The following is a 55,658-nucleotide window of genomic DNA, read 5'->3' as shown; positions in this document are numbered from 1 at the left end:
GGGTGCGCTCCCGGGCGATGGTGCCGCCGTCGGACAGCAGCGCGCCGAAACCGTCGGGCGGGGTGGTCAGCGCCAGATGGATATCGCCGAGCACGGTGTTCTGCCGCAACTCGGCAATGGTCGTCGCGGGCAACTGCACCTTGTCCGAGATATCGGCGTCGACGACCACATACCCGCCGCGCCCACCGGACTTGGACGCCTCCACCACGCGCACCCCGGCCACCGAGCCGACCTGTGCGCCATTGGCGATGACCTTCGCGCGCGCAGGCAGATTGAGCACATTGCCGAACTCGATGTGAATGCGATAGGTCGGTCCGGACACCGTCGTGCCGGGCACCGGCACCGAGGACGGATCGAACGAGCACGCACCGGCTCCGGCCACGAGTCCAACCGCGAGCACCGCCGCACCCGCGCGCTTGACCAACATCGAACGCAGCCGACGCCCTGTCATCCCGGCGTGCTTGTGGCCGGGATCCACCCTGTGCGCCTGTAGATTCCGGCCAAGAGCATGCCGGAATGACGAGGTGCCCTGCATCCGGAATGACGAGGTGCCCTGCATCCGGAATGCCGAGGGTGCGTCGATCGTGAACTCCCAGCGTCCAATTCTCATCGCGCACCTGCCATTCCGAGCACCAGGGGCACCAGCGGGACGTTCACCATGCCGTCGGCGGCATCGGCGCAGGATCCCGGCGTCAGCGCGTTCACGGCCGCGCACACCTGTTCGGCCTGCGGCGCGGGCAGCGCGGCGCGCGGGGACGCGTAGCTCACGCCGTCGCCCATGACAGACTTCGCGGCATTGGTCAGCACCGGCAGCTTGAGCATGATCTCCGACAGCGAGCCGACATTGGCGCGCAGCAACCGCACCAGCGGCAGCGTGTCATCGAGCGCCCGCATGATCGGGTCACCGGCAATGGTCACCAGATCGTTGAGCATGGGCAGGGCCTGACCCAGCCGGTCGATCAATTCCGCACCGGGACCGAGCAATTCGGTGCTGGCGTTCTCCAGAGCGGGCGCCAGGCGCAGCAGCATGGAGCACAGATCGCCCCAGTGCTGTTCCACCTTCTCGCCCACCGAGGCGAAGGCATCGAAGATCCCCGCCAGATGGGCGATATCGGCATCCGGCTGCGACAGCGCGGAACCCAGCTTCTTGACGATCGCATTGATCTGCGGGCCCGCACCGGCGGTGGCGGCATCCAGTCCGGCCAGGCCGCGCGCGATCGCGTCGGGAGCCTGCGCCGCCTGCAATTCCGAGGACAGGTCCGCGAGCGCGGTCAGCGTCTCGGTAATGCTCTTGGGCGTAAGGGTTTTGGTGATCGGCCGCGCCGGATCCCAGCGCTCCAGATTCTTGCCGCTGAACAGGATCGCCAGATTCCGGTCCGCCACAATCGAATCGGAAACCGTGGTCGCCGCCGCATCGGCATACATCGGATACCGCGCATCCACCGAGAAGCCGACCTTGACCTTGGCGCCCTCGGATTCGATGGAATCCACGGTGCCCACCGGAATGCCCCGCATGGTCACCTTGTTGCCCACGTACAGACCCACCGTATCCGGCATGAGCGCGGTATAGGACTCGGTCTTCTTCATGGGATCGAAGTAGATGACGTAGCCGACCACGGCCAGCACGGCCACCAGCACCGCGCCCGCGACCGACATGAACCACTGCGAGCCGAGCATGCGCTTGAGCATCAGCAGTCCTTTCCGGGCACCGGCACGCACACCTGCGGCACGGTCACCGTCTGCTGGGACTGGTCGATGGTCACGCCGCCCTCGGGAATCACCAGCGCGGACAGCTTCTGCTGCAAGCCGTGCGCGGCGTCGAGGGTCGGCTGGAACTTGGCGCCGAGCTGCTCCAATTGCGTGATGGCGCCGTCGATCACGGGCTTCAGCGAGTCCCAGGTGGGCTGTGCGCCCCCGAGCCGGCCGACCACATCGCTGAGCAGCCGGATGGCCTCGGCCATTTCGGTGTGCTTGTCGTCGAGCACGGTGACCAGCAGGTTGGCATTGTCCATGAGCCGGCCCAGATCGGTCTTCGCGCCGTCGTACATGGTGACGTACTCGTCGGCCACCGAGATGGCATTGGACACCTGGGTGCGCTGGCGATCCAGCGCGTCCACATAGGTGGCGACCGTCTGCAGGGTGGTGCGCAGGCTCTCCGGGGCGGCTTCGAGGGAACTGCCGAGCGCGGACAGATTGCGGTTCAAGGTCGTGCCGTCGATGGCGGCCAGCGGCGCGGCGGCATCCTGGAAGGTCTGGGTGAGACTGTAGGGCAGCCGCACCCGGTCCATCGGAATGGCATTGTCGCCCAGCGGTTTCTCACCGGCCGGGAACACCGACACGTAATGCCCGCCGACAATGGTCAGCATGCGAATGTCCAGGGAGGTCCGATCCCCCAGGAACACATTGGAATTCACGGTGAAGCGCATGACCACCCGGTCCGGCTTCAGCTCGAGGGATTTCACCTCGCCGACGGAAATCCCGGCGATGCGCACATCGTCGCCGGCCTTCACCGACTGCGCCTCGGACAGTTCGGCGGTGTAGGTCTGCTTGCCGAACGGCACCACGAACAGCACCCCGGCGGCGAGCAACACCACGCCCACCAGCACCGCCCCGACAATGCCGCGGCGCAGTTCCCGCTTCTTGCGGGTGCCGTCGTCGATGACCCGGTCGTCGCGAACCAGGAAGCGGGGCAATCTCATCCGTTGCATATCGCCACCTGCTGTCCCTGCACCAGCACGCCGATCACCGGCGGCACCTCTGCGTTCCCCTTGCTGCACACCGGCTTCCAGCCGCCGGCGTTGGCCGGCAGCGAGGCGTCGGCGGCGGCCAGCACCGCGGGCAGCCGGCCGAAGACCTCGAGGGCCTCCTGGGCGTCGGGGAAGATCTTGCGGATCAACGCGTCCACGTCACTGCCGCTGGTGATGCCGAGGGTGCGCAGCAGGCTGTCCACCGGCCCCAGGACCGACGGCGCGGTCATGGCGAACTGCGCCAGCCCGCCGATATTCGCCTGCAGCGCTTCGAAGATATTGGTGAGCTGCTTCAGCAGCGGCACCAGGTAGTGCACCCGCCCGCTGAGCCGGTCGTCCAGGTCCGACATGTTCCTGATGAGCGTGCCGATCACCTGCTGCCGGTTCTCCACATAGGAGGCCAGCTTGCCGATGGCGTCCATGGCCGGTCCGACGCCGCTGCCGTCACCCTCGATCAAAGCCACCATGCTGGCGCTGAATTGATTGATGGCCTCCGGAGAAACCGTGGCCAGCACCGGCTTCAGGCCGTTGAAAAGGCTGGTCACATCGAATGACGGCACCGTGCGGTCGATCCCGATGCGCGCGTCGGCCGCGATCCGGTTTCCGGGCGTCGGCTGCTGCTGCAGGTCGATGTACCGCTGCCCGGTGAGGTTCTGGTACCGGATGGCCAGCGTGGAGTTGTCGTAGATGGGCGCATCGGTCTTGACCGACAGGCGAACTCGCGCGTTCACCCCGTCCAGCTCGATGCCCTTCACCTTGCCGACCTGCACGCCGTACATGCGCACGTCATCGCCGACCTTGAGCCCGTTGGCGTCGGTGAACAGCGCGTCATGGCTCTCGGTGTTCCCGGATACCGGCCGCTGGATCGCGGTGAGCACCAGCATGAGCACCACCACGATCACCGCGGCGAACAATCCCAGCCGCCAGGCTGCCGCTTTGACACTCATCGCACACCTCCCAGCAGCGGCACCGCGACGGCGGGCACGCCCCGCAGGTCCACCTCGAGATTCAGCACCGGCCCCTGCCCGTTGTCCGGCATGGCCGAGCGCAGATTGTCCAGCAGCGCGGTCAATTCGGCCGCGGACTGCTGCGGCCGCGGCACCATCTGCGCCAGCAGGGCCAGCAGCGGCGCGAGCATGTCGGTGAAGCCGGCCAGCTCGTTCCCGGCCGTGCCCAGCGTGCCCGCCAGCACCGGCAGCAGCCGCCCGGTGACCAGCGACAACCGCTGATCGAACCCGTCCCGATCCTGCTGCAGGCGCTGCAGGCTGCGGATCATGTCCACCACCTGCACGGTCGCGCCCGCGAACTGACCGCCGCCGGTGAAGGCCGGGCCCAGTTCGCCGAACAGCTCCGACATCGGCATCTTCTGGTTCTCGGTGACCGTGCGCGCCGCGGTGATGATGGCCTGCGCCAGCGGCGTCAGCGCCTCGGTGTCGGCCGCCGCCTGCGCGATGACCGAGGCCATCTGCGGCGTCAGCACCGACCCGCCGACCTGCGACATGCTGCGCAGAATCGAACCCATGGTGGCGTCGTACACGGCGGCGGCCTTGGCCCCGGTCATATCCAGCACCGCGCCCGCGCGCAGCGGCGCACCGCCGGGCCCGCGCCGCAGCTCGATCTCGCTGATGCCGAACAGGTTCGCGGGCGCGTAATCCACCAGCACCGAATCGTCCACCCCGAACAGCCGGGATTCGTCGAGCCGCAACCCGATGCGCTGGGTGCCGCGCTGATCCGGCTCGATCTCGGTGACCTTGCCGATGAGCACGCCGTTCATCCGCACATCGGTGCCGACCAGCACACCGTCGCCGATCTGCTCGGTGCGCAGCGAAATCGGCAGTCCGGCTTCGTCTTTCTGCGATCGGTACAGCGACCAGGCCGCGAGCACCGCGAGCACCAGCGCGATGGCGACCGCGCCCACCGTCATGGACCGCTTGCGGTCCACGGCGACACCGGGCATTCCGTAGTTCGGCATCCCCTACCCCGTAAACGTGATGGCCGAGTTGAAGCCCCACAGCCCGATGGACAGCACCATGTCGAGGGCGATGATGGCGACCGAACTGGCGCGCACCGCCTTACCCGACGCAATGCCGACGCCCTCCGGGCCGCCGGTGGCGAAAAAGCCGTAATAGCAATGGATGAGGATGACCACCGTCGCGAAGATCGCCACCTTGCCCACCGCGGCGATCACGTCGAATCCGGAGACGAACTGGAAGAAGTAGTGGTCGTAGACGCCCGCCGAGGACCCGTGCACCAGCGTGATCAGGCCGCGGCAGGCCAGATACGACAGGATCAGCGCGATCAGGAAGGTCGGGATGATGGCCACCGCACCGGCCAGCACCCGCGTGGTCACCACGAACGGCACCGAGCGCAGGCCCAGCGATTCGATGGCGTCGATCTCCTCGGAGATGCGCATGGATCCGATCTCGGCGGTCATGCGGCAGCCCGCCTGCGCGGCGAAGCCGATGGCCGCGGCGATGGGCGCCAGCTCCCGTGTGGTCGCATAGGCCGACACCAGGCCCGTCACCGGGCCCATGCCCAGCATGTCCAGCGTCGCGAAGGACTCCACCGCCACCGACGCGCCCATGACCAGGCCCAGCACGATCATCATGGGCACGGTCCCGCCGCCCACGATGATGGAGCCGCGGCCCCAGGTCATATTGGTGATGGCCCGCATGGTCTCGTCCCGATACCGCTTCAGCGTCAGCGGAATCGAGGACAGCACCTGCCAGACGAACGACAGCACGAAGCCCAGGTTCTCCACCCGGCGCAGAATCAGCCCGCGCTTGCGATAGAAGCGCGCGGCCCAGCCCAGCCCCTTGGGGACGTACGTCGCCGACATCAGGCCAGCCTCGTGGGCAGGAACATGGCGGTGATCTGGGTGGCGATCAGGTTCACGATCACGATGGACACCACCGACAGCACCACCGCGGCGTTCACCGCGTCGGCCACGCCGCGCGGCCCGCCCTTGGCCTCCAGGCCGCGCTGGCAGGCGATGATCACCACGATGAAGCCGAAGATGACGGCCTTGAGCAGCGACACCCACACATCGGCGGTGGTGGTGAAGGATCCGAAGGTGGACCAGTAGCTGCCCGGCGTGACGCCCTGGCCGCCGATGGCGACCGCGTAGCCGGCCAGTACGCCGACGAAGATGATGAGCACGTTCAGCAGCGGCGCCACCACCAGCATGGCCACCATGCGCGGGATCACCAGCCGGTGGATCGGGCTGATGCCCATGGTGTTCAGCGCGTCGATCTCCTCGCGAATGGTGCGCGCGCCGAGATCGGCCGCCAGCGCCGCCGCGCCCGCGCCGCCGAGCAGGAAGCCGGTCGCCAGCGGCGCGCCCTGTTTGATGACGCCGAGTCCGCCGGTCGCGCCGAGCAGCGAATCCGCGCCGAGGGTGTGGATGAGGTTGCCGACCTGCACCGAGACGATGACGCCGAAGGGGATCGCCATCAGGATCGCGGGAATGGCGGTGACCGTGACCAGTCGCCACGCCTGCAGGATGGCTTCCTTCCACTGGAACTGCCCGCGCGCGATATCGCCGACCGTGCCCGCCACCGAGTCCCGGGCGATGCCCGCCGCGCGGCCGAAGGTGCGCAGCGAGGAGACCACCGTGTCGGAGAAGTTGTCGCGCACGATGCGAACAGCAGTGGGGGCGTTCTTCGGAAGGCTCCGGGTCATCGCGGCACTACTTCATCAGGGCGTCGGAATCGACGTCGGGGGACGAGCTTCAAATCATCTTCTCCGTGATCGGCAACACTGCCTGCCATCAAAGCTAATGGTTACTGCCAGTTACAACAAATCGGCTTGAGATGTGATCGGAGACTCCAAGCTACTGACGGGTACACATCCGCGCAATGCAGGTAAACCTGACATATGTGCCCGTAGATGCGGATTCTGTAACGTGTTATCAGAGCCGGATGGCTATCAATATGACGTCTGACACTCCATTGGCGAACTCTCCGCATGAGCGTTCGCGAGGGGTGAGCTATACCCAACCGGCCCTCGGAGTGAACTAGCAGCAATCCAGAATCACGCGGGTCAGCCCGGATGTCCGCGGGCGGGATTCCGCCGAACCCTTCCCCGCGGCGGCGCACGGCGTGTTCACTGACAACCGTGGATGACACCGTGTCGGAAGTCATGGGCGCGATCGAGGCCGGTGACTGGACGGCGTTCGCGAAACTGGTTCACCCGTATGTGCATTGGACCGAAGACGGGCACACCACCCGCGGACGCACCAAGGTCATGGCATTGCTCGCCGGGCGCGGCGGCGCGCAGGCCGCGACGTCCTACGAGAAACGCGACGGACAGGTCTACCGCTGGAACGCCTGACCCCGTCGCGCGACGCTACGGACTGACCGCGAGAAAGACGAAGCCGGAGAACAACACCAGGTGCACGCAGCCCTGCAACAGGGTCGCGCGCCCCGGCACCACGGTGAGCGCGCCGACCACCACGGTCAGCGCCAGCAGCACCATCTGGGTCGCGCCCAGGCCGAGCATGAGCGGGCCCTCGATCCAGATCGACGCCAGCGCGATGGCCGGAATCGTCAGGCCGATGCTCGCCATGGCCGAACCGAGCGCCAGATTCAGACTGATCTGCACCTGATCCCGCCGCGCCGCCCGGACGGCGGCGATGGTCTCCGGCAGCAGCACCAGCAGGGCGATCACCACACCCACCGCCGACGGCGGCAAGCCCGCTGCGGCGATACCGGATTCGATCGACGGCGACACCGTCTTGGCCAGCCCGACCACGCCGACCAGCGCCAGCAGCAACAGGCCGACACTGGCCAGCGCCCGCCGCTTGGTGGGCGGCTCGCCGTGCTCGCCGTCGATCGCGACGCCGGTCTCCTCCACCGGCAGGAAGTCGTCCGGATGCCGCACCGTCTGCACCATGACGAAGACGCCGTAGAGCACCAGCGAGGCCACCGCCGCGAAGGCCAGCTGCGACGGGGAGAACACCGGCCCCGGCTCGCTGGTGGTGAAGGTCGGCAGCACCAGGCTCAGCGTGGCGAGGGTGGCCACCGTGGCCAGGGCCGCGCCCGTGCCCTCGGAATTGAAGACCGCGACCCGCCGCCGTAGCGCGCCCACCAGCAGGGATAGGCCGAAAATGCCATTGCAGGTGATCATGACCGCCGCGAAGACCGTGTCCCGCGCCAGTGAGGCCGCCTTCTCGCCGCTGGAGAGCATGAGCGTCACGATCAAGCCGACCTCGATGATCGTGACCGCCACCGCCAGGATGAGCGATCCGAACGGCTCCCCCACCCGATGCGCCACCACCTCCGCGTGATGCACCGCCGCCAGCACCGCTCCGACCAGGGCCGCGCTCACCAGCACGCCCGCGATCGGCCCGAGTTCTCGCCCCCAGGTAACGGCCAGCACCACGGCGGCCAGGGGCGGGACGAGCACGGACCAGTAGCGAGTGCAGAAACGGACCATGATCTTCATCGTTCCAGCAATATGTTCGCAATTGCCGCAAAACGAGAGTCATGCCTCGCCCGGCGAGCGCTCCACATGACAGATGCCCAGGTGACCTAGGCTCCGGATGTGGACGAATCGACCGTCGAGCCCGGCGACAACGGCCAACCCCATCCGCACGAACCACACACCGAGGGCCTGGCCTCGCGACTGAACTGGCTGCGCGCCGGAGTACTCGGAGCCAATGACGGCATCGTGTCCACCGCCGGCTTGGTGGTGGGCGTCGCGGCCGCGACCACCGACACCTCCAATATCCTCACCGCGGGTGTGGCCGGACTCACCGCGGGCGCCATCTCCATGGCCGCCGGCGAGTACGTGTCGGTGAGCACCCAGCGCGACAGTGAGAAGGCGCTACTGCGCAAGGAGAAGCGCGAGCTCGCCGAGGAGCCGGAGTACGAGCTGGCCGAACTCGCGCAGATCTACCAGAACAAGGGCCTGTCCCCCGAAACCGCGCGCCAGGTCGCCGAGGAACTCACCGCGCACGACGCCTTCCGTGCGCACGCCGAGGCCGAATTGGGTTTGGACCCCACCGAACTGACCAATCCTTGGCAGGCGGCCATCTCCTCCGCCATCTCCTTCACCCTCGGCGCGCTGCTCCCCCTGATCGCCATCCTGCTACCCCCGACCGCATGGCGAATTCCGGTGACCTTCATAGCCGTTCTCGTGGCGCTGGCGATCACCGGCTCGGTCAGTTCTCGCCTCGGCGGCAGCAATCCCCGCCGCGCCGTACTCCGAGTCGTCATAGGCGGCGCCCTGGCCATGGCCGTCACCTACGGAATCGGCCAGCTCGCAGACGTTTCCGGGATCTAGGCGCGCACGTCACTCCGGCAGCGGGGCAGCCACGGGCGGCGGGAGTTGTTCCACGGCGACCGATTCCGCCGGTGGCGGGGCCTGTTCCGGCGCGATCGGCTCGATGGGTGGAGGTGGGGGCAGGAATACGGGTGCGCCCGGGACGCAGACCCAATCGGCAGGCAGAAACGGGTCCCAGTGTCCGGCAAGGCCGTTCGACCAGCATTCCGCGCCGATGGCGGGTGGCGCACCGGCCGGAACGGGGTTCAGGCACACCCAGCCCGCGCTCGGCTGATCGACCGGCAGCACGAAAGCCGCTACCCGGCAGCCGATTCCGCCGGCGGCGACGACCGGCGAGACGATCGGGAGAGGCGGCAGCACCAGCGGCGGAGGCGGCGGCGCGGGTATCGGCGGCGGTGGCGGCGGCAGCGGAACGGCGATGGGATCCACGCCGGGCAGCACCACCGGCGGCTCGACCGGATGCGGCGGGGCGGGTGGAATCGGCGCGGGCGCGGGCGGCGGCGCCACCGCCGGTTCGGGCGAATCCTCCACGGACGCCTCGGCATTCGCGGGCTGTTCGGGCAGCCGGTCCATCGGGGACTCACGCACCACGCGCACCCCGGAGACCGGATCGATGGAGGACTCCCGCATCGGCCCCTCGTTCGAGGCGGTGAGCAGGAAGCCCGCGCCGACGGCGGCCGTCATCATCCCCGCGATGAACACCACCACCGCCAGACTGCGCGGGTTGATGTCATCGTCATCCGGCGGTCTGACCGCGTCCGGAGTACCGAGCATGACTGTCCTCCTTCGGATTCCGCGCGCCTACGGAGCGGGTGGCGGAGGCGGCGGGGGCGGGAACAGGAACGGCAGAATGGGCGCGAGAATGTCCGGGACCGAGGGGGCGGCCGGGGCGGGCTGGGGCGGCGGCGGTTCCGGCGCGGGAGCCGGGGCGACGACCTCCGCCTCGTACACCTCCGGCTGCGGCGCGGGCGGCGCCTCCACCGGTGCGGCGGGAGGCGGCGGCGGGGGTGGCGGGAGCGGGGAGCCGGCCGGGTTGGTGGTGCTGGATCCCGGCGCCGAGGTGGTGGTCTCGACGGCGCCTTCGGTCGAGGCCCCGAAGCCTTCCCGGAGGCTGCCGCCGATCAGCCCGAACACCAGGCAGAACGACAGGCCGATCAGCAGCACCAGCACCTTCGGCGACATCTCCCCCGGCGCCGAGACGCCGGGTGTGCCCTCGCCCCGTGCCGCGGCGGGTTTGTCCTGCACCGCACCGAGTGCCACCGAAGAACTCCTTCGATTCGAACCAGTAGGTCTGCCGATCCGAAAAGCTCATTCTTCAAGGCACCGTACACAGGTTTGCTGAAAACCTGAACGGGATGCAGATAAGGGAAATGTTCCAGCTGGATATCTATTCAGACCGGTAGCTAGAAGATGGCTGTCGGCTCTCCGGTGAACCAGATGTTCGCGATCCGAATGCGGTGCATGAGCCAGCGCGCACCCTCGCGACGCAGTTCCACGTCGTACCGATTCTTCAGCAGCGCGAAGACCCCGTGATCGGCGGTGAGCAGGTGCTGTGCCTCGACCAGCGCGGTGAGCCGGGCGGTATCGCCGTCGATCGCGATGCGCGGGTTGGTCACCTGATGGCTGGTGTCCACCCGGCCCGCGAAACCGCCGAGAATGGTGTCGACGATGAAGTCGCGGCCCGTCATGAGCGGCGCGACCCCGCCCCACTTGCCGGCCGTGGGCTGGAAGTCGAGTTCGGCGTCGGCGGTGAACGCGGACGCGAACAGCTCCCGGTCGCGCAGGTCCTGCCCGAGGGCGAAGCGGTAGAGCGCATCGGTGATCTCGGCGCGATCGTGCAGCTCCCGCACGATGTCCGGGGTGTCGTCGGCGGCCAGCGCGCGGGTTCCGGTGACGGACGCGATGTCGAGGGTGGCGGACATGAGGACTCCTGATCGTTGAGCGGACTGCTCCACTCTGATCCCCTGCAAGAGGCCGAACAATGCGAGAGTGTGCAACGATCATCAAGTTGAGCTTAACGATCCAGGGAGGGGGCGGCGGATGCTGGAACGGCACGAGATCGAGGTCTTCCTCACCCTCGTCGAGGAGCTGCACTTCGGCCGCACCGCCGAGCAGCTGCACCTGTCCACCGCCCGGGTCAGCCAAACCGTGACGAAGCTCGAGCGCCGCCTCGGGGTTCCCCTGTTCGATCGCAGCAGCCGGCGGGTGAGCGCCACCGCCGCGGCCTGTGCGCTGTACGCCGATATCCGCCCGGCCTGGGATCGCATCGGCGCGGCGGTCCGCCACACCATCGATACCGGCCGCGGGCGCGGCGGCACCTTGACCGTCGCCTTCACCGATGTCGCCACCAGCCAGCTGCTCACCCGCGCCGCCGAGTACTTCAATGCCGAGCTGCCGGACTGCACCGTGCGCATCCGGGAAGCGCCACCCGCACAGGTGATCTCGTGGTTGCGCGACGGCGAGATCGATATGGCCTTCGATGCGGTTCCGGTGACCGAACCGGATATCAGCACCGGCGCGGTGCTGGTCGAGGAAGCCCGCATGCTCGCCGTGCCCGCGAATCACCGCTTGGCGCAACGCCGTTCGATCGCCCCCGGCGATCTGACCGGAATCGCCGTGCTGCGCCCCGGACCCGAGGCCGCGACCTACAACGAACTACTCACTCTCGTCGGCGCGGGTCGCGGCGTCACCCCGATGCCCGCGCACGCGCAGCGGTACTACGCCCGCCCCGATATCGCCTATATCCCGTTCCGCGGCGGCCCGCCCGTCCAGTGGGCGCTGCTGTGGCTGTCCGCCGCCGAATCCGCCCGCATCCGCGAGTTCGCCCATGCCGCAACACGTGCCGCCGCGTAGTCACCGCTCCTGAGGGAATGTGACGACCACCTTCCCGAACGGGTTACCCTCGGTGAAATAGCGGTACGCGTCGACCGCCTGGTCGACCGGGAACTGCCGGTCGATCACCGGGTGCAGGCCGTGTTCGGCAATGGCATGGTTCATGGCCTCGAAATCGGCGCGGCTGCCGACGGCCGGGCGGCGAATGGACAAATATTTGCCACCGAACGGGTCCGCAAGCTGCCGACCCGGCTCCGCCGCGAACGCGCCGATCAGCGAAACCCGCGCGTTGTAGGTCGATGCCGCGAGGGATTTCGGGAGGGTGGGCGGTCCGACGGCATCGATCACATGCTGGACGCCGTCACCGCCGGTGAGCTCGAGCACCGGATTCTCCCAGTCGGGCCACTCGGTGCGGTCGATGACCTCGTCACTGCCGAGCTTGCGCAGCCGTTCGGCCTTGTCCGCGGTGGAGGTGACGGAGATGACGCGTGCGCCGAGCATGGCGGCGTACTGGATCGCGAACAGTGCCACGGTGCCGGTGCCGACGGTCAGCACCGTCTCCCCTGGCCGCACGGGAGCGGGTGTGGTGAGCGCGGACCAGGCCACGACACCGGCGCAGGTGAGGGTGGCGGCCTCCGCATCGGTGAGGTGGGCCGGCGCGTGCACCACCGAATCCTCTTCGAGCAGAATGTATTCGGCCAACCAGCCGTCGTGAGTCGCGCCGTATTGCTGCGTGATCAGCGCCTGTGTCTGCGGACCGTCGTTCCAGCCGAGGAAGTAGGTGCCGGTGACCCGATCGCCGACCGCGGCGCGAATCACCCCGTCCCCCACCGCGACGACCTCGCCGACGCCGTCCGAGAGCGGCGCCACGCCCGGCCGGGCGGCGAGCGGGTAGGTGCCGTCCATGAGCATGATGTCGCGGCGATTCAGTCCCGCCGCGCGGACCCGCACCAGCACCTGATGCGGTCCGGGCGCCGGAATCTCCTGTGGGCGGGCGGTCAACCCGGCGAGACCGCGCTGTGGTTCCAGTTGGTAGGCAATGGCATTCATGGCTATCTCCGGTTGGATGGTCGAGGCGTGCGGGGTCAGGCGGGGCCGATGTACTGGTGGCTGCTGCGAATACGCCCGTCCGTGTCGAGGGCGAGCACGTCGTAGCCTGCGCCGCCTTCGGAGCCGTCGGCGGTGGCGATCATCAGCCAGCCGATGCCCACCAGTCCCTCCGCGAGCCGCGTCGCGCGACCACGGGCGCGAAAGACGTATTCGCCCGGGGCGATGAACATCTCGTAGGCGCGGGTGGCCCGGCCGTAGAGCTCGGCGTGACCGCGCACCTGCAAGTAGGGGATCGGAAAGGACAGCCCGGCAGCGGATTCGCGAATCTGCTCGGGCGGATCGGTGAGGATCTGGGTGCCGCCATCGGCGAACACCTCCGCAATGCGCTTGCGGCGGGCTTCCGGGTCGGCCTCGTTCCAGAGGGCCACGTACTGCTCGGTGAGGGCGGTCAGGGCGGTGTCGTCGAGTCGAATGCTCATGGCAGCGAGTCTGTTCGGCGGCGCGGTACGACGCGATTCCCCGCAGGGAATGATCGAGCGGGCGGCGTCGTCATTCCCTGGAGGGAATCGCGGAGCCGCCCGCGAATGCGAACAGTGGAGGTATGACGGCCATGGCGGTAACGACGGCGAGCCCGTTCGCGCAGCAATTGCGGCAGTGGCGGACGCTGCGGCGGATCAGCCAGCTGGATCTGGCCATTCGCGCCGAGACCAGTCAGCGGTATCTCAGCTTCCTGGAGCAGGGCCGCTCACACCCGGGACGGACCATGGTGGTGCGGCTGGCGGAATCGCTGGGCTTGTCGCTGCGCGAGCGCAACAACCTGCTGCTCGCGGCGGGATACGCCCCGGCCTTTCCCGAATCCGGTTTGGACGCACCGGAACTCGGGGCGGTGCGGGAGGCGCTGCGGACCATCCTGCACGGGCATCTGCCGTATCCGGCGGTGGTCACCCGGCGGTACGGGGAGCTGGTGGCCGCGAATCCGGCCTTCGCCCTGCTCACCGAGGGCTGCGCGCCCGCGCTGCTGGAGCCGCCGCTGAATCTGCTGCGCCTGGCCCTGCATCCGGACGGCCTGGCCCGGCGGGTGCTGAACCTGCCCGAATGGGGTCGCCACATTACCGACAGCCTGCGCACCCTCGCGGTCCGCAGCCCGGATCCGAAGCTGGACGCGCTCACCGCCGAACTCGACTCCTATCTGCCGCCCATCGATCCGGGTCCGAATCATGTGGGCTTCGCCGTGCCGCTGCGGCTGCGTCCCGTCATCTCCGATGGTTCCGAGCCTGCCGAGCTGCGCCTGATCACGACTCTGACCAGCTTCGCGACCGCCACCGATATCACCCTGGCCGAAATGCACCTGGAGGCATTTCTGCCCGCTGACCAGCCGACCTCCGACTATTTGCGCGCCCGCTTCGCCCCCGCTTGACAGTACTTGTGCCCGAATACTCGTAGACGTATATTCGTAGACGAGTAAGGAGGTGCGAGATGGCCCGCAAGCGCAAGGTCAACAACCTCATGGCCCTGGCCGTGCTGTCGGTGCTCGTCATGGAGCCCACGCACCGCTACGGGATCGCTGCCCGTTTGCGGGAATGGGGCAAGGACCGCGATATGGGCATCAAGTGGGGCTCGCTCTACACGGTCGTGGACAACCTCGCCAAGCACGGCTTCCTCGAGGTCGCCGGCAGTGAACGCGACGGGGCCCGGCCCGAGCGCACCATCTATCGCATCACCCCGGCCGGTCGCGCCGAACTCGACGACTGGACACGGGACCTCATCGCCGATCCCGCGCCGGAGCAGCGGCCGTTCATGGCCGGGCTCTCGGTGCTGTCGGTCCTTCCGCCCGAGGATGTGGTCGAACTCCTGGGGCAGCGAATCGGCAAGCTGGAAAAGGCCATTGCCGACGCGCGCACCGAAATGGCAGCTCTGGAAGGCACATTGCCGCGCCTGTTCTGGATCGAAGACGATTACGAGCTGGCCATGCTGGAGGCCGAGGCGGCCTGGGCGCGTTCGCTGCGCGATTCCCTGGCCGACGGCAGTTTCCCGGCCCTGGACACCTGGCGGACCTGGCATCACGAGGGCACCCTGCCCGACGATGTGCTCGCACTGATGGAGGGAGGGGCGCCCGACTCGCACCGGCAGCCGGATTGATCACGTCATGAGCCGAGTCCGGCTCCAGACACAGCCGGGCCCCGGCGAAGGTGCTGCAACACCGCCGCCGAGGCCCGGGATTACACCTTCTCGAACCGCGTCCGTGCAGGCGAACTTGGCAACGAGTTTGGCAACTACAGAATAACTGGGTTCACCACGCGCGCACGGGTTCGGGGTTATCGAACAACTCCCCAGGAGAGAACCCATGTCCATTCGGACCGCAATTGTCATAGGCGGCGGCATTTCCGGCCCCGTGGCCGCCACCGCACTTCGCAAAGCGGGCATAGACGCCCGCGTCTACGAGGCCTATCCGGGAGCCGCCTACGGTATCGGCTCCACGCTCGGGCTGGCGCCCAATGGCCTGGCGGCACTGGAGATCATCGGCGTCGCCGATCGGGTGCGCGCCATTGCCACGCCGTTCTCGCGGCAGGCCATGCGCGTCGGCAACCGCATGATCCAGGCGCCGTCGCTCACCGACGTGGAACCGCTGCAGCTGGTCGACCGGCCGGACCTGCACGAAGTACTGCACGATCACGCCGTCGCGAGCGGCGTCCCCTTCGAGTACTCCAAACGCCTGGTCGGCGTGGACGAGCACGCCGACGGCGTGACCGCCCAGTTCGCCGACGGCAGCAGCGCCACCGCGGATGTGCTCATCGGCGCGGACGGCATTCGCTCCACCGTGCGCGGGCTCGTCGACCCGCACGCGCCGGGACCGAAGTACCTGCGCATGCTCGGTTTCGGGGCGTTCACCGAGTGCTCGTTCGAGCTGCCGCCCGGGCAGATGGTCTTCGCCTTCGGCAAGCGGGCCTACTACCTGTACTGGGCCATGCCGGACGGGCGGATCGGCTGGGGCGCGAATCTGCCGCACGAGCAATACCTTTCACTGACCGAGGCGCGCACCGTGCCCGGTACGGAGTGGCTGCGCATCCTGCGCGAGACCTACGCCGAGGACACCCCCGGCGCGGAACTGGCGCGCAACACCACGCCGGAGCAATTGCAGGTGGTGGGCGCGTTGCAGGTGATGCCCTCGGTGCCGCACTGGTATCGCGGGCGGATGGCGCTCACCGGCGATGCCATTCACGCGCCGAGCAATACCTCCGGGCAGGGTGCGTCGCTGGCCATCGAGAGCGCCATCGAGCTGGCCCGCTGTCTACGTGACATCCCGGACCCGGCAACGGCTTTCGCCACCTACGAGGCGCTGCGGCGGCCGCGGGTGGAGGGCGTCGCGGCGCGGGTGGCGCGGATCAACCAGACCAAGGCCGCCGGTCCGGTCGCGCGCAGGATGATGTCGGTCGTCATGCCGGTGATGTTCAAGATGATGGATCCGGAGAAGACGTTCGGTCCCGAGCAGCGTTTCCGCATCGACTGGGACGCGCCGGTCCGGCCGGTGGCGACCGCGGTCTGATCCGAGACCGCTGACCGCTCCGAACCCCGTGCGGCCGCGCCTGTTCCGTTCAGCGGAGCGGGTGCGGCCGTCAGTCGCGCCGGGCGAGGGCCTCCGGGCGGTCGGCCTCGTCGAGGAGTTTGAGGGCGATATTGTCCACCGCCCGATCGAGCAATGCGCGGTCCGCCGGATCGGTGAGATCCCAATCGCCGAGCCGCTTGTCGAGCCAGTGCCGCCAGGCGGCGCGCACCCGGTCCACCTCCTCGACGCCGCGCTCGGTGAGCGTCACCGCGTCGCCGGCGGTGCGCACCAGGCCATCGCGCTCCGCCTTCACGAAGACCGGCCCGACCAGTTCCGGCGGCACCCAATGGGTGCGGGCGATCTCCGAGATCGTCACGGTATCCAGCAATTTCGCGTAGGTGCGCACCTGAACCAGGGCCCACGCCTCGTCGCGGTCCAGCGCACTGCCCGCCGCGGCGAGGATGCCCGATTCGGGCACCGCGTTGTCACGCAGCTTGCGCAACTCGTGCGCCACGACCCGCTCCAGATGCACGGCACGATCATTCGAGTCCGGCATGGCGAAACCCTCGCCGAGATCGCCGGCTCCGGCTCGTGCGGTATCGCGCAGCGGCACCTGCTTCAGCAGCCATGCGATCAGGAAGCCGAGCAGGGCCACCGGCACCACCCAGCGGAACACGTAGTCGATGGAATCGGCGTAAGCCGTGAGGATGGGCGCCTTTTCGGCATCCGGCAGCTTGGCCAGCCGCTCCGGATTCTGCGCGACCTCCGGCGGCACCACCCTGACCTGCTCCAGCGCCCGGGTCATATTCGGCGTCAGCTGGTTGGTGTAGAGGGTGCCGAAAATGGTTGTGCCGAAAGCACTGCCGATGGTGCGGAAGAAGGTCACGCCCGAGGTGGCGGTGCCGAGATCGTTGTAGGGCACCGTGTTCTGCACGACGATGGTCAGCACCTGCATGGTCAGGCCGATGCCCAGGCCGAGAATCAGCATGTACAGCGACTGGAGCCAGAAGCCGGTGTGCTGGTCCATGGTCGACATCAGGTACAGGCCGACCGCCATCACGGCCGTGCCGACAATCGGGAAGATCTTGTAATGCCCGGTCTTGCCGACCACCGTGCCCGAGAAGATCGAGGTGGTGAAAAGGCCGATCACCAGCGGCAGGGTGCGCAGGCCCGAGGCCGTCGCCGACACGCCCATCACGTATTGCAGGAAGGCCGGCAGGAAGGTCATCGCGCCGAGCATCGCGAAACCGACGATGAAGCTGAGGATCGAGCAGACGGTGAAGACATTGCCGCGGAACAGCTTCATGGGCAGCATCGGTTCCTTCGCCCGCAGTTCCACCAGCACGAACAGCGCGAACAGCGCCGCCGAGGCGGCGAACAGCCCGATGATCATCGGCGAGCCCCACGCGTACTCCTGCCCGCCCCACTCCAGGCCCAGTATCAGGGTGGTGACCGCGGCCGCGACGACCGCGATGCCCAGATAGTCGACGATGGGCTTGGTCTCCGCGCGCGTGGACGGGATGAAGCGCAATGCCATCACGATCATGAGTGCCGCGACGGGGACGTTCACGTAGAAGCACCAGCGCCAGCTCAGGTGATCGGTGAACAAGCCGCCCAGCGTCGGGCCCAGCACGGTGGTGACGCCGAAGACCGCGCCGAGCGCGCCCTGATATTTGCCGCGCTCGCGCAGCGGAATCACATTGGCGATCAAGGCCATTGCGGTGACCATCAAGCCGCCGCCGCCCACGCCCTGGATAGCGCGCGCCACGATCAGCAGCGTCATGCCCTGCGACATTCCGGCGATCATGGAGCCGACGATGAAGATCAGGCCGCTGAGAATGAAGACCAGCTTGTACCCGAACAGGTCGCCGAACTTGCCGGCCAGTGCGGTCGCGATCGCCGAGGTCACCAGGTAGGCCGTCACCACCCAGGCCATATGCCCGGCCCCGCCCAGATCGGCGACGATGGTCGGCAGCGCCGTGGAGACGATGGTCTGATCCAGCGCCGACATGAGCATGCCGACGACCACGGTGGCGAAGACGAGATTGGTTCCGGCGCGGCTCAACTGCGGGGACGCCGAGGAAGCGACTGCTGCACTGGCACCGGTCATCGGCCCAGTATGTTGGGCCATTCAGGCCACAGTGAGCAACGACACGGCAAACAGGCCGGGCCCTCGAGCCCGCAGGCCGAGGCCGGTCAGCCCGCGCGCACCGCGTAGCCGCCGAGCGACGGTTCGAGCATGTCGAAGGCATCGGCGACGTACCCGGTCAGCACGGCTGCGATGGCGTCATTGGACTCGCCCTCGAGAGTTCGGCGCTGCGTCTCCTCGAACAGGGCGCGCTGCACGCCGCCCAGCATCACGGCGGCGATGCGGGGCGTGAAATCCGCCGCGTCGGCCTCGGTCTCGGCGGCCAGGCGCGCGGCCAGCAATCGCTCGCTCTCGTCATAGAACTCGCGCACCCGGGCGACCAGTGCGGGGCTGCCGGCGATGAGGCGGGCGAACTCGAGCCCGGAGAAGCCGATGATCTGCCGCTGAGCGGCCACGTCGGCGAGATAGTCGCGGCGCAGGGCGGCCAGGGCCGACTCGCCCGGTTCGCGCGCCTCGACCGCCCGGGTCATCCGGCCGATCATCAGCTCGCCCAGATCCAGCACCAGGTCTTCCTTGCGCGGGAAGTAGTTGGTGACGGTCATCTTGGCGACATCGGCGGCGGCCGCGATCTCGGCGATCGTCACCCCGTCGAATCCGCGCTCGAGGAACATCCGGGTCGCGGTGTCGGAGATGTGCTGCCTGGTCTGCTGCTTCTTCCGCTCGCGGAGACCCAGCGCCGGCGCGGCGGTCTGTGCGTTCATGCCGAACAGCATACCCAAGTCCGTCATAAATTCATGGTTGACATATTTTTAGGTCTGATCTAAGTTTGTCTTCATCGCCGGAGACGGCGAGATCGAAGGAGGAACTCCCCGCATGAGCTTTACCGTCAATACGGTCAGCGAAGACTCGGTGAAGGACTACCTGCGGCAGATCGGCCGCACGGCGCTCCTCACCGGCGAACAGGAGTACGAACTCGCCGAGCGCATCGAGGCCGGCGTCCTCGCGCAGCAGCGGCTGGACGAGAAGGCCGCCGCCGCAATCGAACTCAGCGCCGCCGAGCGGCGCGAGCTGCACCGCGCCAGCCAGGACGGGCGGCAGGCCAAGGACCACATGGTGCGCGCCAACCTGCGGCTGGTGGTCTCGATCGCCAAGCACTACCCGATTCCGGCCGGCATGACGCTGCTGGATCTCACCCAGGAGGGCACCTTCGGCCTCGTCCGCGCGGTCGAGAAGTTCGAGCATCGCCGCGGGCTGAAGTTCTCCACCTACGCCACCTGGTGGATCAAGCAGTCCATCGGCCGCGCCCTGGCCGACCAGAGCCGCACCATCCGCATTCCCGGCCATGTGGTGGAGGTGCTCAACCGCGCCATCCGCACCAAACGCGCACTGTCCCAGCAACTCGGCCGCGACGCCACCATGGAAGAACTGGCCGCCGAACTCGACCTCCCCGTCGAGCAGGTCCGCCAGGTCCTCAGCCACGGCCGCGACCCGATCTCCCTGCACACCCCGGTCGGCGACGAGGACACCACCGAACTCGGCGAACTCCTCGCCGACCGCGCCCCCGAACCGGCCGTCACGGTCACCGACGCCGCCGTCCACGGCCAGCTGCTCAAGGTCCTGTCCGGCCTCCCCGAACGCGAAGGCCAGGTCATCACCCTCCGCTACGGCCTGGACGGTTCCGACCCCCGCACCCTCGAGGAAGTCGGCCGCCTCTTCGGCGTCTCCCGCGAACGCATCCGCCAACTCGAAGCCAAGGCCATGCAGAAACTCCGCCAACCCACCCGCGCCCAAGCCCTGGAGGGCCTCCTCGGCTGAGAAGGCCCAACTCTCGGAACTCTCAGGGGCTTCGCCCCCGAACCCCCAATCCCGAGCGAGCGCCCCCGCCGCGACGTACAGTCGCGGCGGGGGCTTGTTGTGACTGACTCAGACATCTTCCCCCGGAACTTACTCTGGAGTAAGGTCGAGGGACGCGTGCTGTCGGAGCACAACGAACGCCGAACCTGTGAGGTCAACAGCCATGGCATGGAAGCCAAGCGAAATCTCGGATCAGTCCGGGCGCACCTTCGTGATCACCGGAGCCAATGGCGGAATCGGCGAGCAGACCACCAAGGTGCTCGCGGGCAAGGGCGCGACGATCGTCATGGCCTGCCGCAATACCGCCAAGGCACAGGAAGTGGCCGACCGGATCGACGGCGACGTGCGGGTGGCGGCCCTGGACCTGGCGAGCCTCGCCTCGGTGCGGGAGTTCGCCGAGAACCAGGGCGAGTTCGACGTGCTCATCAATAACGCCGGCCTGATGAACATCCCGTTCTCGCGCACCGAGGACGGCTTCGAAACCCAGTGGGGCGTCAACCATCTCGGGCATTTCGCACTCACCGGCCTGCTGCTGGACCGGATCCGCGACCGCGTGGTCACCCTCGCCTCCATCGCGCACCGGCAGACGCCGAAGCTGTGGATCGACGACCTCAACTACGAGAACCGCCGCTACCAGCGCAATCTCGCCTATGCGCAGTCCAAGCTGTCGAACCTCATGTTCGCGCGGGAACTGCAGCGGCGGCTGAGCGAGGCCGGATCGGCCAAGCGCTCCTACGGCGTGCACCCGGGCGTCTCCGCCACCGATCTGTTCGCGCGCACCGAGACTCCGCTGGACAAGATCTCCAAGCCCTTCATCCGCCTGGTCGGCCAGTCGCCCTTCCACGCCGCCTACTCCTCACTGTTCGCGGCCACCGACCCGAATGCCGATCCGACCATCTACTGGGGCCCGACCCGGTTCATGGGCAGCCAGGGCCCGGTGGAGCCGTCGCCGTCGACCAAGTTGTCGCAGAACCGGGAGCTGTGGCGGCGGCTGTGGGAAGAGTCCGAGCGCCGCACCGGCGTCAGCTACAAATTCTGACCGCGATCCAGGTCACCCGGTGTACACCTGCCTACTACGGACCGCGTAGTAGGCAGGTACCGTTGAGGGCGTGTCCGCTCCTCACCGCCGCCCGGCCCTGATCGTCTTCGTGGTCGTGGCCTCGGCAGCCTGCCTGGCCCTGGGATATTGGCAGTGGACGCGCTTCGAATCCGGTAACGGGACGGCCCAGAATCTGGGTTACGCCCTGCAGTGGCCGCTGTTCGCCGGCTTCGTGGTGTGGGCCTATCTCCGATTCGTGCGCTTGGAGCGCGATGCCGCCGAGCAGGCGACGCCCCAGCCCGCCGGCGAGTCCCAGCCCGCCGGCGAGCCGCCGTCCGCGGGCACCCGGTTCCCGCGCATCAAGCGCGCGAAAACCGCCGCGCCGCGCGAGATTCCGGCCGGCATCCTGCCCGAGCGCCCCACCGCCGCCCGGGACGAGGATCCCGAACTCGCCGAGTACAACCGCTATCTGGCCGATCTGCACGCCCACGATATGGATCAGCAGATCCGCGACGCCGGGCTGCACAACCACGAGAGGAACGCAGGGTGAGCACCCGCGACAACGCCGAATCCCCCGCCGTCGACACCCTCGCGCCCGGCCGCCCGATCGGCGCCGCGCCGACCGAGAAGATTCGCGGCGCCCTGCTGCGCTACCGCATCCTGGCCTGGATCACCGGTCTGTGGTTGCTGGTCCTCACCGGCGAGATGATCTACAAGTACGGGCTTCTCGAGGACAGCAGCACCGCCCCCGGGTGGCTGTTCTACATCGGCCAGATCCACGGCCTCTTCTACATGCTCTACCTGGTCTTCACCATCGACCTCGGCATCAAGGCCCGCTGGAAGCCGGTCACCACCGCCCTCACCTGCCTCGCAGGCACAATCCCCTTCCTGTCCTTCGTCTTCGAACACCGCCGGACGCAGGAAGTCAAGGCGGCCTTCGGGCTCTAAAACCAAGAGCAGAACGCGCCTCCGCCGATATCGGCGGAGGCGTTGCCTGTGCCGAGGAGTGGGTCAGGCCGTCCAGTCCAACACTGGGGCAAGGGCTTTGATCTGAATCGACGGGGGTAGCAGGCGCATCACGGCGTTGCGGAGGGCGACGGCTGGGGCCCAGGACAGTTGGGCGACCGTTCCGATTCGCTCCGAGCGGGTCGCGATCATCTGGGTGCGGGGGCGGCGCTCGGCGTCGTAGCGGGTCAGGTCCGGGTCGCGGGTGGCGACCTCGGCGAGGACCACCGCGTCCTCGAGGGCCTGGCAGGCGCCCTGGCCCAGGTTGGGGGTCATGGCGTGGGCGGCGTCGCCGACCAGGGCGATGCGGCCCGCGACGTAGGTCGGTAGTGGCGGGAGGTGGTAGATGTCGTTGTGCAGGACGGCGGATTCGTCGGCGGCGGCGAGCAGGCGCGGGATCGGTTCGTGCCAGTCGCCGAAGCGGTCTCGGAGTTCCGCCAGGCCGGCACTCGGACGATCGGCGGGCGCGGTGACGGCGGCGAAGCAGTAGACGCGGCCGTCGGCGAGGGCGGCGTAGCCGAAACGCTCACCGCTGCCCCAGGTTTCGCCGAGATCGCCCATCGGCTCGGCCGGGGTGACGACCACGCGCCAGGCGGTGTACCCGCTGTAGCGGGGTGTGACCTCACCGCAGACCGCGCGGCGCACCACGCTGCGGATTCCGTCCGCGCCGACGATCACATCGCCGGTCGAGACGCCCGCGGAGTGCACGACGGTCCCGTCGGCGCGCACCTCGCCGACCGAAACACCGGTGCGCAGTGCGGATTCCGGTACGGCGTCACGCAGGATCTCCAGCAGGTCGGCGCGATGCACGACGATCGGGCTGCCGTAGCGCGCCCGCACCGTCTCGATATCGGTGCGAGAAAGCCAGCGCCCCTTGCTGTCCCGAATACCCGCCGAACCGTCCTCGATGGCCCGCGCCCGCACCTGCTCCCCCAGCCCGAGCGCGTCCAGGGCTCGAAGCGCATTGGACCACAACGACAATCCAGCCCCCACCTCGGTAATCCGCTCGGCCCGCTCCAGCACCTCCACCTCCCAGCCCCGCCGGGTGAACGCCACCGCCGTGGCCAATCCCCCGATACCGCCGCCGACGATCAGCGCCTTGGACATCTCGCACTCCCCTTGGATCTGAGCCGGCTCCGATATGCCGCTCGAATACCGAAAACGGTACTACGGATGTAGTGAGCACACTACCGATGTAGTGCAATTCACTACTGCTGTAGTATTCGCTCGTGTCCACGAAGCGCGAGCAACTCCTCGACGGTGCGATCGAACTCCTCGGATCGCGCGGCCTGCGCGCCCTCACCCACCGCGCGGTCGACACCATCGCCGATATGCCCCCGGGATCGTGCTCCAACTACTTCCGCACCCGCGAGTCCCTGCTCACCGGCATTGCCGAACGCCTCGAAGAACGCGACTACGCCGACTGGAACGCCGTAACCCGCATGCCCGCCCCCACCACCATCCCCCAATTGGTCGACGGCCTGACCCAGCTCATCACCCACACCGTCACCACGGACCGCACCCGAACCCTGGCCCGCTACGCCCTCATCCTGGAAGCTCAAACCACCCCCGCCCTGCAAGCCGCCATGCACCGCGGCCACCAACGCATCCTCGATTGGTTCGCCGCCATGCTCCGCGAAATCGCCCCCGACACCGACGCCGCCAAACCCCTGGCCGACTACTTCGACGGCGTCATCTGGCACGAACTAACCAGCCCAGCACCACATTTCAACCCCCGCCCCGGCGTCGACCGCATCACCCGCGCCATCCTCGGCAAGCCCTGAACGCCGCGGGGGCGTGCACCTCCACCCCACTCAACCAACGTGCCCCCTTTCCGTCAGGAAAGGGGGCACGTTTCTCTGCTCACAGCGGAATTCAGTCTTCCGCCAGGGCTTTCAGGGCCGGGAGGAGCTGACGGAGGGCGCGGCCGCGGTGGGAGGCAGCGTCCTTTTCAGCGGGGGTGAGCTGGGCGGCGGAGGCGGTGCCGCCTTTGGGGACGAAGAGCGGGTCGTAGCCGAAACCGCCGTCGCCCACCGGCTTTCGGGCGATGGCGCCGGGCCATTCGCCGCGGACGATCACCTCGGTGCCGTCGGCGACCAGGGCGCAGGCGGAGACGAAGCGGGCGCCGCGGCGGTCGTCGGGGACGTCGCCGAGTTGGGCCAGGAGCAGGGTGTTGTTGGCTTCGTCGTTGCCGTGGGCGCCGGACCAGCGGGCCGAGAGGACGCCGGGCATGCCGTTGAGGGCGTCTACCGCTATACCGGAATCGTCTGCGATGCAGGGCAATCCGGTGGCGGCGTAGCCGTCGCGGGCCTTGGCGACGGCGTTCTCCTCGAAGGTGGCGCCGGTTTCGGGGGCCTCGTCGTAGGGTGCGACGTCGTTCAGGCCGACGATATCGATGCCGGCAATGCCCGCCTCGTCGAGGATGCGGCGAAGTTCGTTGAGCTTCTTGGCATTCCGGCTGGCGACCAGGACCTTGCGAGCCATCAGGACTTCTTCTTCGCGGTCTCGGCCGGCTCCGGGAGAGTGCCCGGGTACGGCAGGGCGAGGGCTTCCTTCTGCACCACGAACAGCTGTTCGCAGCCCGCGAGCGCGGAATCGAGCAGCTTGTCGAGGGTGGAGCGCGGGAAGGTGGCGCCCTCGCCGGTGCCCTGGATCTCGACCAGGGTGCCGGTGTCGGTGGCGACCACGTTCATATCGACCTCGGCGCGCGAATCCTCCTCGTACGGCAGGTCCAGCCGCACCCGGCCGTCCACCACGCCGACGCTCACGGCGGCGATGGCGCAGGAGATCGGCTGCGGATCGGTGAGCTGACCGGCGGCCGCCAGATAGGTGACCGCATCCGAGAGCGCGACATACGCGCCGGTGATGGCGGCGGTGCGGGTGCCGCCGTCGGCCTGCAGCACATCGCAGTCGATGGCGATGGTGTTCTCGCCGATGGTGGACAGATCGATGCAGGCGCGCAGCGAGCGGCCGATCAGGCGCGAGATCTCCTGGGTGCGGCCACCGACCTTGCCCTTCACCGACTCTCGCCCGGAACGGGTGTGGGTGGCGGCGGGCAGCATGGCGTACTCCGCTGTCAGCCAGCCCAATCCGGATTCGCGCCGCCACGGCGGCACGCCGTCGGTGACGCTGGCGGTGCACATCACCCGCGTCGAACCGAACTCCACCAGCACCGACCCCGCCGGATGCGTGGTGAATCCCCGGGTGATCCGTACCTCGCGGAGTTCGTCATCCGCCCTGCCATCGGCTCGTTTAGACACGGCCCTCAGCCTAACGGCGACAAGACGGACCGTGTGCGCGGCCCTGGTGGGCCGCGCGGTCAACAAGGCGGATGTCCCACACTCCCATCAGCGCGGCGGATGTCCGCGCTCCGGTCAGTCCGGGCGGGCGTGCGTTTGGGCCTTGGGGTTGCTCAGATTTCGAAGACTTCGCCCGGGGAGACGGCGTGGACCGGGCCGGAGTAGACGGCCTTGGCTTCGGCTATGACGTCTTCGCGGGAGGTCCAGGGCGGGATGTGGGTGAGGAGGAGTTCGCCTACGCCGGCGCGGGCGGCTACCAGGCCCGCCTCGTGGCCGGAGAGGTGGATGCCCGGGGGGCGGTTGGCCGGGTCGTGGGTCCAGGAGGCTTCACAGAGCAGAACGTCTGCGCCCTGGGCCAGTTCGAAGACCTCGTCGCAGAGGGCGGTGTCGCCGGTGTAGACCAGGGTGCGGCCGGTGGCGGTGGTGATGCGCAGGCCGTAGGACTCCGGGGGATGGAACATGCGGCGGGCCTCGACGGTGTGGCCGGGGCCGAAGGGGATCTGCTCGCCGGCCACCCACTGCCGCATGTCGATGACGTCGGACCAGTCGTCGGTCTCGCCGCCGATCTCCGCGGAGGCGTTGCCGATACGCAGCGAGGTGTCGGAGGGGCCGTGCACGATGGCCTTACCGGTGGGCGGGTTGGGGTGATAACGCCGCCAGACGAGCAGACCCGGCAGATCGAGGCAGTGATCGGCGTGCAGGTGGGTCAGGAAGACGTCCACCTCGCCCGGATCGAGGTAGCGCTGCAGCGCGCCCAGCACTCCGGGGCCGAAATCGATGACGGTGGGAGTCATATCCGGGCCGGTGAGCAGGTATCCCGACGCCGGGGAATCCGGGCCGGACACGCTGCCCGAGCACCCGATGACGGTGAGGCGCATTCCCCCATGCTGCCACGCTGCTGTCTCACTCAAAGGAGGGATCCCCCAATTCGCCGACCGGGTCCAGCGTCACCCCGACGACGCGAAGCGGCCGGCGTTGGCCCCGCGGCGATGACGACGTTCATCCCCAGAGAGTACCCACCCGGCAATCAGACCACCCACCGCCCCGAAAAGATGCCCCTGCCAAGAGATTCCCTCTTGACCGGGCAGCACTCCCCACAGGATCGAGCCGTACAGCAACCCCACGACCACGCCGATCGCGATCTGCGCCACATTGCGGGCGAACCAGCCGCGCGAGATCAGATAGGTGAGCCAGCCGAACACCAGCACCGAGGCGCCGACGTGGATGGAGTGCTCGGCGCCGGTCAGCCAGGTGCCCGTTTCGCCCACGATCCAGACGATGGCGGTGGCGGCCAGCCCTCGCCCGATCCCGGTCAGCAGCGTGAGCAGCCCGAGAACCAGCACCGGCACGGTGTTTCCGATGAGGTGATCCCAATTGGCATGCAGCACAGGTCCGAACAGAATCCCGTCCAACCCGCGGGTTTCCCGCGGCTCCACACCCAAGGTGTAGTCGAGCTCGTGCCCGGTGGCGCTGTCCACCGCCTCTACCCCGTAGAGCAGGGCGGTAAACCCGAGAATCATCACAATGGCCCGCTGCCACAGCAGCTTCACCGCCCCACTGCCACGCGTCGTGGCCCCGGGATTGGCCAATTGCCCGCGCAGCCGCGCGATCCGATCCGGATCGAACGACGCCCCCATGCCGCTACCACCGCCCATAATCGGCACCTCCTAAGCTCGGCCCAACTCTCGGGGCTCTCAGGGGCTTCGCCCCCGAACCCCCAGGGGCTCACAGCTTCGCCCTCGGGGCTCCGCCACAGGCCCCGAACGCGCCGCTCCCACCGAGGGTACCGGCGATCCGACGCCCCGGCCGCCGACCGAGCCGAACTGAAAACGCGCCGACCGGGAACTGGTGGCGGGCGCTACTCGCGCGATGCCGCCACCAGTTCCCGGTGAACGTTCGACCAGATCGAGACGGCGGGATCAGGCCCAGAGTTGGCCGTCGAGTTTTTCTTCGGCTTCCTCGAGGGTGCCGTCGTAGGCGCCGGTGGAGAGGTATTTCCAGCCGCCGTCGGCGACGACGAAGGCGATGTCGGCGCGGGTGCCGGCCTTGACCGCTTTCTTGGCGACGCCGAGGGCGGCGTGCAGGATGGCGCCGGTGGAGATGCCCGCGAAAATGCCTTCCTCGAGCACCAATTCGCGGGTGCGGCGCACGGCATCGTAGGGGCCGACGGAGAAGCGGGAGGTCAGCACGGACTCGTCGTAGAGCTCGGGGATGAAGCCCTCGTCGATATTGCGCAGGCCGTAGACGAGTTCGCCGTAGCGGGGCTCGGCGGCGACGATATCGATCGACGGAACCTTTTCGCGCAGGAACCGGCCGGTGCCCATGAGCGTGCCGGTGGTGCCCAACCCCGCCACGAAATGCGTGATCTCCGGCAGGTCGGCCAGGATCTCCGGGCCGGTGGTCTCGTAGTGCGCGAGCGCATTGGCCGGATTGCCGTACTGGTAGAGCATCACCCAGTCCGGGTGCTCGGCGGCGATCTGCTTGGCCAACGCGACAGCCTGATTGGAGCCGCCCGCGGCCGGCGAGTCGATGATCTCGGCGCCGAACATGGTCAGCAGCTGCCGCCGCTCGACCGAGGTGTTCTCCGGCATCACGCAGATGAGCCGATAGCCCTTGAGCTTGGCGGCCATGGCCAGGGAGATGCCGGTATTGCCGCTGGTCGGCTCGAGAATGGTGCAGCCCGGGGTGAGCAGCCCGTCGCGTTCGGCCTGCTCGATCATCCGCAGCGCGGGCCGGTCCTTGATCGACCCGGTGGGATTGCGGTCCTCGAGTTTGGCCCACAGCCGCACATGATCGTCCCCGTCCCACTTCGGGGACAGGGTGCGCAGCCCGACCAGCGGGGTATCACCGAGTGTCGCGATCAGCGACTCGTAGCGCGCCACGGTTTAGCGCGCGCCGCCGGCGACGGCCGGGAGGATGGTCACGGTGCCGTCGGCGGGCACCTCGGCCTCGAGCCCGCCCGCGAAGCGCACGTCCTCGTCGTCGACATAGATATTGACGTAGCGGTTGAGCTTGCCGTCCTTGAGCAGCCGCTCCTTCAGGCCCGGGTAGCTGGCTTCCAGATCCTCGATGAGGGCGGCGAGGGTGGCGCCTTCGGCCTGGACGCGCTTCTCACCCTTGGTGATCGGGCGCATGATGGTCGGGATGGACACGGTGACCGGCATGGGGACTCCTTGCTTGTTCCGGCGAAAAGTGTTCAGGCGTCGGCGGATTCGGGGTTGGGCACAGCGCCCGGATAGGCGGCGACGATCTGCACCGGCTCCTCGGTGACCACACCGTCGAGGATCCGATAACTGCGCAGCTCGTGCTCCTCGGGATCACGGGTGGAGATCAGCACGTAGTGGGCGTTGGGTTCGGACGCGAACGAGATATCGGTGCGGCTCGGATACGCCTCGGTCGCGGTGTGCGAGTGGTAGATCACCACCGGCTCCTCATCGCGATCGTCCATCTCCCGCCACAACCGCAACTGCTCACCGGAGTCGAACTCGTAGAACGTGGGCGACCGCGCCGCGTTGATCATGGGAATGAACCGCTCCGGCCGATCCGACCCCTCGGCCCCGGCGATCACACCGCACGCCTCGTCGGGGTGATCGGCGCGCGCGTGCGCGACCATTGCCTCCACGAGATCGGCCCGGATCACCAGCACTGTTCGATTCCTTCCGTTCACCGCCCGACGCGCCGACTGCCGCAACAGTCGAATCCCTGTCGTCAACGGGTCAGAATATGCGGCTATTCCCAGCTCGCCGCGCACACCCCCGCCGCCCGGCACACGGCCGCACAACCGGTCCGAGCCCTGTACCGGGCTACCCGCCGAAAAGCTCCGCGTACGACGGAATCCCGGCAACGCTCGTCGCGGACAGAATGGCATCGACGATCGCGCGCTCAACACAGACCGCCGCGGCGGTGCACAACTCGTCGAGAACGAGCAGATCGGCCGGGAAGGCAGGCGGCATCGGAAAGCCCGGGTCGGCCTCGATCGCGCCGGTCGACAGTGCGAACAGGGTGTCCCCGTCGAGCGGTGAATGGGCCGGGCGGATGGCCCGCGCCAGCCCGTCGTGCGCCGTGGTCGCCAGACGACGGCAGGCCGCCGGATCGAGCGCCGCATCGGTGGCGACCACGCCGATCGTGGTGTTGAGGACCGTGCCCTTGACGGGCAGCGCATTGGCCGCGGCCAACTTCTCCTCGGTGGCCGGCCGCAGACCGAAGTGCTCCGCCCCATCGGTGCCCACACCCCACGGCAACCCGGTCCGCGGATCGAACACCGACCCGACCGGATTGGCGACAATGAGCGCGCCGACCGTCATCCCGGCAGCCGGACCGTCGGTGAATCGCACACTCGCACTACCGACACCCCCCTTGATGGATCCGGCCCGCGCACCCGTACCCGCCCCGACCGACCCCCGAGCGAATTCCGCACCCGCATCCTCGGCGGCAAGGAACCCGAAATCCGCATTCGGCCGAATGTCCCACGCCCCCACCGGAAGATCGAAGATCACCGCCCCCGGCACGATCGGAACAACCCGCGACGGATCCGCCGGATCCATCGGAATCCCTTCCTTGTGCTCCTCCAGCCACCGCATGACCCCGTCCGCCGCAGCCAGCCCGTAAGCGCTACCGCCGGTCAGCAATACAGCATTGACCTGCCGCACCGTATTGCTCGGATCGAGCAGATCCGTCTCCCGGGTGCCCGGCCCGCCGCCACGGACATCCACCGATGCGGTCGCTCCGCCGGGAACCCGGACGACTGTGCATCCGGTGGCCGCACCCGCGCCGATCGTCGCGTCCGGATCGAGCGCCTGATGGTGGCCAACCAATACACCGGCCACGTCCGTAATCGAATTACGTGGTCCCGCAACACTGTTCACGGCCACCTCCGAATAGCTGCTCTTGGGGTTTCAGGGGCTTGCCCCTGAGAGTTGCGAGAGTTGTTATGGCGCGAGGGCTTGCAGGAGGGAGTCCTGGATCCAGGTGAGCCAGTGGTAGACCTCGAGGCTGGGGGCTCGGGGGTCGTCGTCTTCGAGTTGGTCGGGGGTGTCGGGGTTGATGTCGAGGGCGGTGCCGAGGGCCAGGCGGACGTCGTTGAGGGCGGTGAGCCAGCAGTCGGCTTGTTCGGGGGTGAGGACGATCTTGCCGCCCTGGGGGGGAAGGGTTTCCAGGATCACCAGGCCGGCGGCGACTTTGGATTCGATGATGTCGGGTTCGTGGAGGCTGCGCAGGGCGCTGTTGAGGTCGGCGCGGTCGGCGTCGGGGGAACCGGGTTCGGGGCGGTGGAAGTCCGGCAGCAGCCGGGCCAACCGCGGGTCGTCCGGGGGGACGGTGTTGCCGATCTGTAGCCCGGTGAGAGCTGCGAGATCATCTTCGGGGGCCGAGCGCGCCCGATCGGTCAAGAGCCCGGTGACCGCGCCCACCAGGGACCGGAGCACATCGGCCTCGTGGGCGTCCATTTCCGAACGCAGTTTCAACCCGCTCAGGGAGTTCTTCCTGCTCCACTTCCGCACGGGGTAACCGTAGTCGCCCGGGTCACTCGTCACGCTGCATGGTCGCCCACAGACCGGCCGAGTGCAGGCGTTGTACGTCGTGTTCCATTTTGTCGCGCGAGCCGGACGACACCACGGCCTTGCCCTCGTTGTGCACTTTCAGCATCAACTCGGTTGCCTTGCCTTTGCTGTAACCGAAGAGCTTCTGGAAGATGTAGGTCACGTAATGCATGAGGTTGACCGGATCGTCCCAAACGACCGTTACCCACGGCCGATCCTCGGCTTCCAGAATCTCGGTGTACTCGATCGCCTCAGGCGTCGCCTGTGCCGCCGACAATGTCACGTTCGCACCGACCGGACCGGCGGCGACCCGGACAGCGTCTTCTTTGCACAGACCCATAACGTCCAGGGTACGACCACACCGCAGAGAAACAACAGTCCACGCGACACGCCGGTTGCCGGCCGTGCCGCCTCGCACCGAGGGCTGCGCGACGAGGACGCGGTCTCCCGGGCGGCTGTGCCTATTGTGGGATTCGTGAAGATCGCTGACGGGGTTACCAGCACGGCCCTGCTGACCGACCAGTACGAGCTGACCATGCTCGCCGCGGCACTCGCCGACGAGTCCGCGCACCGGCGCTGCACCTTCGAGGTATTCGCCCGGCGATTGCCGCACGGCCGGCGCTACGGCGTGGTCGCCGGCACCGGGCGGCTGCTGGCCGCACTCACCGAATTCCGGTTCGGCGAGGCGGAACTCGCGATCGCCGCGAAGTTCCTGGACGCCCGCACCCTGGAGTGGCTGCGCGATTACCGGTTCTCCGGCGATATCGACGGCTACCGCGAGGGCGAGCTCTACTTTCCGGGCTCGCCCATCGTCACCGTGCGGGGCAGCTTCGCCGAATGCGTCGTGCTGGAGACGCTCATCCTGTCGATCTACAACCACGACAGCGCCATCGCCTCGGCCGCCGCCCGCATGGTGAGCGCCTCCGGCGGCCGGCACATGATCGAGATGGGCTCGCGCCGCACCCACGAGCTCGCCGCCCCGGCCAGCGCCCGCGCCGCCTACTTGGCCGGCTTCGACGCCACCTCCAATCTGGAGGCCGCCCGCAGTTTCGGCGTGCCGAGCGCGGGCACCAGCGCGCACGCCTTCACGCTGCTGCACAGCGGGGCCGACGGCCAGCACGAGGCCGAGGCTTTCCGCAGTCAGGTGGCGGCGCTCGGCGTGGGCACCACGCTGCTGGTCGACACCTTCGACATCACCCGCGGCGTGGCCACCGCCATCGAGGTCGCCGGAACCGAATTGGGCGGCGTGCGTATCGATTCCGGTGATCTCGGCGTGCTGGCCCGCCAGGTCCGCGAGCAGCTGGACTCGCTCGGCGCCACCCGTACCAAGATCGTCGTCTCGGGCGATCTGGACGAGTACGCCATCGCCGCCCTGCGCGCCGAGCCGGTGGACGTCTACGGCGTCGGCACCTCCCTGGTCACCGGTTCCGGCGCGCCCACCGCGGGCATGGTCTACAAACTGGTCGAGGTGGACGGCATTCCGGTCGCGAAACGCAGCTCGCACAAGGAATCTCGCGGCGGCACCAAGAAGGCGATCCGGCTGGCGCGGCGCACCGGGACCATTGTCGAGGAGATCGTCTACCCGGCCGCCGGCGCCCGCCCCGAACCCAATGGCTACGAGATCCGCGAGCTGCAGACCCCGCTGGTGCGCGCGGGCGAGGTGGTGGCCGGGCAGCCGAACCTGGCGGAGAGCCGGGAGCTGGTGCGGCGCGGACTGGTCAGTATTCCGTGGGAGGGTCTGAAGCTTTCGGACGGCGAGCCGGCGATTCCGACGACTTTCCTGACGTAGTCCGCCGGTTCCACAGCAGCACCACGAAGGCCCCGAGCACCGCGCCGGGCAGGGCGAAGAACAACACCACCCCGGGCCAGCCGGAGCCGAAGAAACCACCCCCGTCGGTGTCCATCGAGATGGTGGCCAACGAGACGATCAGCGTGAAGGCGCCGAATACCGGCCACAATTTCCGAAACATGGGATCCCTCCGCCCCGCGCCGCATGGACCGGTCGGCGACCGGGCGGCACAATGCAATACGCGGGCACCATCGCCACAGTTCATATTCGCCAGGCAGCTGGAGGTCTCCTCATGAGCCGAGCCCTGATCGTCGTCGACGTGCAGAACGATTTCTGCGAAGGCGGATCCCTGGCCGTCGAAGGCGGCGCCGCGGTGGCCGAGCGCATCACCGACTATCTCGGCGTCTCCGACTACGCCGCCGTGGTGGCCACCCGCGATTTCCACATCGACCCGGGCGCCCACTTCTCCGACCACCCCGACTACGTCGACAGCTGGCCCCCGCACTGCCGAGTGGACACCCCCGGCGCCGAGTTCCACCCCAATCTCGACACCGACCGCATCCAAGAGGTCTTCTCCAAAGGCGCCTACACGGCCGCCTATTCGGGCTTCGAGGGCGCGAATCCCAAGGGCATCCTGCTCGGCGACTGGCTGCGCGCCCACAGCATCGAGGCGGTCGACGTCTGCGGCATCGCCACCGATCACTGTGTCCGCGCCACCGCCCTGGACGCCCGCTCCGAGGGCTTCGACACCCGCGTCCTGCTCGGCCTCACCGCCGCCGTCTCCCCCGCCACCGTGCAAACCGCCCTGGACAAGCTGCGGGCCGCGGGCGTCGACCTCGCGGGCACGCTGGAGCGCTGAGCCGCCTGAGGCTGAGCGAGTCGACAGAAGCCTCATCGTCATCCCGGCATGCTCTTGGCCGGGATCTACGACGACGTGATGGGTTCCGGCCAAAAGCGCGCCGGAATGACCAGGAGAACCTTCGACCAAGCGCTCGGTGCCCGCGGCCAACCGTCGGCAGACGCCAGTACGCTGCCGCGCGCGCAGGGTTTGCGGCGGGTTGTCGGCGATCCTCGGTAGTGTTGCGCCCGTGCCTGAACTCCCAGCTGTACCGAAACTGTTGGCCACTGCGGTGCAGGCGCTCGGGGGTAAGGAGCGCAAGGGGCAGCAGACCATGGCCGCGGCGGTGGCGCACGCCATCGACACCGGGGAGCACCTGGCCGTCCAGGCGGGCACGGGCACCGGCAAGTCGCTGGCCTACCTGGTGCCGAGCCTGCGGCACGCGGTGCGCACCGGGCGGACGGTCGTGGTGTCGACGGCGACCATCGCCCTGCAGCGACAGCTCGTCGACCGCGATCTACCCCGGCTCGCCGAGGCGCTGGCCGAGCCGCTGGGCCGGGTGCCGCAGTTCGCGATTCTCAAGGGGCGCAACAACTATCTGTGCCTGAACAAGATCAATAGCGCGATTCCGGACGAGCCCGCCGAGGCGGAGCTGTTCGACGCGTTCGCCATCTCCCGGCTGGGCCGGGAGGTGCAGCGGCTCAACGAGTGGGTGTCCGAGACCGAGACCGGGGATCGCGACGAGGTCGTGCCCGGCGTCACCGATCGCGCCTGGCGCCAGGTGAGCGTGAGTTCGCGGGAATGCCTGGGGAAGTCGCGCTGCCCGTTCGGGCAGGACTGCTTCGCGGAGAAGGCGCGCGCCGAATCCGGGCAGGCGGATGTGGTGGTGACCAATCACGCGCTGCTGGCCATCGACGCCATCAGCGGGATCCAGGTGCTGCCCGAACACGATGTGGTGGTCGTCGACGAGGCGCACGAACTCGTGGACCGGGTGACCGGCGTGGCCACCGCGGAGTTGTCCACCGCCGCCATCAGTGCGGCCGCCAAGCGCTGCACCAAGCTCATCGACGAGCAGGAGGTCGACCGCCTCGAAGGCGCGGCCGAGGCCTGGCACGCGTTACTGGACGATTTGCAGCCGGGTCGCTGGGACCGCATGCCCGAAGGGGCCGCGCCGGTGCTGGCGCTCATTCGCGATGCCGCCTGGAATGCGCGCACCGCCCTTGCGCCGCAAGGCTCTCCGCAGCCGAGCGATCCCGAGGGCGCGGCCGCGCGCAATCAGGCCCTCGCAGCGGTGGAGGAGGTGCACGACGCCGCGGTGCGCGTGCTCACCACCTTCGAGGAGTCCGATCCGGCCGCGCATCGCGATGTCATCTGGCTGGCCTCCGACGAGGTGCGCGGGGTGGCGCGACGCACCCTGCACATGGCTCCGCTGTCGGTGGGCGGCTTGCTGCGCAGCCGCCTGTTCGGCACCGCCACAGTCGTTTTGACCTCCGCCACCCTGCAGATCGGCGGCTCCTTCGACAATCTGGCCGTCACCTGGGGCCTGCCGCCACAGTCGGGCAGCAAGGTGGATCCGGCCCTGGCCAGCGGCGCGGAAGCGCCGTCGGACGACAAGCCGGTCCGGTGGAATTCGGTCGACGTGGGCTCCCCGTTCGATCACGCCAAGTCCGGAATCCTGTATGTGGCAAAGCATCTGCCCGCCCCCGGCCGCGACGGCCTGCCGCCGGCCTATCTGGACGAGATCGAGCGCCTGATCACCGCCGCCGGCGGCCGCACCCTCGGCCTGTTCTCCTCCATGCGAGCGGCCAAGGCGGCCACCGAGATGCTGCGCGAGCGCATCGGCACCCCGATCCTGTGCCAGGGCGAGGACGCCACCGGCGCGCTGGTGCGCAAATTCGCCGACGACCCGGAAACCTCGCTGTTCGGCACACTTTCGCTGTGGCAGGGCGTGGATGTCCCGGGCCCGTCGCTGAGTCTGGTGATCCTGGACCGCATTCCGTTCCCGCGCCCGGATGATCCGCTGCTAGTGGCCCGGCAGCGCGCGGTGGAATCGCGGGGCGGCAATGGATTTCTGTCGGTGGCCGCGAATCACGCGGCGCTGCTGCTGGCGCAGGGCACCGGCCGGTTGTTGCGCAGTACCGATGATCGCGGCGTAATCGCCATTCTCGATTCGCGCCTCGCCACGGCGCGCTACGGCGGATATCTGCGGGCCTCATTGCCGCCCTATTGGGAAACGTCCGATCCCCAAGTCGTGGCAAAGGCTTTGGAGCGCCTGACGCAGAGTCTTTCGCAAAACAAAACACCCGTGTGAAAGTCCTCACACGGGTGGTTCTCACTTCCGATCGGAAGTAAATTGGCTTGCGATGCTCCGATGACCCCCCAATTCCCACATCGGATGTGTCATAGTCCCCGCGCCAAGCCCTGCACGCGGCGCGGGGACCCGAAACTTCTTCAGAGCGCCCACTTCAGGATGAGCGTGCCGACGGCGGCCAGGACGGCGATGACGACCGCCGCGCCGCCCCAGACGACGCCATTGCGGGCCCACGGGCGACCCGAGTCGAGAGAGAACCGGCCCGGACCGGTGAAGGCCAGCGCGGCGGTCGCGATCGCGAACAGCAGCGCCATTTCGTAGCCCGGCCCCTCGGCCGAACCCGACAGCCCGTTCGACCAGGTGGCATTGACGGCATTGAGCATGGTGCCCAGGGCGATGGCCGCGGCCAGCGGCGTGACCAGGCCCAGCAGCAGGAGCAGCCCGCCGCCCAGCTCGGTCAGGCCCGCGAGGGTGCCGAACAGCTTGCCCGGGTTGTAGCCCATCTGCTCGAAGCCGGCCTGAGTGGCGCTCAGACCGTAGCCGCCGAACCAGCCGAACAGCTTCTGGGCGCCGTGCACGGCCAGCAGGCCGCCGAAACCGACGCGCAGGACCAGCAGGCCGATATCGGAGGCGGTGGCGTCAACGGTGTTTCGCGCGGTGGCGGTAGTCGCGGTGGCGTCGGCCTTTGCGGAAGTGGGTGTGGTCATGGCGTACTCATTCCTCATCGGTCAGTTCTGCGGCTCGGCGACGCGGTTATCCGGACCGTAGTCCGATTGCATCGCCGACTCCACCCAACCACACCGGAAGCCGGAGGATTCCCCCCAGCTCCCGGGAAATGCTGTGGCCTGGCTCACTTCCGAATGGAAGCTACTCCGCGAGGAACCAGAAGTACGACAGGAAGACCGCGGCCAGCACCCACATCACCGGATGCACCTCGCGCCAGCGGCCCTTGGCCACCATGACCACCGGATAGAACAGCAGGCCCATGGCGATGCCGTTCGCGATCGAGTAGGTCAGCGGCATCATGATCACGGTAATGAAGGCCGGCACCGCGTATTCCAAACGGCCCCAGTCGATATCACCGAGCGCCCGCGCCATCAGCACGCCGACCACAATGAGCGCCGGGGCGGTCACCGCGGGCACGCCCGCGACCACCGCGACCAGCGGGAAGAAGAACGCGGCCAGGCCGAACCAGAAGGCCGTGGCCACCGCGGTCAGACCGGTCCGGCCGCCCGCCGAGACACCGGCCGTGGACTCGACGTACGCGGTGGTGGTGGAGGTGCCGATGATGGCGCCCGCCGCGGTGCCGACCGAGTCGGCCGCGAGGGCCTGCCCGGCGCGCTCCAGCTTGCCCTCCTTGGTCAGCAGCCCGGCCTGGTGGGCGACGCCGATCAAGGTGCCGGAGGCGTCGAAGAAGTCGACGAACAGCATGGTGAGCACCACGATGGCCATCTGCCCGGTGAAGGCGTCCGGCAGGTGGATGATGGCCTGCCCGAAGGTCTGATCCAGCCCGTGCGGCAGCGCGGCCACCGACTTGGGCAGCTCCACCAGGCCGCAGACGATGCCGAGCACGGTGGTGGCGAGAATGCCGTAGAGCACCGCGCCGTGCCAGCCCTTCACCAGGAAGACGACGGTCACGACCAGGCCGAACAGCGCCAGCAGCGTGGCGCCCTTGTGGAAGTCGCCCAGGTGCACGAAGGTGGCCTCGCTGGCGGTCACGATGCCCGCGCTCTTGAGGCCGAGGAACGCCACGAACATGCCGATGCCGGCGCCGACGGCCAGCTTCATCTGCAGCGGAATGGCGTCGATGATCTTCTCGCGAATCTTGGTGATGGCGAGAATGAAGAAGATGATGCCCGAGAGCAGGGTGCCCGACAGCGCCTCTTCCCAGGGGATGCCCATGGTCATGACGACGGTGAAGGCAAAGAAGGCGTTCAGGCCCATGCCCGGGGCCAGCGCCACCGGGTACTTGGCCCAGATGCCCATGACGAGCGTGCCGACGACGGCCGCCACGGCGGTCGCGGTGAACACCGCCTGCATGGGCATGCCCTTGTCGCCCAGGGGACCCTGGTCGCCCAGGATGGCGGGGTTGACGGCGAGGACGTAGGACATGGCCAGGAACGTGATGGTTCCGGCCATGAGCTCGCGTTTCACGGTCGAGCCGTGTTCGCTGATGCCGAAGTACGCGTCGACGCGCCCCTTGGTGCGCGTGCGGACGTCGCTGCTCATGAGTGGGTGTCTCCAGTCGGCGGGAGGATAGAAAGGTGCCGTGGGCACCGTATCCTGTCTCGTTCACCGGATCTTCACTCGGCCCGGCGAATCGTGAGCAATCGCACCTGCCTGACTCTTGGATTTATAGGCTTACCAGCGCTATCCATTGGCAATTAACCGAACTACTCACCGGTAATAACAAAACCTTGACCGACACTGTCTGGGACGTTACAAATGCGTAATCCGCCGTAACGAGAGTTCGGTCCGGCCGACGAGAATTGCACGCCCGTGGTTACCGATGTCATCGACGTGGTCGCAGAGTTCGCGATCGCCCGCAAAGCTTTCTGGGATGTGCTCGTCGAGCCACAGACCTATCCCCGGCTATTTCCCGGAATCGGCGCATGCGAACAACTCGATGCCGCCGTGGACCATCCGGTGCTGAATCTGCGTATCGGCACGGCGAAGTCCGAAATCCGAACCTTGCAGATTCAGCTGCGCATGGCCCGCGCGCACGACAGCTTCGAGCTGCACTGCCCGGCGACGGGCAGCTTCGCGACCGTGCGGCTGCGCGGCGACGGCGAGCGGACCCGGGTCATGGTCACCTATTTCAAGGCCGGGCGGGTGCATCCGATGCTCGCGCACCTGCCGAACGCGGCGGTCACCGCCTGGACCCAGGCCGGATTGCAGCGCGCCGCCGACCAGATCCTGGGCACGCCCACCTCGATCATCGTCAATGGCGAGGACTCGCGGCTGAAACTGCAGGCCGGTGTCGCCAAGCGGATGTTCGCCTCCGGCGTGGTGCGCACCTACCGCCCCGATGTCGGACTGAAACAGCTGGGCAGCCTGGCCAAATGGGGGTTCAGCCTGGCCGGCGGCTACGCGGCCGCCGCCGCGCACTCCCCGCAGCGCAATGCCGTCATCGACGACCGGTACGCCAGCAGCTTCGACCAGCTGCACGCGCGCACCGACGCCCTCGCCGGGGCGCTCGCCACGCTCGGCTTCGGGGCCGGAACCGGGCTCGGGCTGCTGTGCCGGAACCACACCGGGATGGTGGAGTGCATGGTCGCGGCGGGCAAGACCGGGGCCGACTCCATCCTGCTCAATACCGGGCTGCCCGCCCGCCAGATCGAGGAGATCGTGCACCGGCACGCGCTCGCGGCGGTCTTCGTGGATGCCGAATTCGAGAGCCTGGTGCGGTATCTGCCGCCGGACCTGCCGCGCTTCACCACCGACGACGTGCCGCCGGTGCCGGGCCGCACCACCATCGAGGACCTCATTGCCATGCGCCAAGCCGCGCCGCGCAAACCGCCGCGGCCGGGACGGCTGGTCGTGCTCACCTCCGGGACCAGCGGGACGCCCAAGGGCGCGCGCCGGCCGCATCCCAAGGGCTTCGGGACGGTGGCGGCGCTGCTGTCGCGAATTCCGTTCGGCGTCAACGAGACCATGCTCATCCCGTCCCCGCTGTTCCACACCTGGGGGCTGGCGGCGCTGCAGATCTCGACGGCCATCCGGGCCACCGTGGTGCTCTCGGACCGCTTCGACGCCGAGGACTGCCTGCGCCGCATTGCCGAGCATCGGGTGACGGCGCTGATCGTGGTGCCCGTCATGGTGAATCGCATTCTCGATCTGCCCGAGCGCATCCGGGTCCGCTACGACCTGTCCAGCCTGAAGATCGTGGCCAGCTGCGGCGCGCCGCTGGCCGGGGCGACCGTGCAGCGCTTCCTGGAGGTCTTCGGCGACCGGCTCTACAACGTGTACGGATCCACCGAGGTGTCCTGGGCCAGCATTGCCGATCCGGCGGATCTGCGGACCTCGCCCACCACCGCGGGCCGGCCGCCGCTGGGCACGAAAATCGGTGTGCTGGGCGCGGATCGGCGGCCGGTGCCGGTGGGCACGGTGGGCCGGATCTTCGTCGGCAATCACATGCTCTTCGACGGCTATACCGATGCGACCCCGCCGGACGAGGCCGACGGCATGCTCGATACCGGCGATATCGGCTATCTGGACGCGACCGGCAAGCTGTTCGTGGCCGGCCGGGACGACGAGATGATCATCTCCGGCGGTGAGAACGTCTTCCCGCGGGCGGTGGAGGAGGCCCTGTCGCATCTCCCGCAGGTCAGCGAGGTGGCCGTGATCGGCGTGCCCGATCACGAATTCGGCCAGCGCCTGGCGGCTTTCGTGGTGAAGCGCCCCGGCTCCGGCCTGGACTCGGACATGGTGCGCAACTACATCCGGCACCGGGTCAGCCGCTTCTCGGTGCCGCGCGATGTGACATTCCTGGAGGCGCTGCCCCGCAATGCCACCGGGAAGATCCTCAAACGCCTGCTGGCGCAGCCGGGCTGAGCGTCAGCCGCCGGACTGCCTCAGCCGCCGAACTGTCGCGGGAACGGGCAGCTCTCCAGCGGCAGGTCGGGCCGCCCGGACAGCTGCCACCAGGTGTGGTGGTCGCCGCAGCCCCAGACGGTCGCGCTGGCCCGGCCGGTCGCGCCCACCTCGGTGAGAACCAGTCCGCGACTGACCATTTCCGCTCCGCATTCCGGGCAAACCGGGCCCGCATTCTGGATTGGCACGGCAGGCATCGTACGAGCCTTCCGACCAGGGGCTAAACCTTTGGTCGGAGTGTCATGCGGGCGTGTCGCCGAGCTTCGGTCAGGGACTGGGAGTGGCGATCAAACCCAGTTCGGCATCGGAGGCCAGCAGCGGATGATGCGGCAGGATGCGGATGGTGTAGCCGACCGCGCCCGAGAGCGGGACCGGGGTCTCCACGGTGAAAAGGTCGGTCCCGGAGTCCGTTCCGGCATGCGTCATGGGGAAGGTGTGCACATCGGAGAGATCGTCGGCGGGTGAGACCCGCCCCAGCACCGCCTGCACGCTGACATCCGACGGGGTGAGACCGCCGAGATTGATGCGGGCGTGCAGGGCCAGATTCGCGCCGATGACCGGGGTGTCGGGCAGACCGGAGCTGTCGACCTGCACGACTTTCACCGCGGGCCAAGCCGATTCGATGCGGCGGCGGTACTCCGACAGGGTGCGCGCGCCCTTGAAATCGTCCTGGGCGACCGCCGCATAGGCCGCTGCCGCCGGGGCGTAGTAGTCCACGGCGTAATCGCGAACCATGCGGGAGGCCAGCACCTTCGGGCCGAGCGTCTGCAAGGTGTGGCGGACCATCTCCATCCAGCGCACCGGCAGATCGTCGTGGTCGCGGTCGTAGAAGCGCGGCAGCACCGAGCGTTCCAGGAGTTCGTAGAGGGCGGCGGCCTCGAGATCGTCGCGCCGGTGGTCGTCGCGGACGCCGTCGGCGGTGGGGATGGCCCAGCCGTTCTCGCCGTCGTACATCTCGTCCCACCAGCCGTCGCGAATGGAGAGATTGAGCCCGCCATTGAGCGCGGACTTCATGCCCGAGGTGCCGCAGGCCTCCAGGGGACGCAGCGGATTGTTGAGCCACACATCGCAACCCCAGTACAGGTACCGGGCCATGGACATGTCGTAGTCGGGCAGGAAGACGATGCGATGCCGCACCGCCGGATCGTCGGCGAAGCGCACCACCTGCTGGATGAGCGCCTTGCCGCCGTCGTCGGCCGGATGGGATTTGCCGGCAACCACCAGCTGCACCGGATGCTCCGGATCCAGCAGCAGCGCGCGCAGCCGCTCCGGATCGCGCAGCATGAGGGTGAGCCGCTTGTAGGTGGGCACGCGGCGGGCGAAGCCGACGGTCAGCACCCGCGGGTCGAAAACCTCGTCGATCCAGCCGAGTTCGGCCGGCGCGGCGCCGCGCTCCAGCCAGGAGGCGTGCACCCGGCGGCGCACCTCGTCGACGAGGATGCCGCGCAGGGCATTCCGGGTCGACCACAGTTCGCGCAGATCCACATCGCAGAGCCGTTCCCAGCCGCGCGCCTCCTCCACCAGCTCGTCGCCGATGAGTTCGCGGGCCTTGTCGATCCATTCGCGTGCGGCCCAGGTGGGCGCGTGCACGCCATTGGTCACCGCGCCGATCGGCACCTCGGAGGCGTCGAAGCCCGGCCACAGCGGGGCGAACATGCCCCGGCTGACCTCGCCGTGCAATTGCGAAACGCCGTTGGCGCGCTGCGCGAGTCGCAGGCCCAGATGCGCCATGTTGAACACCGACGGATCGGCCTCCCGGCCCAGCGCCAGGATGCGGTCCACCGAAACACCCGGTAGCAGCAGGGATTCCCGCTCGCCGTGCGCGCCGCCGAAGTAGCGGCGCACCAGCGCGCCCGCGAACCGATCGATGCCGGCGGGGACCGGGGTGTGCGTGGTGAACACCGTCCCGGCCCGCACCGCCGTCAGCGCCGCGTCGAAATCCATTCCGGTGTTCATGAATTCGCGAATGCGCTCGATGCCCAGGAAACCGGCGTGGCCCTCGTTCATATGGAACACGTCCGGATCCGGCAGCCCGTTCGCGCGGGTGTAGGCACGCACGGCCCGCACGCCGCCGATACCGGCCAGGATCTCCTGTTTGATCCGGTGATCCTGATCCCCGCCGTAGAGCCGGTCGGTGACCGCCCGCAGCTCCGGATCGTTCTCGGCGATATCGGAGTCCAAGAGCAGCAAGGGAATCCGGCCCACCTGCGCGATCCACACCCGCGCCCGCAGCACCCGCCCCTCGGGCATGGCCACGTGAATCAGCACGGGCGCACCGGCTGTGTCCTCGCCCGCCCCGCCAGTGAGCAACCGCAGCGGCAGACCTTGCGGATCGAGCGCGGGGTAATGCTCACGCTGCCAGCCGTCGGCGGTCAGCGACTGCCGGAAGTACCCGGACCGGTACAACAGCCCGACGCCGATGAGCGGCAGTCCCAGATCGGAGGCGGCCTTCAGATGATCGCCCGCGAGAATGCCGAGCCCGCCCGAATAGTTCGGCAGCACCTCGGTCACGCCGAACTCCATGGAGAAGTACGCGATCCCCTTGGGCCCCTGATCCTGTTTGCCGAACCAGCGCGGCCGGGTCAGATAGTCCCGCAGATCCGCGGCCGCGGCATCCACCCGCCGCGTGTACGCCTCGTCCCGGGCCAGCTCGTCCAGCCGCTCCGCGGGCACCTCCCCCAGCATCCGCACCGGATCCCGCCCCACCTCGACCCACAGCTGCGGATCCAGCTCGGCGAAAACATCCTGCGTCGGCGCATGCCAAGACCAGCGCAGATTGGTCGCCAATTCGGTCAGCGCGGACAACCGCTCGGGCAGATGGGCGCGGACGGTGAAACGACGCAATGCCTTCACTGTGCCTATTTTGCCCTGCGCTTCGCTCCGGGCGGGTCCGAGTCCCTGAAAGTCTCGAACCTTTGGGCTCGTGCGCGCCCCGGTGCGAGCTTCCGACGGGCAACCTATAACGTGTTCTTATGAGCGAGCAGCAGGTCGAGGCGTTACCGACCCAAGAGCATCACGAGGGCGGTTTCCGGCCGATCGAGCAGTTGGCGCGCGACACCACCAAGGGCGGACCCCACTACGGCGAACTCATCGAGCAGATGCGCACGCTCATGGACAAGGTCCGCCTCGTCAGCCCCGACGACGAGCTGGCGCTGGAGGCCATCGCCACGCTGAAGGAGCTCAACGACAAGCTCGACGAGGCCGTGGTCGACGAGTGGTCCGCGCCCACCTGGCACCGCACCGACCTGCCCTCGCGGGGCAATATCACGCTGCCCCCGTTCCTGGTCGACTCCGCGAGCCGCGACGGCGTGCACGCGCGCATCACCTTCCGCACCTTCCATCTCGGCGGCAACAGCGCGGCCCACGGCGGCCACATCGCGCTCGGCTTCGACGACCTGCTCGGCATGACCGCGGCCGTGCACACCCGCGCCGTCACCCGCACGGCATTCCTGCACGTGGACTACCGCGCCATCACGCCGCTGAACACCGAACTCCGGGTGCACGGCTGGGTGGAGCGCGTGGAAGGCCGCAAGGTGTTCGTCCGCGCCACCCTGCACGACGGCGATCGCCTCTGCGCCGAAGCGCACGGGCTGTTCCTCATGCTGAAGCCGGGCCAGCAGTAGCTCACCGCCCTCTTGCCCATGGCAGCGCGCCCTCTTGCCCATGGCAGCGCGCCGCAACCGGTAAGTTCGAATCGTGACCGGCCGCATCGCCATCGATGACACTGCCCCCGCGATTCCTGGCGGTCGGCCCGCGAAAGCCGTGGTCGGCGAGGTCTTCCCGGTGCGGGCCGTGGTCTGGCGCGAGGGGCACGACGCGGTCGCGGCCACCCTGGCCGTGCGAGCGCCCGGTTCGTCGCGGACGCAGCGGATCCGGATGACGCCGGACTACGAACCCGACGTCTTCAATGCCACCTTCACCCCCGCCAAGCCCGGGCTCTGGACCTACCGCATCGAGGGGTGGAGCGACCCCCTCGCGACCTGGCGGGCCGCGGTGGAGGCGAAGCTCGCGGTCGGGCAGAGCGCGGTCGATCTGGCCAATGATCTGGAGCTCGGGGCCCGGCTGCTGGAGAAGGCCGCCAATGCGGTGCCGAAGAAGCAGTGGGAGACCCTGCGGGCGGCCGCCGACGCGCTGCGGGCCGACGCCCAGCTGCCGGCCCGGGTCGCACCCGCGTTCAGCAGTGAGGTCGCCGAGATCCTGCGCGCGAATCCGCTGCGCGAGCTGGTGACCGCCGGGCCGCAGCACACCGTGCTGGTGGAACGGCAGCGGGCGCTGTTCGGGGCCTGGTACGAATTCTTTCCGCGGTCCACCGGCGGGTGGGATGCCGAGGGCAACCCGGTGCACGGCACCTTCGCGACCTCCATCAAGGAGCTGCCACGAATCGCCGGCATGGGATTCGATGTGGTGTACCTGCCGCCGGTGCATCCGATCGGCAAGGTGAATCGCAAGGGGCCCAACAACTCTCTGACCGCCGCACCCGGGGACGTCGGCTCGCCGTGGGCCATCGGATCCGACGAGGGCGGCCACGACGCCATTCATCCGGCGCTCGGCACCGAGGCGGACTTCGCCGAATTCGTCGAGGCCGCACGAGGATTGGGCATGGAGGTCGCCCTCGACCTGGCCTTGCAGTGCGCACCGGATCATCCGTGGGTGGCGGCGCATCCGGAGTGGTTCACCACGCTGCCGGACGGGACCATTGCCTTCGCGGAGAATCCGCCCAAGAAGTATCAGGACATCTATCCGCTCAACTTCGACAATGAGCCCGACGGGCTGTATGCCGAGGTACTGCGGGTGGTGCGGCATTGGATCGCATTGGGCGTCACCATCTTCCGGGTCGACAACCCGCACACCAAACCGGCGGACTTCTGGGAGTGGCTGATCGGACAGGTGCACCGCGAGCACCCGGAGATCATCTTCCTGTCCGAGGCGTTCACCCGGCCGGCGCGGCTGTACGGGCTGGCGCGGCGCGGGTTCAGCCAGTCCTACACCTATTTCACCTGGCGAGTGTACAAGCACGAATTCGAGGAATTCGGCAGGGAATTGGCGGCCAAGGCCGATGAGGCGCGGCCCAACCTGTTCGTGAACACGCCCGACATCCTGCACGAGACACTGCAGCACGGCGGACCGGGCATGTTCGCCATCCGGGCGGTGCTGGCGGCCACCCTGGGACCGACCTGGGGCGTGTACTCGGGTTTCGAACTGTACGAGCATCAAGCGGTGCAGCCGGGCAGCGAGGAATACCTCGATTCCGAGAAGTACCAGCTGCGGCCGCGGCACTTCGCGGAGGCGGCGGCGCGCGGAGAATCCTTGGAGCCCTGGCTGACCCGGCTCAATGAGATCCGGCGCGCGCATCCGGCGCTGCAGCAGTTGCGGTGCATCCACTTCCATCACACCGACAACGATTCGCTGCTGGCCTATTCCAAGGTCGATCCCACCACCGGTGACGCGGTGCTGGTCGTGGTGAACCTCAATCCGTTCGGCGCCGAACAGGGCATGGTGTCACTGGATCTGCCTTCCATCGGGCGGGAATGGCACGATCGGCCGGTGGTGTACGACGAGATCAGTGGCGAGGAATACCACTGGGGCCAAAGCAATTACGTGCGGTTGGATCCGGCGCGGGCGGTGGCGCACATTCTCGCCCTGCCATCGGTCGCCGCTCCCGCCCGCACCGAACTCGCCTACCGGCGTTCGTTCCGATGAACCGGCGCGACCTGCTGCTGCTGGCGGCGGGCACCCATTCCGATCCGCACACGGTGCTCGGGGCGCATCCGCATCCGCGCGGGACCGTCATCCGGGTGCTGCGGCCGCACGCGGAAACCGTGCTGGCGCGCATCGGCGGGGACGACCATCCCCTGGAGCATGTCGAGCACGGGGTTTTCGAAGGCGTGGTGCCGTTCCCGGAGGTGTGGGACTACCGGATCGTCACCTCGTATCCGCACGGGCGCACCGTGATCGACGCCGACGGCTACCGGTTCCTGCCCACCCTCGGCGAGATGGATCTGCACCTGCTCGCCGAAGGACGGCACGAGCGGCTGTGGGAGGTCCTGGGCGCGCATCCGCGCCGCTACACCACGCTCGACGGTGAAGTCGCGGGCACCTCGTTCGCGGTGTGGGCGCCGAATGCGCGCGGCGTGGCCGTCATCGGCGATTTCGACGGCTGGAGCGGCAATACCGCGCCCATGCGCCGGCTCGGCGACTCCGGAGTGTGGGAGCTGTTCCTGCCCGGCATCGGACCCGGGGACAAGTACAAGTACCAGATCCACGGGGCCGACGGCCGCACCGTCGACCACGCCGACCCGATGGCCTTCGCGACCGAAAAACCGCCCGCCACAGCATCCGTCGTCACCGAGAGCCGGCACGAATGGCAGGACGCGACGTGGGTGAGCGCGCGCGACCGACTGGATCCGACACGCGCGCCCATGAGCGTCTACGAGGTGCACCTCGGCTCGTGGCGGCCGGGCCTCGGCTATCTCGAACTCGCCGAACAGCTCGCCGAATACGTTGCCGCCCAGGGCTTCACCCACGTCGAACTGCTGCCGGTCGCCGAGCATCCCTTCGGCGGATCCTGGGGTTATCAGGTCACCTCCTACTACGCCCCCACGTCCCGTTTCGGCTCCCCCGACGACTTCCGCGCCTTCGTCGACCATCTGCACCGCGCGGGCATCGGCGTCATCCTCGACTGGGTGCCCGCGCATTTCCCGCGCGACGAATGGGCCCTGGCCCGCTTCGACGGCACCGCCCTCTACGAGCACGCCGACCCCCGCCGCGGCGAGCAACTCGACTGGGGCACCTACGTTTTCGACTTCGGCCGCTACGAGGTCCGCAACTTCCTGGTCGCCAATGCCCTGTATTGGATCGAGGAATTCCATATCGACGGCCTGCGCGTGGACGCCGTCGCCGCCATGCTCTACCTGGACTACTCGCGCCCCGACTGGGAGCCGAATATCCATGGCGGCCGCGAGAATCTGGAGGCCGTCGCGTTCCTGCAGGAGATGAACGCGACCGTGCACAAACTCCACCCCGGCGTGGTCACCGTCGCCGAGGAGTCCACCACCTGGCCCGGCGTCACCCGCCCCACCGAGGTCGGCGGCCTCGGCTTCACCATGAAGTGGAATATGGGCTGGATGCACGACACTCTGGGCTATCTCGGCCACGATCCGGTGCACCGCGCCTGGCATCACAACGAGATGACCTTCTCCCTCACCTACGCCTGGAGCGAGAACTACGTCCTGCCCATCAGCCACGACGAAGTGGTGCACGGCAAGGGCACGCTGTGGACCCGCATGCCCGGCGACGACTACACCAAGGCCGCCGGCGTGCGCGCCCTGCTCGCCTACATGTGGGCCCATCCCGGCAAGCAATTGCTGTTCATGGGCCAGGAATTCGGCCAATTCCGGGAATGGGACCACGACCGCGGCCTGGACTGGCACGAACTCGACAACCCCCTGCACCGCGGCATCCACACCCTCGTCCGCGACCTCAACGCCGCCTACACCGCCAACCCGGCCCTCTGGAGCCAGGACACCTCCCCCGGCGGCTACTCCTGGATCGACGCCGACGACCGCGACAACAATGTCCTGTCCTTCCTCCGCTACGGCACCGACGGCACCGTCCTCGCCTGCGTCTACAACTTCTCCGGCAGCCAGCTCGACGCCTACCGCATCGGCCTGCCCACCGCCGCCCGCACCACCTGGACCGAAATCCTCAACACCGACGCCCTCGCCTACGGCGGCACCGGCCTCGGCAATCTCGGCCAGGTCATCACCGAGCCCGAACCCTGGCACGGCCGCCCCGCCTCCACCACCCTCACCCTGGCCCCCCACAGCGCCGTCTGGCTCCGGGAAGGCCCGCCGGCCCGGGAATGACCTCACACGGATTCGTATCGGAAGTGCGCCGAGTTCGTTACCGACATTTCACGAAAAGCCAACGGCCCCATAGGTTTATTGCCCCGAAGATTTCCGTCTTTCCGGAACGGATTGCCGTGTAGTGGATTTGAGTCCGCGGTGCCGCAACCCCCCGATTGAAATCCCCACTGATAGGAATCAGATCTTTATGAAGAAGCTGGGCAAGTTCGCGATTATCGGTCTGGCCGCCGCCGGCGTCCTGGGCTTCGGCGCCGGTGTGGCGTCCGCCGACGACCACAGCACGCTGGCGCCGGTCGTCGCGCCGGGTGAGCCGAGCCCGAACGGCACCGGATCGTCACAGGCCCTCACCGACGTGATCAAGGCGCTGTCCTCGGGCAGCTCCAAGACCACCCCCGCGCCCACCCAGTAGCCCGAAGGGCTACGCCGCGGGTACAGCCGGATAGAAAGCAACCGCGCCGCACGAGCGGCGCGGTTGCGCTGCGTTCAAGCGTGTTTCGAGCGTCAGTACAGGGCGGTGGCCAGTTTGCGGCGGGCCGCGACCACGATCGGCTCGGCCGGGTCGAAGAGTTCGAACAGTTCCAGCAGGTGGGTGCGGACGCGGGTGCGGTCGTCACCGGCGGTGCGCTTGACCTGGGCGATCAGGCGATCGAAGGCGGCTTCGGGCTGCTGGTTGAACATTTCCAGATCGGCGGCGGCGAGCGCGGCGTCGATATCGGACGGATCGGCATCGGCCTTACCGACGGCCGCCGGATCGAGATCCTGTACGCGAGCGATGAATTGGACCTGCCGCAGCGCGGCCTTGGCATCCGCATTGGCCGGTTCGGCATTCAGGATGGCCTTGTAGGCGGCCTCGGCGGTCGCGAAATCGCCACGCTCCAAAGCCTCTTCGGCCGCCACGAAGCGCGGGTCCTCCGGCGCCTGCGGCTCCTCGCCGCCGCCCTCGCCCACGCCGGGCAGCTTGCCGCGCACGGCATCCACCACGGCGGCCAGCCACTGGGTGACCTGGGCTTCGGGCTGATTGCCCTGGAAATCGGCGAGCGGCTGGCCCGCGGCCACCGCGATCACGGTCGGAATGCCCTGCACGCCGAAGGCCTGCGCAATGCGCATGTTCTGCTCGGCCTCGATGACGGCCAGATCCCAATCGCCGCCGGATTCACCGACCAGGCGCTCGAGCAGCTGCACCAATTCGACGCTGCCCGGGCTGCGCTGGGAGTACAGCGCCACGACCACCGGCACCTGGGTGGAGCGGCGCAGCACCTTGGTCTCGAAATCGGCCTCGGTGACGGCATGGCCGCCGGCCGCGTCTCCGGCGGCCGGCTGCTGCTTGAGGGCGGACAGGTCCACCGCGCCGGACATGGCGGCGGCGACGGCGGCAGAGGGTCGTCGTGCAGGTCGAGTCACGACATCCAGTCTGTCACGAACGGGCGGCGGAAGCCCCCGGGGTACGGCTCAGTTCACCGAGCTGGCCGGTATTGATAGCCCACCGCTCGAAGAAGTAGCTGGCGAACGGGATGATGGTCGACGCCAGCGCCAGCAGCGTGGTCTTGGCCGGCCACTCGAACTCCCGCGAAGCCAGCAGGCAGCTGATCGCGAAAATAATGAACACGATCCCGTGCGCCATCCCGAACACCATCACCGGCCAGGTAATCGGCTCCGGCAGGCGCTTCAGCACCGAACCGGTCAGCAGGAACACCCAGGTGATGGCCTCGAGAATGCCGAAGAATCGAACCCGCTTCGCGACCGTGCTCAGATCGAAGATTTCCACGGGCCCATTGTGCCGTATGCACTACGACCGGTCGTAGTGGAGGTCGTCACACCGCCTTCGGCGGGAAGAAGGGGAATCGCGGGGGTAAACCCCCGCGGACCCCCAAAGCGAGGAAGGAACCGCGGCAGAGCAGATCCCGCGCCCCAGCCCCTCCGTGCGGGACGCGGGCAGCCCCTCCGTGCGGGACGCAGGCAGCCCCTCCGTGCGGGACGCAGGCAGCCCCTCCGTGCGGGACGCAGGCAGCCCCTCCGTGCGGGACGCAGGCAGCCCCTCCGTGCGGGGCGGGGCTGCCTCTCCCTGGAGGCCCCCTTCCCGGATGCGGGGAGGGGTTTCTTCTCGCCGGGGGTTCGAGGGGGTTTACCCTCTCGATCCTTCTTTTCGCGTCCTAGACGCGGACGATGAGGGCGTCACCCTGGCCGCCGCCACCGCAGAGGGCGGCCGCACCGATGCCGCCGCCGCGGCGCTTCAACTCCAACGCCAGGTGCAGGACGATGCGGGCGCCGGACATGCCGAGCGGGTGGCCCACGGCGATAGCGCCGCCGTTGACGTTGACCTTGGCCGGGTCGATGCCGAGCTTGCGGGTGGAGGCGACGCCGACGGCCGCGAAGGCCTCGTTGATTTCGACGAGGTCGAGATCGGCGGGCGAAATACCCTCGCGCGCACAGGCCTTCGCGATGGCGTTGGCGGGCTGGTCCTGCAGGGTGGAGTCCGGGCCGGCGACGACGCCCGCGGCGCCGATCTCGGCGATCCAGGACAGGCCCAGTTCTTCGGCCTTGGCCTTGGACATGACGACCACCGCGGCCGCGCCGTCGGAGATCTGGGAGGCCGAGCCGGCGGTGATGGTGCCGTCCTTGCGGAAGGACGGGCGCAGCTTGCTCAGGGATTCGGCGGTGGTGTCGCCGCGGATGCCCTCGTCGGTGGCGAACATGACCGGGTCGCCCTTGCGCTGCGGGATGGCGACCGGCACGACCTCGTCGTCGAAGACGCCGTTCTTCCAGGCGGCCGCGGCCTTCTGGTGGGAGGCGGCGGCGAAGGCGTCCTGGTCCTCGCGGGAGACCGGCTCGACGTCGTTCTTCTGCTCGGTGAGCAGGCCCATGGCCTGATCGGTGAACACGTCGTGCAGCCCGTCGTGGGCCATGTGGTCGAGCATTTTCACATCGCCGTACTTGAAGCCCTCGCGGGACTTCTCCAGCAGATGCGGAGCATTGGTCATGGATTCCTGGCCGCCGGCGACGACGATCTCGTACTCACCGGCGCGAATCAGCTGATCCGCCAGGGCAATTGCATTGATACCGGACAAACACACCTTGTTGACGGTGAGCGCCGGAACATCCATGGCAATGCCCGCGGCCACGGCGGCCTGCCGGGCCGGCATCTGTCCCGCGCCCGCGGTGAGCACCTGGCCCATGATCACGTAGTCGACCTGGTCCGGCCGCACGCCGCCCTTCTCCAGGGCCGCCTTGATGGCGATGCCGCCCAGGTCCGACCCGCTGAAACCCTTCAGCGATCCGAGCAGCCGGCCCATCGGGGTGCGCGCGCCGGAGACGATGACGGTGGTGGTCACGATGAGCCCTCGCTTACGTCGTGTATGTCTGGCTCCGCCAACCATCGGAGCCCTACTCAAAGGTAACGGGAGCGCCGAAAGGCCTGCTATGTGGGTACGCGCTACCGTTCGAAGGGTGAGCACCACCGAGAACACCGAATTCATCCCCGCGGAATACGTCACGGCCGTCGATCACGTCGGTATCGCCGTTCCCGATCTCGATTCCGCCATCGCCTGGTACCGAGACAATCTCGGGATGGTGGAGACACATCGCGAGATCAACGAAGCACAGGGCGTTCACGAGGCCATGCTGTCGTTTGCGGCCGCTCCCGCAGGCTCAGTTGCCCTGCAGTTGCTCGCACCGCTGAACGCGGACTCCACGATCGCCAAGTTCATTGATCGAAACGGCCCTGGCCTGCAGCAGCTGGCCTATCGGGTCACCGATGTCGAGGCCGTCGCCACGTTTCTGCGTGAACGGGGCTTGCGTTTGCTGTACGACGCCCCGCGCCCCGGAACCGCGGGTTCCCGCATCAATTTCATCCATCCCAAGGATGCTGGCGGTGTGCTGGTCGAACTGGTGGAGCCAGCCGCGAAATCTACTCACTAGTACCGGAATCGGACACCCTAAAGAGGCTGTAACAACATTCGCGGTCGGGTCACCATCAGTGGTCGCCAGGCTGTAGTTTGTGGGGCATGTCGTCCACTGAGCCCGATCGTAATCGCTTCGTTGCTCTGCCCTTTACCGTCGTGCGGAAGGGGTATGACCGTGATGAGGTGCGTAACTACTTCGACCGTTTTGATGCCGAGCTAAGGGTCACCGCGACCGATCGCGATGCCGCCGCTGCGCAGGCCCGCAATTTGGCCGCCCAGCTCGAGGACGCGCGCGACGAGATCGATGAGCTCCGCAAGGAGGTCGACCGCCTCTCGGTGCCGCCGACCACGGCCGAGGGCATGTCCGACCGCATCTCCCGCATGCTGCGCCTGGCCTCCGACGAGGCCTCCGAGGTGCGCGCGCAGGCCCAGGCCGAGGCCGCTGAGATGATCTCCATCGCGGAGCAGCAGGCCACCGAGATGCGCGGCAAGTACGAGTCGCTCCTCTCCGAGACCAAGGAGAAGCGGGAAGCGCTCGAGATCGAATTCGAGCAGACCCTCTCCAATGCCCGCTCCGAGTCGGCCAAGATCATCGACGCCGCCAATGCCGAGGCCGACCGCCTCACCAAGGAGTCCGAGGCCAAGCGCAAGGCCGCGCAGCAGGACTTCGAGGTCACCATGGCCGAGCGGCGCACCAAGCTGACCCGCGCCATGGAAGAGCTGGAGGCCACCAGTCGCGCCGAGGCCGCCCAGCGCATCAAGGACGCCACCGACGAGGCCAACCGCCTCATCACCTCCGCCACCCAGACCGCCGATCGCAAGATCGCGCACGCCAAGGAGCTGGCCGAGGAGATGCGCGTGCTGCGCGGCCGCGTCCTGGCCCAGCTGCTCGGCATCCGCGGTCAGCTCGATTCCGTCCCCGCCATGCTGGCGGCGGTCAATCGCGAGAGCGAACTGCTCGACGGCGCTCCGGAACAGCGCTCGCTCGGCGGCAAGACCGGCGGTCGGAAGGCTATCTCGGACGCTCGGGACGAGGACATCGTCGAGGACGAGCGCGAGAACGCCGACATCTCCAGCTAGCAAACCGACCGGGCGACAACCCACTCCACCTCGAAGGCCGCTCCCAACCCGGGAGCGGCCTTCCTTATGTGCAGGTCCGAATCGCCGACGGCACAGGACAATTCGGGCCAGTCCGGCAGGGCTCAGGACCAGCGGCGGGTAATGCCGCGGGTGTGGCGGCCCTTCCAGCAGCCGGTGTGCCAGTGCCGGCGGTCGTCCTCGCCGCCGTAGGCGGGCCAGGCGACGATATGCGCTACGCCGGGCGGGATTTCGTGATCGCAGCCCGGGCAGCGGTAGGTCTTGGTGGCGCGGGTGCCGGGGACGGTGCGGACTATGTAGGTCTCGTCGGTGCCGGGCCCTGATTCGGTGCGGCCGAAAACATCGCCCAATGGGCGCGGATCACGCTGTGACCGGGCCTGGGATCGCTTGGAGGGTGACTTCCGGCGGGGCATGGAATCCGTTGCCTAGAAGAGACGGAATTCGTCGCTCTCGGTGCCACGGAGGGCGTTGTAGTCAAGAGTCAGGCAGCGGATACCGCGGTCGGTGGCGAGTGTCTTCGCCTGCGGCTTGATCTGCTGGGCGGCGAACACGCCGGTGACCGGGGCCAGCAGAGGATCGCGATTGAGCAGCTCCAGGTAGCGGGTCAGCTGTTCGACGCCGTCGATCTCACCGCGGCGTTTGATCTCCACCGCGACCGTCGCGCCGTCGGCGTCCCGGCAGAGGATGTCCACCGGGCCGATGGCGGTCATGTACTCGCGGCGGATGAGTGTGTAACCCGCGCCGAGGGTTTCGATGTGCTCGGCCAGCAATTCCTGCAGGTGCGCCTCCACGCCGTCCTTCTGCAGGCCCGGGTCCACGCCGAGGTCGTGCGAGGAATCGTGCTCGATCTCCTCGAGGGTGATCCGCAGTTCCTCGCCGGCCTTGTTGGTGACGACCCAGAGTTTGGCGGCCGCCGTCTCGGAGTCGCGCTCCTCCAGCCAGCACGGCGGGCTCATCCAGTTGAGCGGCTTGTAGGAGCCGCCGTCGGAATGCACCAGCACCGAGCCGTCGGCCTTCATCATGAGAAGGCGACGCGCCATCGGCAGATGAGCGGTGAGTCGGCCGACGTAGTCCACTTGGCAACGAGCAATCACGAGGCGCACCGGTCGAGTCTAGAGGTTCAGGACTCGGGGGCTTCGCGCAGGAGGCGGGCGAAAGCGCGTAGACCGGCAATGATTTCCTGCCGATCGGTGACGCGGTCGACGGTGGACTCGAAATGGGCCTTCATGGCGACGATGCGCCGGTCGTGCCGGGCGACCACCTCGCGCAGGTTCCGTAGCTCTTCCCTGGACTTCTCGTTCTCCTCCTCCAGGTCTTCCAGCCGTTGCCGGAGTTCGCGCACATCCTCGGGCGGATAGGCGACCTCGTGCGAAATGGTCGCGATCCGGGCGCGCAGATACGCGAAATACGCTGCGGCAGGGCGCAACACCATGCTGCCGAGGAAGAACCCGGCCACGTAGTACCCGACCGTGTATCCCGACAGCACCGCCACGACCGCCGCGACGATCGCCGACAGCACGTGTGCGGCGATGGCGATGATCAAGGTTCGCTTGCTCAGCGTCGTGATCTCGGTGGCGTGCTCCGGATGGACCGAAATCTGCCGTCGCCGTGCGGCTTCGGCGCGATGGCCGGCCTGCCGGGCGGCGAAGTACACATTCCACGGCACCGTGATGACGACGACCAGCCAGAAGAACGCGATGAACCCGAGACCCGCGCCTATCACCGTCTCGGTCTCGACCTCGGCCCACATCGCAAGGGCGGCAACCACGATGATCAACGCGGCGAACGCCCAGAACAACCCCCAGTACTTCTTCATGGAAGTGAGCTTCGCCGAATCGGCTGCCACGCAACAGCGTATGAATACGCAGATACGCGAAAGGCCCCCAGCGGATTGCTGGGGGCCTTTGCGAATGATGTTCCGGCGGTGTCCTACTCTCCCACACCCTGTCGAGTGCAGTACCATCGGCGCAGGTGGCCTTAGCTT

General features: G+C 68.1%; 57 protein-coding genes (1 of these 57 running past the window's edge). 21 read left to right on the top strand and 36 right to left on the bottom strand.

The features are described from left to right. The 7 genes from ACFVIV_RS30165 to ACFVIV_RS30135 all read right to left on the bottom strand — a co-directional run. Positions 1-427 carry the 5' portion of an MlaD family protein gene (locus tag ACFVIV_RS30165; RefSeq protein WP_379202112.1) on the bottom strand. Its footprint begins 623 nt before the window's first position, so 427 of the gene's 1,050 nt are visible here — the first part of the coding sequence; the start codon lies at positions 425-427; its stop codon lies beyond the left edge, outside the window. Between the two features lie 179 nt (positions 428-606). After that, the gene (locus ACFVIV_RS30160) at positions 607-1,689 is read right to left on the bottom strand and encodes an MlaD family protein (RefSeq protein WP_379202110.1); all 1,083 of its coding nucleotides are present in this window, start codon (positions 1,687-1,689) and stop codon (positions 607-609) included. Then, positions 1,689-2,708: an MlaD family protein gene (locus tag ACFVIV_RS30155; protein ID WP_379202108.1), complete on the bottom strand. Its 1,020-nt coding sequence runs from the start codon at positions 2,706-2,708 to the stop codon at positions 1,689-1,691. Before ACFVIV_RS30155 ends, ACFVIV_RS30160 begins: the two co-directional genes overlap by 1 nt. Continuing rightward, complete coding sequence (locus tag ACFVIV_RS30150) at positions 2,696-3,694, bottom strand: MlaD family protein (RefSeq protein WP_379202106.1); 999 nt, start codon at positions 3,692-3,694, stop codon at positions 2,696-2,698. Before ACFVIV_RS30150 ends, ACFVIV_RS30155 begins: the two co-directional genes overlap by 13 nt. Then, positions 3,691-4,719, bottom strand: a complete 1,029-nt coding sequence (locus ACFVIV_RS30145; protein WP_379202104.1) for an MlaD family protein — start codon at positions 4,717-4,719, stop codon at positions 3,691-3,693. The genes ACFVIV_RS30150 and ACFVIV_RS30145 overlap by 4 nt, the downstream gene beginning before the upstream one ends. Before the next feature lie 3 nt (positions 4,720-4,722). Further along, a complete protein-coding gene (locus ACFVIV_RS30140) occupies positions 4,723-5,586 on the bottom strand; it encodes an ABC transporter permease (RefSeq protein WP_379202103.1) in 864 nt (287 codons plus the stop codon). Then, positions 5,586-6,428 (bottom strand): MlaE family ABC transporter permease, encoded by an 843-nt coding sequence (locus ACFVIV_RS30135; RefSeq protein WP_379202101.1) that lies wholly within the window; start codon positions 6,426-6,428, stop codon positions 5,586-5,588. The genes ACFVIV_RS30140 and ACFVIV_RS30135 overlap by 1 nt, the downstream gene beginning before the upstream one ends. 435 nt (positions 6,429-6,863) lie before the next feature. Here ACFVIV_RS30135 and ACFVIV_RS30130 point away from each other — a divergent pair, with 435 nt between their 5' ends. Then, positions 6,864-7,079 carry a nuclear transport factor 2 family protein gene (locus ACFVIV_RS30130; protein ID WP_379202099.1) on the top strand — a complete coding sequence of 72 codons (216 nt, stop codon included), beginning with the start codon at positions 6,864-6,866 and terminating at the stop codon, positions 7,077-7,079. 15 nt (positions 7,080-7,094) lie between these two features. Here ACFVIV_RS30130 and ACFVIV_RS30125 read toward each other — a convergent pair whose 3' ends face one another. Continuing rightward, complete coding sequence (locus tag ACFVIV_RS30125; RefSeq protein WP_379202097.1) at positions 7,095-8,192, bottom strand: calcium:proton antiporter; 1,098 nt, start codon at positions 8,190-8,192, stop codon at positions 7,095-7,097. 99 nt (positions 8,193-8,291) lie between these two features. Between ACFVIV_RS30125 and ACFVIV_RS30120 the strand changes: the two genes are divergently transcribed. Beyond that, a complete protein-coding gene (locus ACFVIV_RS30120) occupies positions 8,292-9,032 on the top strand; it encodes a VIT family protein (RefSeq protein ID WP_379202095.1) in 741 nt (246 codons plus the stop codon). Positions 9,033-9,041: 9 nt separating this feature from the next. Here the strand turns inward: ACFVIV_RS30120 and ACFVIV_RS30115 are convergent, their stop codons facing one another. The 3 genes from ACFVIV_RS30115 to ACFVIV_RS30105 all read right to left on the bottom strand — a co-directional run bounded on the left by ACFVIV_RS30115 (position 9,042) and on the right by ACFVIV_RS30105 (position 10,954). Further along, the gene (locus tag ACFVIV_RS30115) at positions 9,042-9,806 is read right to left on the bottom strand and encodes a hypothetical protein (protein WP_379202093.1); all 765 of its coding nucleotides are present in this window, start codon (positions 9,804-9,806) and stop codon (positions 9,042-9,044) included. A gap of 27 nt (positions 9,807-9,833) precedes the next feature. Next, positions 9,834-10,292 (bottom strand): hypothetical protein, encoded by a 459-nt coding sequence (locus tag ACFVIV_RS30110; RefSeq protein WP_379202091.1) that lies wholly within the window; start codon positions 10,290-10,292, stop codon positions 9,834-9,836. Positions 10,293-10,435: 143 nt separating this feature from the next. Further along, positions 10,436-10,954, bottom strand: a complete 519-nt coding sequence (locus tag ACFVIV_RS30105) for a nuclear transport factor 2 family protein (RefSeq protein WP_379202089.1) — start codon at positions 10,952-10,954, stop codon at positions 10,436-10,438. Positions 10,955-11,072: 118 nt separating this feature from the next. Here ACFVIV_RS30105 and ACFVIV_RS30100 point away from each other — a divergent pair, with 118 nt between their 5' ends. Beyond that, positions 11,073-11,885: a LysR family transcriptional regulator gene (locus ACFVIV_RS30100; RefSeq protein WP_379202087.1), complete on the top strand. Its 813-nt coding sequence runs from the start codon at positions 11,073-11,075 to the stop codon at positions 11,883-11,885. On the opposite strand, the gene ACFVIV_RS30095 is transcribed toward ACFVIV_RS30100, so the two are convergent. Both ACFVIV_RS30095 and ACFVIV_RS30090 read right to left on the bottom strand, forming a co-directional pair. Continuing rightward, the gene (locus ACFVIV_RS30095; protein WP_379202085.1) at positions 11,886-12,914 is read right to left on the bottom strand and encodes an NAD(P)-dependent alcohol dehydrogenase; all 1,029 of its coding nucleotides are present in this window, start codon (positions 12,912-12,914) and stop codon (positions 11,886-11,888) included. Between the two features lie 35 nt (positions 12,915-12,949). Further along, the gene (locus ACFVIV_RS30090; RefSeq protein WP_379202084.1) at positions 12,950-13,393 is read right to left on the bottom strand and encodes a hypothetical protein; all 444 of its coding nucleotides are present in this window, start codon (positions 13,391-13,393) and stop codon (positions 12,950-12,952) included. Between the two features lie 122 nt (positions 13,394-13,515). Here ACFVIV_RS30090 and ACFVIV_RS30085 point away from each other — a divergent pair, with 122 nt between their 5' ends. The 3 genes from ACFVIV_RS30085 (at position 13,516) to ACFVIV_RS30075 (ending at position 16,458) form a co-directional block, all read left to right on the top strand. Continuing rightward, positions 13,516-14,331, top strand: coding sequence for a helix-turn-helix domain-containing protein (locus tag ACFVIV_RS30085; protein WP_379202082.1), 816 nt, complete (start codon positions 13,516-13,518; stop codon positions 14,329-14,331). Positions 14,332-14,390: 59 nt separating this feature from the next. Further along, positions 14,391-15,053, top strand: coding sequence for a PadR family transcriptional regulator (locus ACFVIV_RS30080; RefSeq protein ID WP_379202080.1), 663 nt, complete (start codon positions 14,391-14,393; stop codon positions 15,051-15,053). A gap of 205 nt (positions 15,054-15,258) precedes the next feature. Further along, positions 15,259-16,458, top strand: coding sequence for an FAD-dependent monooxygenase (locus tag ACFVIV_RS30075; protein WP_379202078.1), 1,200 nt, complete (start codon positions 15,259-15,261; stop codon positions 16,456-16,458). A 70-nt stretch (positions 16,459-16,528) separates the two neighbouring features. Here the strand turns inward: ACFVIV_RS30075 and ACFVIV_RS30070 are convergent, their stop codons facing one another. Together ACFVIV_RS30070 and ACFVIV_RS30065 are read right to left on the bottom strand one after the other, a co-directional pair. Next, on the bottom strand, positions 16,529-18,568 hold the full coding sequence (locus ACFVIV_RS30070; RefSeq protein ID WP_379202076.1) for a DHA2 family efflux MFS transporter permease subunit: 2,040 nt from the start codon (positions 18,566-18,568) through the stop codon (positions 16,529-16,531). Between the two features lie 86 nt (positions 18,569-18,654). Further along, complete coding sequence (locus ACFVIV_RS30065) at positions 18,655-19,308, bottom strand: TetR/AcrR family transcriptional regulator (RefSeq protein ID WP_379202074.1); 654 nt, start codon at positions 19,306-19,308, stop codon at positions 18,655-18,657. A gap of 112 nt (positions 19,309-19,420) precedes the next feature. Here ACFVIV_RS30065 and ACFVIV_RS30060 point away from each other — a divergent pair, with 112 nt between their 5' ends. The 4 genes from ACFVIV_RS30060 to ACFVIV_RS30045 all read left to right on the top strand — a co-directional run bounded on the left by ACFVIV_RS30060 (position 19,421) and on the right by ACFVIV_RS30045 (position 22,388). Then, the gene (locus tag ACFVIV_RS30060) at positions 19,421-20,362 is read left to right on the top strand and encodes a sigma-70 family RNA polymerase sigma factor (protein ID WP_379202072.1); all 942 of its coding nucleotides are present in this window, start codon (positions 19,421-19,423) and stop codon (positions 20,360-20,362) included. A 202-nt stretch (positions 20,363-20,564) separates the two neighbouring features. Further along, the gene (locus tag ACFVIV_RS30055) at positions 20,565-21,440 is read left to right on the top strand and encodes an oxidoreductase (protein WP_379202070.1); all 876 of its coding nucleotides are present in this window, start codon (positions 20,565-20,567) and stop codon (positions 21,438-21,440) included. Between the two features lie 70 nt (positions 21,441-21,510). After that, entirely contained in the window at positions 21,511-21,990 is a 480-nt protein-coding gene (locus ACFVIV_RS30050; RefSeq protein WP_379202068.1) for a transcriptional regulator, read from the top strand. Positions 21,991-22,046: 56 nt separating this feature from the next. Then, positions 22,047-22,388 carry a DUF3817 domain-containing protein gene (locus tag ACFVIV_RS30045; RefSeq protein ID WP_379202210.1) on the top strand — a complete coding sequence of 114 codons (342 nt, stop codon included), beginning with the start codon at positions 22,047-22,049 and terminating at the stop codon, positions 22,386-22,388. Between the two features lie 63 nt (positions 22,389-22,451). On the opposite strand, the gene ACFVIV_RS30040 is transcribed toward ACFVIV_RS30045, so the two are convergent. Further along, positions 22,452-23,552 (bottom strand): FAD-dependent monooxygenase, encoded by a 1,101-nt coding sequence (locus tag ACFVIV_RS30040; protein ID WP_379202066.1) that lies wholly within the window; start codon positions 23,550-23,552, stop codon positions 22,452-22,454. Between the two features lie 122 nt (positions 23,553-23,674). Between ACFVIV_RS30040 and ACFVIV_RS30035 the strand changes: the two genes are divergently transcribed. Beyond that, a complete protein-coding gene (locus ACFVIV_RS30035; protein ID WP_379202065.1) occupies positions 23,675-24,229 on the top strand; it encodes a TetR/AcrR family transcriptional regulator in 555 nt (184 codons plus the stop codon). Between the two features lie 91 nt (positions 24,230-24,320). Here the strand turns inward: ACFVIV_RS30035 and rdgB are convergent, their stop codons facing one another. The 10 genes from rdgB to clpS form a co-directional block, all read right to left on the bottom strand. Next, positions 24,321-24,929, bottom strand: coding sequence for an RdgB/HAM1 family non-canonical purine NTP pyrophosphatase (gene rdgB, locus ACFVIV_RS30030; RefSeq protein WP_379202063.1), 609 nt, complete (start codon positions 24,927-24,929; stop codon positions 24,321-24,323). Further along, positions 24,929-25,705 carry a ribonuclease PH gene (gene rph / locus ACFVIV_RS30025; protein ID WP_379202061.1) on the bottom strand — a complete coding sequence of 259 codons (777 nt, stop codon included), beginning with the start codon at positions 25,703-25,705 and terminating at the stop codon, positions 24,929-24,931. The genes rdgB and rph overlap by 1 nt, the downstream gene beginning before the upstream one ends. Before the next feature lie 152 nt (positions 25,706-25,857). After that, positions 25,858-26,622, bottom strand: a complete 765-nt coding sequence (locus ACFVIV_RS30020) for a cyclic nucleotide-degrading phosphodiesterase (RefSeq protein WP_379202059.1) — start codon at positions 26,620-26,622, stop codon at positions 25,858-25,860. Positions 26,623-26,691: 69 nt separating this feature from the next. Next, positions 26,692-27,399: a rhomboid family intramembrane serine protease gene (locus tag ACFVIV_RS30015; RefSeq protein WP_379202057.1), complete on the bottom strand. Its 708-nt coding sequence runs from the start codon at positions 27,397-27,399 to the stop codon at positions 26,692-26,694. 264 nt (positions 27,400-27,663) lie between these two features. Beyond that, on the bottom strand, positions 27,664-28,626 hold the full coding sequence (locus ACFVIV_RS30010) for a PLP-dependent cysteine synthase family protein (protein WP_379202055.1): 963 nt from the start codon (positions 28,624-28,626) through the stop codon (positions 27,664-27,666). A gap of 3 nt (positions 28,627-28,629) precedes the next feature. After that, positions 28,630-28,908, bottom strand: a complete 279-nt coding sequence (locus ACFVIV_RS30005) for a MoaD/ThiS family protein (protein ID WP_379202053.1) — start codon at positions 28,906-28,908, stop codon at positions 28,630-28,632. 32 nt (positions 28,909-28,940) lie between these two features. Further along, a complete protein-coding gene (locus tag ACFVIV_RS30000) occupies positions 28,941-29,390 on the bottom strand; it encodes a Mov34/MPN/PAD-1 family protein (RefSeq protein ID WP_379202051.1) in 450 nt (149 codons plus the stop codon). A 157-nt stretch (positions 29,391-29,547) separates the two neighbouring features. Then, the gene (locus ACFVIV_RS29995) at positions 29,548-30,609 is read right to left on the bottom strand and encodes a P1 family peptidase (protein ID WP_379202049.1); all 1,062 of its coding nucleotides are present in this window, start codon (positions 30,607-30,609) and stop codon (positions 29,548-29,550) included. Positions 30,610-30,672: 63 nt separating this feature from the next. Further along, positions 30,673-31,242, bottom strand: coding sequence for a DUF2017 domain-containing protein (locus ACFVIV_RS29990; RefSeq protein WP_379202047.1), 570 nt, complete (start codon positions 31,240-31,242; stop codon positions 30,673-30,675). A gap of 22 nt (positions 31,243-31,264) precedes the next feature. Continuing rightward, positions 31,265-31,621 carry an ATP-dependent Clp protease adapter ClpS gene (gene clpS / locus ACFVIV_RS29985; RefSeq protein ID WP_379202046.1) on the bottom strand — a complete coding sequence of 119 codons (357 nt, stop codon included), beginning with the start codon at positions 31,619-31,621 and terminating at the stop codon, positions 31,265-31,267. Between the two features lie 135 nt (positions 31,622-31,756). Here clpS and ACFVIV_RS29980 point away from each other — a divergent pair, with 135 nt between their 5' ends. The 3 genes from ACFVIV_RS29980 (at position 31,757) to ACFVIV_RS29970 (ending at position 36,219) form a co-directional block, all read left to right on the top strand. Beyond that, the gene (locus tag ACFVIV_RS29980; protein ID WP_379202044.1) at positions 31,757-33,070 is read left to right on the top strand and encodes a nicotinate phosphoribosyltransferase; all 1,314 of its coding nucleotides are present in this window, start codon (positions 31,757-31,759) and stop codon (positions 33,068-33,070) included. Between the two features lie 292 nt (positions 33,071-33,362). Then, positions 33,363-33,929, top strand: a complete 567-nt coding sequence (locus tag ACFVIV_RS29975) for a nicotinamidase (RefSeq protein WP_379202042.1) — start codon at positions 33,363-33,365, stop codon at positions 33,927-33,929. Between the two features lie 229 nt (positions 33,930-34,158). Continuing rightward, positions 34,159-36,219 (top strand): ATP-dependent DNA helicase, encoded by a 2,061-nt coding sequence (locus tag ACFVIV_RS29970; RefSeq protein WP_379202040.1) that lies wholly within the window; start codon positions 34,159-34,161, stop codon positions 36,217-36,219. Between the two features lie 140 nt (positions 36,220-36,359). On the opposite strand, the gene ACFVIV_RS29965 is transcribed toward ACFVIV_RS29970, so the two are convergent. Then, a complete protein-coding gene (locus tag ACFVIV_RS29965; protein WP_379202038.1) occupies positions 36,360-36,926 on the bottom strand; it encodes a DoxX family protein in 567 nt (188 codons plus the stop codon). Positions 36,927-37,086: 160 nt separating this feature from the next. Continuing rightward, entirely contained in the window at positions 37,087-38,448 is a 1,362-nt protein-coding gene (locus tag ACFVIV_RS29960; RefSeq protein ID WP_379202036.1) for an NCS2 family permease, read from the bottom strand. A 270-nt stretch (positions 38,449-38,718) separates the two neighbouring features. Here ACFVIV_RS29960 and ACFVIV_RS29955 point away from each other — a divergent pair, with 270 nt between their 5' ends. After that, entirely contained in the window at positions 38,719-40,773 is a 2,055-nt protein-coding gene (locus ACFVIV_RS29955; protein WP_379202034.1) for an AMP-binding protein, read from the top strand. 20 nt (positions 40,774-40,793) lie between these two features. On the opposite strand, the gene ACFVIV_RS29950 is transcribed toward ACFVIV_RS29955, so the two are convergent. Continuing rightward, the gene (locus tag ACFVIV_RS29950; RefSeq protein WP_379202033.1) at positions 40,794-40,952 is read right to left on the bottom strand and encodes a hypothetical protein; all 159 of its coding nucleotides are present in this window, start codon (positions 40,950-40,952) and stop codon (positions 40,794-40,796) included. 127 nt (positions 40,953-41,079) lie between these two features. Continuing rightward, the gene (glgP, locus tag ACFVIV_RS29945; protein WP_379202031.1) at positions 41,080-43,665 is read right to left on the bottom strand and encodes an alpha-glucan family phosphorylase; all 2,586 of its coding nucleotides are present in this window, start codon (positions 43,663-43,665) and stop codon (positions 41,080-41,082) included. 119 nt (positions 43,666-43,784) lie between these two features. On the opposite strand from glgP, the gene ACFVIV_RS29940 reads away from it, so the two are divergent. The 4 genes from ACFVIV_RS29940 to ACFVIV_RS29925 all read left to right on the top strand — a co-directional run bounded on the left by ACFVIV_RS29940 (position 43,785) and on the right by ACFVIV_RS29925 (position 49,086). Beyond that, positions 43,785-44,435, top strand: a complete 651-nt coding sequence (locus ACFVIV_RS29940; RefSeq protein WP_379202029.1) for a PaaI family thioesterase — start codon at positions 43,785-43,787, stop codon at positions 44,433-44,435. Positions 44,436-44,508: 73 nt separating this feature from the next. Further along, positions 44,509-46,512: a maltotransferase domain-containing protein gene (locus tag ACFVIV_RS29935; protein ID WP_379202027.1), complete on the top strand. Its 2,004-nt coding sequence runs from the start codon at positions 44,509-44,511 to the stop codon at positions 46,510-46,512. Next, the gene (glgB, locus tag ACFVIV_RS29930) at positions 46,509-48,677 is read left to right on the top strand and encodes a 1,4-alpha-glucan branching protein GlgB (RefSeq protein WP_379202025.1); all 2,169 of its coding nucleotides are present in this window, start codon (positions 46,509-46,511) and stop codon (positions 48,675-48,677) included. Before ACFVIV_RS29935 ends, glgB begins: the two co-directional genes overlap by 4 nt. Before the next feature lie 187 nt (positions 48,678-48,864). Then, complete coding sequence (locus ACFVIV_RS29925) at positions 48,865-49,086, top strand: hypothetical protein (RefSeq protein ID WP_379202023.1); 222 nt, start codon at positions 48,865-48,867, stop codon at positions 49,084-49,086. 92 nt (positions 49,087-49,178) lie between these two features. Here ACFVIV_RS29925 and ACFVIV_RS29920 read toward each other — a convergent pair whose 3' ends face one another. From ACFVIV_RS29920 to ACFVIV_RS29910, 3 genes are all read right to left on the bottom strand, one after another. After that, positions 49,179-50,033, bottom strand: a complete 855-nt coding sequence (locus ACFVIV_RS29920; protein ID WP_379202208.1) for a co-chaperone YbbN — start codon at positions 50,031-50,033, stop codon at positions 49,179-49,181. A 58-nt stretch (positions 50,034-50,091) separates the two neighbouring features. Continuing rightward, complete coding sequence (locus ACFVIV_RS29915; protein ID WP_379202021.1) at positions 50,092-50,442, bottom strand: DUF3817 domain-containing protein; 351 nt, start codon at positions 50,440-50,442, stop codon at positions 50,092-50,094. Positions 50,443-50,827: 385 nt separating this feature from the next. After that, entirely contained in the window at positions 50,828-52,006 is a 1,179-nt protein-coding gene (locus tag ACFVIV_RS29910; RefSeq protein WP_379202019.1) for an acetyl-CoA C-acetyltransferase, read from the bottom strand. Positions 52,007-52,121: 115 nt separating this feature from the next. Between ACFVIV_RS29910 and mce the strand changes: the two genes are divergently transcribed. Together mce and ACFVIV_RS29900 are read left to right on the top strand one after the other, a co-directional pair. Continuing rightward, entirely contained in the window at positions 52,122-52,592 is a 471-nt protein-coding gene (gene mce, locus ACFVIV_RS29905) for a methylmalonyl-CoA epimerase (RefSeq protein ID WP_379202018.1), read from the top strand. Positions 52,593-52,678: 86 nt separating this feature from the next. Next, positions 52,679-53,656, top strand: a complete 978-nt coding sequence (locus ACFVIV_RS29900; protein WP_379202016.1) for a hypothetical protein — start codon at positions 52,679-52,681, stop codon at positions 53,654-53,656. A gap of 122 nt (positions 53,657-53,778) precedes the next feature. Here the strand turns inward: ACFVIV_RS29900 and ACFVIV_RS29895 are convergent, their stop codons facing one another. From ACFVIV_RS29895 to ACFVIV_RS29885, 3 genes are read right to left on the bottom strand one after another with little or no spacing between them, the layout of a single operon-like run. Beyond that, positions 53,779-54,087 (bottom strand): ATP/GTP-binding protein, encoded by a 309-nt coding sequence (locus ACFVIV_RS29895; RefSeq protein WP_379202014.1) that lies wholly within the window; start codon positions 54,085-54,087, stop codon positions 53,779-53,781. 12 nt (positions 54,088-54,099) lie between these two features. Then, positions 54,100-54,777, bottom strand: coding sequence for an endonuclease NucS (gene nucS, locus ACFVIV_RS29890; RefSeq protein ID WP_379202012.1), 678 nt, complete (start codon positions 54,775-54,777; stop codon positions 54,100-54,102). 17 nt (positions 54,778-54,794) lie between these two features. Then, positions 54,795-55,520, bottom strand: coding sequence for a hypothetical protein (locus ACFVIV_RS29885; RefSeq protein ID WP_379202010.1), 726 nt, complete (start codon positions 55,518-55,520; stop codon positions 54,795-54,797). Positions 55,521-55,658 lie beyond the last annotated feature (138 nt).

The organism is Nocardia sp. NPDC127526 (assembly GCF_042672265.1).
In the GTDB taxonomy this organism is placed as follows: domain Bacteria; phylum Actinomycetota; class Actinomycetes; order Mycobacteriales; family Mycobacteriaceae; genus Nocardia.
Note: the sequence above shows the minus strand (reverse complement) of the source record. Positions and strands in the feature narration are given on the sequence as shown.

Bases quoted from the DNA above. Each gene is read 5' to 3' on its own strand.
- ACFVIV_RS29895 (WP_379202014.1), bottom strand. From the start codon at position 54,087: ATGCCCCGCCGGAAGTCACCCTCCAAGCGATCCCAGGCCCGGTCACAG.
- ACFVIV_RS30070 (WP_379202076.1), bottom strand. From the start codon at position 18,568: ATGACCGGTGCCAGTGCAGCAGTCGCTTCCTCGGCGTCCCCGCAGTTG.
- ACFVIV_RS30015 (WP_379202057.1), bottom strand. From the start codon at position 27,399: ATGGGCGGTGGTAGCGGCATGGGGGCGTCGTTCGATCCGGATCGGATC.
- ACFVIV_RS30095 (WP_379202085.1), bottom strand. From the start codon at position 12,914: ATGAATGCCATTGCCTACCAACTGGAACCACAGCGCGGTCTCGCCGGG.
- ACFVIV_RS29925 (WP_379202023.1), top strand. From the start codon at position 48,865: ATGAAGAAGCTGGGCAAGTTCGCGATTATCGGTCTGGCCGCCGCCGGC.
- ACFVIV_RS29965 (WP_379202038.1), bottom strand. From the start codon at position 36,926: ATGACCACACCCACTTCCGCAAAGGCCGACGCCACCGCGACTACCGCC.
- ACFVIV_RS30060 (WP_379202072.1), top strand. From the start codon at position 19,421: ATGAGCTTTACCGTCAATACGGTCAGCGAAGACTCGGTGAAGGACTAC.
- rdgB (WP_379202063.1), bottom strand. From the start codon at position 24,929: ATGGCTCGCAAGGTCCTGGTCGCCAGCCGGAATGCCAAGAAGCTCAAC.
- ACFVIV_RS30020 (WP_379202059.1), bottom strand. From the start codon at position 26,622: ATGCGCCTCACCGTCATCGGGTGCTCGGGCAGCGTGTCCGGCCCGGAT.
- ACFVIV_RS30150 (WP_379202106.1), bottom strand. From the start codon at position 3,694: ATGAGTGTCAAAGCGGCAGCCTGGCGGCTGGGATTGTTCGCCGCGGTG.
- ACFVIV_RS30115 (WP_379202093.1), bottom strand. From the start codon at position 9,806: ATGCTCGGTACTCCGGACGCGGTCAGACCGCCGGATGACGATGACATC.
- ACFVIV_RS30155 (WP_379202108.1), bottom strand. From the start codon at position 2,708: ATGCAACGGATGAGATTGCCCCGCTTCCTGGTTCGCGACGACCGGGTC.
- ACFVIV_RS30140 (WP_379202103.1), bottom strand. From the start codon at position 5,586: ATGTCGGCGACGTACGTCCCCAAGGGGCTGGGCTGGGCCGCGCGCTTC.
- ACFVIV_RS30055 (WP_379202070.1), top strand. From the start codon at position 20,565: ATGGCATGGAAGCCAAGCGAAATCTCGGATCAGTCCGGGCGCACCTTC.
- ACFVIV_RS29960 (WP_379202036.1), bottom strand. From the start codon at position 38,448: ATGAGCAGCGACGTCCGCACGCGCACCAAGGGGCGCGTCGACGCGTAC.
- glgB (WP_379202025.1), top strand. From the start codon at position 46,509: ATGAACCGGCGCGACCTGCTGCTGCTGGCGGCGGGCACCCATTCCGAT.
- ACFVIV_RS29900 (WP_379202016.1), top strand. From the start codon at position 52,679: ATGTCGTCCACTGAGCCCGATCGTAATCGCTTCGTTGCTCTGCCCTTT.
- ACFVIV_RS30160 (WP_379202110.1), bottom strand. From the start codon at position 1,689: ATGCTCAAGCGCATGCTCGGCTCGCAGTGGTTCATGTCGGTCGCGGGC.
- clpS (WP_379202046.1), bottom strand. From the start codon at position 31,621: ATGGGTCTGTGCAAAGAAGACGCTGTCCGGGTCGCCGCCGGTCCGGTC.
- ACFVIV_RS30100 (WP_379202087.1), top strand. From the start codon at position 11,073: ATGCTGGAACGGCACGAGATCGAGGTCTTCCTCACCCTCGTCGAGGAG.
- ACFVIV_RS30075 (WP_379202078.1), top strand. From the start codon at position 15,259: ATGTCCATTCGGACCGCAATTGTCATAGGCGGCGGCATTTCCGGCCCC.
- ACFVIV_RS29975 (WP_379202042.1), top strand. From the start codon at position 33,363: ATGAGCCGAGCCCTGATCGTCGTCGACGTGCAGAACGATTTCTGCGAA.
- ACFVIV_RS30040 (WP_379202066.1), bottom strand. From the start codon at position 23,552: ATGTCCAAGGCGCTGATCGTCGGCGGCGGTATCGGGGGATTGGCCACG.
- ACFVIV_RS29940 (WP_379202029.1), top strand. From the start codon at position 43,785: ATGAGCGAGCAGCAGGTCGAGGCGTTACCGACCCAAGAGCATCACGAG.
- ACFVIV_RS30090 (WP_379202084.1), bottom strand. From the start codon at position 13,393: ATGAGCATTCGACTCGACGACACCGCCCTGACCGCCCTCACCGAGCAG.
- ACFVIV_RS30105 (WP_379202089.1), bottom strand. From the start codon at position 10,954: ATGTCCGCCACCCTCGACATCGCGTCCGTCACCGGAACCCGCGCGCTG.
- ACFVIV_RS29920 (WP_379202208.1), bottom strand. From the start codon at position 50,033: ATGTCCGGCGCGGTGGACCTGTCCGCCCTCAAGCAGCAGCCGGCCGCC.
- ACFVIV_RS30080 (WP_379202080.1), top strand. From the start codon at position 14,391: ATGGCCCGCAAGCGCAAGGTCAACAACCTCATGGCCCTGGCCGTGCTG.
- ACFVIV_RS30065 (WP_379202074.1), bottom strand. From the start codon at position 19,308: ATGAACGCACAGACCGCCGCGCCGGCGCTGGGTCTCCGCGAGCGGAAG.
- ACFVIV_RS29950 (WP_379202033.1), bottom strand. From the start codon at position 40,952: ATGGTCAGTCGCGGACTGGTTCTCACCGAGGTGGGCGCGACCGGCCGG.
- ACFVIV_RS30135 (WP_379202101.1), bottom strand. From the start codon at position 6,428: ATGACCCGGAGCCTTCCGAAGAACGCCCCCACTGCTGTTCGCATCGTG.
- ACFVIV_RS30145 (WP_379202104.1), bottom strand. From the start codon at position 4,719: ATGCCGAACTACGGAATGCCCGGTGTCGCCGTGGACCGCAAGCGGTCC.
- ACFVIV_RS30005 (WP_379202053.1), bottom strand. From the start codon at position 28,908: ATGCCGGTCACCGTGTCCATCCCGACCATCATGCGCCCGATCACCAAG.
- ACFVIV_RS30125 (WP_379202097.1), bottom strand. From the start codon at position 8,192: ATGAAGATCATGGTCCGTTTCTGCACTCGCTACTGGTCCGTGCTCGTC.
- ACFVIV_RS30085 (WP_379202082.1), top strand. From the start codon at position 13,516: ATGACGGCCATGGCGGTAACGACGGCGAGCCCGTTCGCGCAGCAATTG.